The organism is Halorhabdus sp. BNX81 (assembly GCF_029229925.1).
Lineage (GTDB): Archaea > Halobacteriota > Halobacteria > Halobacteriales > Haloarculaceae > Halorhabdus.
On the sequence record NZ_CP107254.1, the window covers coordinates 1,680,709 to 1,737,659 of the forward strand.

Sequence of the window (56,951 nt, forward strand, 5' to 3'; positions counted from 1 at the left end):
CCGTTCCAGCAGATTTGACACCGTCTCGTGGAGTTCGTTACTCCGGATCGGTTTGGTTAGATACGAGTCGAATCCCATCTCGAGGATATCGAAGTCGGGTTCGACGGCAGTCACCATCGCGACGCGACAGTTACTGTCGCTCTCCCGGATCCGTTCGAGTACCTCGTCGCCCGACAACCCCGGCATCATGCGGTCGAGCAACACCACGTCGACACTGTCGTCGAGACACTCGAGGGCTTCGGACCCGCTTTCGGCCATACGAACCTCGTACTCGTCCTGTAACCAGAGATTGTACGTCTCGGCGACGTCCGGCTCGTCTTCAACAATGAGGACGACTGGTGGTTCGGACCCTGACATCGGCCATCTATCTCGTGGTAATTACCTCCTGGTACATAGCCCTGTGGGTCTTGGTGGCCCGACCCGGATACGCTGACAAGTTCGGCATACCACTCCCGAATGACAACCCGAACGGCTCAAGCGTGTTGAGGGGCTTGCCACCCGTATGATCCGGAATCTGGCGACTGGCGTCGATGGCTTCACCAGCAACGTGTTTCTCGTGACCGGCGACCGAGATGTCCTCGTCGACGTCGGCAACGACTTCGATGTCGTGGCTCGCGTCCGTGAACACGTCGAGGACCTCGACGCCGTCGTCCTGACTCACACCCATCCCGACCACGTCGGTAACCTCGGGACAGTCACGGATGCCTTCGACGTCACTGTCGAAGGATACGACGTCGACGCGCCCGGCGTCGAACAAGCCATCGAAGACGGCGACGACATCGTCATGGGCGAGCACACTTACACGGCCCTACACACGCCCGGCCACAAAGACGACCACCTCTGTCTGTACGCGGCTGAACCAGCCATTCTCTTTGCAGGCGATCTGGTCTTTTCGAACGGCGGCTTCGGCCGGACGGATCTCGAAGAAGGCGATCGATCCGTCCTCGTCGAAAGTATCCAGCGTGTTTTAGAGACGGTCGGCGATGATCTTGACGTAATGTACGCCGGCCACGGCCGGAGCGTCCAGACTGACCCGTACCGCAACATCGAACTCGCCGCCCAGGCCGCCAGGTTCTGAGTCGCTCGTTCGACCCGCCACTCACTCGAAAGCTGTAGCCAGCAACGCATCGTAGGCGTGTTCGTACGCTTCGGCGACCACAACCGGGTCCTGTCGCTGGTCAGCCCCAAGGGCCGGCAACGTCACGGAAGCGACCGGATCGGTAAGGTCAGTCACCGCGGACACCCGCTCTTCGAGTTGGCCTTCCTTCGCTGACCCTGAAGCCACGCGACAGGCCTTCTCGTATCGGCTTCCCGGATAGATCCGAGCGCGGCGTGGTTCGACGACCGCGACGGCATCCGGCCGGAGATCCGACAGCGGCCGGGCGATGTTGCCGTAGGATTCGACGACGGCTCGATCGGCCGATTCGATCGTCTCGCGAATCGATTCCAACGCCGGGAGATGATGGCGCTGCATCACGCCGTTGAATTCCTGCAGCGAGTCGACGGCGACAGCCGCCGAAAGCGGCAAATTCTCGCGTGCAGACTCCGGCAGCTCGACGGTCCCGTTGACGACGTAGCGATCACCGATCCGATCGACCAGAAACTCCCGATCGGACTGGCCAAGCAAGCCAGACCCACCGCTCGGTTCCGGCCGCCAGAGGCGATGGATCGGGTTCAGTGATTCGGCCGAGCGCTCGCCTGGGCTCGCCGTGGCAAGTCGTCTGGCGTCCTTGCCATAGAGTCGTCCGTCTCCGACGGCCCGGTGATAGTCGTCGTGGTCGAACCAGTAGTCGTTCCCCGCGCGCGGTTTGAACCCCACCGCTCCAGTATGTTCGAGCAACCCAGTCGAGAACGTGGTCTTGCCCGCGTCGACGCGGTCGGCCCCGGCGACGAGCAGGTTCATGCGTCGGCGGCGAGTCCGTAATAGCCCGGTTCGGTATCGCCCGATGGCTCGGCAAAGACGAACGCATCGGCGTGGTTCAACACCCAGGGGATCGCCCAGTCCAGCAGGACGTTCTCGGTCTCGACGTCGAGTTCCGCGTCAGGATCGACGCCCTGTAACAAGCGCGCAATCTCGTAGATCGTGTACATCCTATCGGCCGCAAGAACCTCCTCGGGGTCACGAAACTCCAGGGGCCGCAGGTCATCGAAGTCAGCTCTCGGTCGTGGCATAGCTGCCCGTAGCGTCCGTCGGCGCCTAAATCCCTCGAAACACGGACCGATCCCGTAAACGAGTCCGCTCGAACCCAACGGTTCCGGTTTTATTAATGTGAGTGTGTAATATGTCAGCATGGACTCGTGGTTGGCCGTCTATCAGGCAGGACTCCTGGTCGCGATTGTCGTGTCGATCGTGGCGGCCAAGCTCGCGTGGCGACATCGCGACGAGCGTGGCGGGATGCCACTCACGGTTGTCCTCGCGGCGGAGATCGGGTGGGCCGTGGCTATTCTCGTCACGACTGTCTTTCCGGGGACGTCAATTGCGCTTGCGGCCAACAAGGCACTTCTGGCTGGCGTCGTCGTTCTGGTACCCGCACTGGTGGTGTTTGCCCTGGAGTACACCGGCCGCGAGTCGCTGGTCACCCGCCGGCTCCTCGGCGCGTTGTCTGTCGAGCCTGTGGTCTTCATGGCACTCGTCTGGACCAACGAAGCCCATGGGCTGGTCTGGAAGACGCTTCGCATCGACGGGACGGGGCCACGGGGGCTCGAAACGGTCAACGGCCCGCTGTTCGGCGTCCACACCGCCTATTCCTATCTCCTGCTGTCGGTCGCCGTGTTGCTGATCGTCGTGTTTGCGCTCCGATCACGATATTTTTACCAGCGACAGATCGCGGCCATCGTGCTCGCGACCCTCGTCCCCTGGGCGGCCAACGCCGTGTCACTGGCACTCGGACTGGAGTATGACCTCACGCCCATCGCTTTTACCGTCACCGGAGTCGCGTTCACCTGGGCAGTCGCCCGCGAGGAATTTCTCGACATCACGCCCATCGCGACCGAAGTGGTCTTCGACCGCATCGACACCGCCGTCGTCGTCGTGGACACCGCCGGCCGCGTCGTCGATATCAACGAGAGCGCTCGGGAGTTACTCGGCGTCAGTGATATCGTCGGCGAGTCGATCGATGAGTGTCTCGGGGCCGTTCCGGACGCCGTCTCCGTCTATGAGTCGATCACCGACGAGCACGAACCCAATACGCAGGACCTCACTGTCGGTGACCGCGCCGTCAGGATGGAGAGCTCGCCGCTGGTCGACCGCCGGGATGAAGTTGTCGGCTACGCGCTCATCATGGTCGATCTAACCGAGGAACGCGAGCGTGAGGCCACGCTAACGCGGCGAAACGAACAGCTCGACCGGTTTGTCGGGGTCGTCTCCCACGACTTGCGCAACCCGCTTCAGGTGGCCGCCGGCCGGCTCGAGCACGCGCGCCGAGAAGGAAAACCGGAACAGTTCGCGGCGGTCGAGCGCGCCCACAGCCGGATGGAGCGCCTCATCGAGGATCTGCTCACGCTCGCCAGACAAAACGAGGATCTCGACCCTGAGCAGGTCGAACTCGAGGTGGTCGCGAAGTCGGCGTGGTCCTACGTCGAGACGGGGGCAGCCACCCTCGAACTTGACGTCGAAGGCGTCACAGTCGAGGCCGACCCGGACCGGATGAGCCAGTTGTTCGAGAACCTCTTTCGGAACAGCATCGAACACGGCGGCGAGGACGTGACCGTCATCGTCGAGGGCTTACCTGCCCGTCGGGGATTCGCCGTCACGGACGACGGCCCCGGATTCGACAAGGCGGATCCCGAGAAAGTCTTCGAGGACGGCTACACGACGACCCGTGACGGCACCGGATTCGGCCTCTCCATCGTCGCGGAGATCGCCACTCAGCATGGCTGGGCTGTTTCGGCTATCGATGTCGAAGATGGCGCTCGTATCGAAGTCCTGACCGGCGAAGCCACTGCCTGACAGCACTCAGGCTGCCATAGTGGCGACCAGGGAAACGGAACGGGTGGCAAAAATCGTCGACACGACGGACTCGTCGTTACTCGAAGTGATCGACCGACTTCTGGTACTCTTCGGCGACCTTCTCCCAGTTGACGACCTCGAAGAAGGCGTCGATGAAGCTGCCGCGGTCCGGCCCGTAGTCGTAGTAGTAGGAGTGCTCCCAGACGTCCAGTGCCAGAATCGGGTGCGAGCCCCACAGCGCGCCGTTGTCGTGTTTGTCGACTGCGAGGTTCCGGAGTTGCTTGGCGACGGGATCGTACACCAAAAGCGCCCAGCCACCGGCGGCACCCGCAGCGGCCTCGAACTCCGCCTTCCAGGCGTCATAGGAGCCAAAGTCCTCCTCGATGCGCTCTAAGAGAGCGCCCTCGGGTTCGCCGCCACCGTTCGGGGACATGTTCTCCCAGAACAGCGTGTGCAGGTAGTGACCGGAGCCGTTGTGAGAGACGTTGCCCAGCGCGCCGCCGGTCGTGCCGTGATCGCCAGACGAGCGGTTCTCGGCAAGGGTCTCTTCGGCAGCGTCGAGTCCGTTCACGTAGCCCTGATGGTGGGTGTCGTGATGCCACTCCAGGACTTGCTCGGAAATGTGCGGTTCGAGGGCATCGTAATCGTACGGCAGGGACGGCAGTTCGGGGTTTGAACGTTCGGACATGTGAAATTCCTCCATGTTTTCTGATGATCGGGTTCCTGTTAAAGCTTTAGAAGAGGGATGGTACCGTGGCACAATGACCGACAGACTGCGTGCTGTTTGATCGAAATACCGGAGGGACACTGTCCCGATCGGCTCCGGGCTGTCGGTATATCTCCAGACGGGAAATTTCGGTCGGGGACAACAACTGAGTGCCAGATTCGGCTGCAGGGTCTCGGTTGTCTCACTCCTCGCCACGTGCGCGCTCGAACATCGTGAGTGCCTGCTCGCGACGGGCAGCGTGGTCGACGATTGGGGACGGATAGTCCGGGGCATGCATCTCGCGGGTACCGGGGTCGAGTTCGTGCCATGAGTGGATGGCATCTGCCGGCACGCCGTCGAGTTCGGGGACGTACTCCCGGATGTATTCGGCGTCGGGATCGTAGCGTTCACCCTGAGTCATCGGGTTAAAGATCCGGAAATACGGCTGGGCGTCAGTTCCGGTCGAGGCCGCCCACTGCCAGCCGCCGTTGTTGTTCGCCGTATCGTGATCGACCAGCATCTCCCGGAACCAGTCGTAGCCCTCCCGCCAGTCGATCAGGAGATCCTTCGTGAGAAACGACGCGACGATCATTCGGACGCGGTTGTGCATGTACGCCTCCGCCCGAAGTTGACGCATTCCAGCATCGACGATCGGATAGCCCGTCTCGCCGGCCTTCCAGGCTTGCAACCCCTCGGGATCCGTTCGCCACTCGACCGGGTTTTCGTACGACTTGAAATTCTCAGTGACCACCGACGGATTGAACCACAGCACCTGTGTGTAAAACTCCCGCCAGGCGAGCTGGGATTGGAACTCCGCGACCGACTCCCGGTCGTCTTCAGTGTCAGCACGCTCGTGGGCGGCCTCGGTGGCCGCATACACTGCGCGGATGCCGATCGTCCCGTACTTGAGGTGGTGTGAGAGGCGGGACGTGCAGTCCTCGGCCGGGTAGTCCCGCCGGTCTTCGTACCGATAGATATCCGCAGTACAGAACGATTCGAGGCGCTCGCGAGCGGCCGCCGGGGTCACGCGTGGGATCGACGCCGCCGGCTCGTCGACGCCAAGTTCCCCAAGCGTCGGGACGGGCGTCTCGTCGACCACGTCGGCAAGAACGTCGGACTCCGGCGGGTCAAGGGCGGCTGACTTCTCACGGTCGTGCCATTTCCGCCAGAAGTAGGTGAACACCTGATAGGGATCGCCGTCGTTGGTCCGGATCGTCCCCGGCTCGTGGAGGACGGCGTCATGAACAGCCGCCCGCCGGACGTTCGCGTCATCCAGTGCTTCTCGGACGGCAGCATCGCGGTTGCGCGCGAGAGGACTGTACTCACGGTTCCAGGAAACCGTTTCAGCGTCGTACCGTCCGGCAAGTTCCGGCAGTCGTTCGGTCGGATCTCCCTGGACGATGACGAGGTCGCTCCCACGGTCACGGTAAGCGTCTCGGAGTGCAACGATGGCGTCACGGAGGGCGGCCACGCGGGGCGGACCGGCGTGTTCGAGCACTGTCGGATCGAGCACGAACACACCCAGTACCGTCTCATCGTTCGTCTCGATCCCGTCGCCCGCGAGCCCGCGGTTGTCGGCGACCCGAAGATCTCGCCGATGCCAGTGGATGCGCATACGTGGGCGTGGGTCGGGACCTACGTCAATCCACGGACGTGTCCGCCCGCCAGTTTGACTCCCGGGAAGTCCCTGCGGTCACGCTTTTGGGCCCGCCACACGACGCTATCGTATGCGCAAGCCGGTCGAATGGACTCACACGGACGGCGTGGCAACGCTGACGATCACTGCCGCCGATTCGCGGAATACCCTCTCCCCGGACGTCGTCACGGCGGCCCACGACGCACTCGAAGACGCCAGTGGGGTCACCTGTCTCGTCGTCCGGGGTTCGGGCGAGACGTTTTGTGCCGGCGGCGATCTGGAAGGGGTCGTCGCGGGCGCACGTGGGGAGCTTTCCAAGGACGCGTTCATGGCTCGCCTTCGGCGAATCGACGCGCTGATCGAGCGCCTCTATGAGTTTCCGGCACCCACGATCGCCGCTGTCGACGGCCCGGCGTTCGGGGCTGGCGGCGCACTTGCGCTCGCGTGCGATCTCACCGTCGCGAGCGAAGACGGGTCGATCGGTTTTGGCTTCCACCGCCTCGGGTTGCCTGTCGGAGCCGGCGTCTCGGCACTTCTCCCGCACAACGTTGGCGAATCGACCGCTGCAGAACTGCTCTATACCGGCGAACTGCTCGACCCCGAACGCGCGAGCGATCTCGGGTTGTTCAGCCACGTGTTTCCGACGCCCGAGTTCGAAGCCCGTCTCGAAGCGATTATCGAAACGGTGGCATCCGGCCCGTCCGCAGCGGCTCACGAAACTGGCAAGTTACTTACAGAAAGAAGCTCCCCGGACTTACAAACGGCGATGGTTGCCGAACGCGCCGCCCGGCGGCGTCGGTTCGGGACGAGCGAGCACGTCGAAGGTGCGACCGCGTTTATCGATCAGCGGGAACCGGCGTTCGAAAACAGATGAATTGAGACGCCGGCCCAGCGATCACGCCACCGGAGCGAGTACAGCCAGGTCGAATAGCAACGATATCGAGAGCTCTCCGACCGGAATTAGCTCGGCGACTCGTCCTCGAACCTCAGAGCTTGCTTTCGGCGTCCTCAGCGAGTTCCTTCATCCGTTTACCGACACGGCCGGCGTCCGAGAACTCGTCTTCACTCATCGCGTTCGCCAGCGCATTGCCAAGGACGAACACAGCGTGTTTATGTTCGCTTTTCGACATATGAACGTCGGCCGGCGTGACGTCGAGTTCCTTGTAGGGATCGAAGAGTTCGCTGTTGACGCTTTCCTGCTGGTCGAAGTACTCCATGATCGTCACCATCTCCTCGTGAAGTTCGAGAAGTTCGTCTTTGTGCATTCCTACCGGTAGATTGTGGTGAGCACGGCATAAGGATTACCCGGGAATGACTACCAGACGCCATAGCCCCGCTACGTACACTCAGACCGGGGAGTTTCCATCAATACTGCCTTGCACGATGGACAGTCGCTCCTGAGAGATGGTTTCGGCCACCCGGATCAGAACACGTATTCGTCGTCGTGTCCCATCATTCCGTCTTCTTCCAGGCCCGGGTCCTCCTCGTCGTCGATCGGGCCGCTCGTTTTGTACGCCTTCAGTCCGGTCGAGAGGAGGTCTTCGATCGCCTCCTCGCGGTTGAGAAACTCACCCTCCTCGACGAGCTGAGCGATCTGCATCTCCAGATGATCCGGAATTGTGATCTCTACTTCTGGCATCGGAGTATCCGGGCTTCGACGGAGGGAGAGTTAAGCCTGACGGGCGAGGTCTCAGACGATCATCTCTCGGACGTTCACGAAATAATCGCTTACTAAAAGATTATCACTACCGAGTAAGCTAATCGAATAACTAATCAGATTGATAGGATAATGTAGATATACAATAAGGCCAGTTCTACAAACCTAGCTTGATAGGTTACCTTCTAAACTTTCACTCACCGAGGATTGTTTCGTGCATATGGTTGACATCCTGATAAGAGCCACCAACCGACGTATTGCAATTGCACTCGTACGAGAGCACGTCATCCAGTTTGCAAATATTCACTCGCGGGACCCACCCACGAATAGCGCCATCGGGTCGCTTGAATCGATCATCCTCGTCCGGTAGGTCTCTCACAAGGGGGCTATCGTGAAATTCTAATAGCACGTAATTTGCCGCCCCAGGATCAGTGTTGCAGCTATACGAATCGCCCCAGTCTACAATTTTGCCACTATCCCATCGAGATTCTCTATCGACATGGGCCGGCGAAGCGACGGCACGGAGCGGCACACCCCTATTCCAGTCGTAGCACCATTCGTCGTCGCCACCCCAGGGATGGACATATAGTTTGGTATTACCAGGTCCGTTTGAGATGAGCGCGACGTCGTCTCCCTCATCAAGGTTATCGTAGTCGGGCTTGTCGGCCGCAGCGGCTGTTCCGCTTGCTAACCCACCGATTGCAACTCCTATGGAAGCAACACCGATGCTCCGTAGCACTTCTCGCCTGGAAGGTCGGTTTTGGTACGCCATGCGAACAAGTGATGTTTAGTTAGGACTATCATATATGTCTTTCTATAATGTATTCATAATTATGTTTTTTGAATTTACTGATGAGTCGAAGATACTAGGCAGATTTCCATAATCTCATCGGCTAATCGGCGTCCATCGTCGCGAAAGAGATACAAAATCTCTTTGTGCGAAATCTGGTCCCTTGTCGAATGGTATTTGAAGGCACTATATCTTGATTTCCCCGAAAGACAGTTCAGGCTATTCCTATGACTTTCGTAGGCGAAATGGTCAAACTACTTAAACCGGATCTGGGTTTCGTATAGCCGCCGTGAGTAAAGCCTGTGACGACGATTCTGGGCTCGTTATTGTGAGTCCTTCCGTAAACTATGCCGCTCACTCGTGGCCGAAGACTTCGACCGGCTCGTAGGGTTCTTCGAGGTACTCAACGTCGGAGGCGCTGAGATCGACCTCTAGTGCCTCGACGGCATCTTCGAGATGCTCGATGCTTGAGGTCCCGACGATCGGCGCGTCGACGTGATCGTTCTGGAAGTGCCACGCGAGCGCGATCTGGGCCATCGTCACCCCGTAGTCGGCGGCGAGTTCCGCGACGCGATCGTTGATCTCCTCGCTCCCTGGCCCCTCGTGATAGGGCGTTCCGTAGTCGAGTTCGTGTTCGCCACGCGTCGTCGCTGTAAATTCGTCGTGCGGGCGCGTGAGATAGCCCGCCGCCAGCGGTGACCACGGTAAGACACCGATATCCTCCGTCTCGCAGACGGGGTACATCTCGCGTTCCTCCTCGCGATAGGTCAGGTGATAGAGGTTCTGCATCGTCTCGAAGCGGGCCAACCCTTCCCGGTCGCTGACGTGCAGCGCCTCCTGGAACTGGTGGGCCCACATCGAGGAGGCCCCGATGTGACGGACCTTCCCACGCCGAACCGTGTCGTCGAGCGCCCGCAGCGTCGTCTCGATCGGGGTGTCGTAATCCCAGCGATGGATCTGATAGAGATCTACGGTGTCCATGCCGAGCCGATCGAGACTGTGATCGAGTTCCTGCTCGATAGTCTCCCGGGAGAGTCCCTCGGCGTTGCGGTGCTCTTTTGCGCCCGAAAACCGGACCTTCGTCGCGACGACCTGCTCGTCTCGATCGTACTCTGCCAGTACATCCCCGAGAATCTCCTCGCTCTCGCCCGAAGAGTAGGTGTTTGCCGTGTCGAAGAAGTTCACGCCCAGGTCGATCGCCCGCTCGACGAGTTCCCGCCCTTCCTCCGCATCCAGCATCCAGTCGTCCTGACTCCCGAAGCTCATACAGCCCAGCGCGATCTTTGAGACCTCCATGCCGGTCGAACCGAGTGTCGTGTACTCCATGCCACCCGACACACGACGTCCGATGAAATATATCTGCCGGCGTGAACAGAGTGAGGTCCCGAGAAGAGACAACGGGATACAATCGGAAGGACTCTGAAATCAATGGAACGGAATCGTCGGCCTGCATACGACGGCGCTTGCGCCGTCGTTTCACCGTCAGAGCAGAGCTCTGACGAGCTCTCGTTCGCTGCCGCTCACGAGAACGCTGCGAGCGAGTCATTGACTCGCTCGCAGATGTTTTTGGTCCAGCTTTTTGCGAGGTGGGTTCGCGTGCGAACCCACCGAAGTAAAAAGGTGGAAACCAGGTCGTCTCTAGAAGTAATCGATCGCTTCGGGCAGTTCGGTCTTCATACCCTTGCGCTCGCGGATCTCCGTGATCTTTTCGGGCTGGAGATTGTCGGCCATGACGCGGAAGCCGGCGTTCTCCGTGTTCCAGGAGGCGCGACCCTCGGTCGCGCTCCGGATGTCGCTGGAGAAGCCGATCATCTCCTCGACGGGCGCGATGCCCTCGACGACCATGAGGTCGCCTTCCTGGTACATGTCGTCGACGCGGCCACGCCGACCCTGGATCTCGCCGCTGGCTGCGCCCATGTGTTCGTTGGGCACGTCGATGCGGACGTCCTGAATCGGTTCGAGCAGGCGGATACCGCCGTCGATCAGGGCGTTGTGGATCGCCTGACGGACGGCGGGGATGACCTGTGCCGGGCCGCGGTGGATGGCGTCCTCGTGGAGTCGGGCATCGTGGAGGCGAATGAGCGAGCCCTGGACCGGCTCAGCAGCGAGCGGCCCGTCGTTGAGGGCCTCCTCCATCCCTTCGAGGACGAGTTCCATCGTCTCGTTGAGGTGCTGGATCCCCTTCGTGTCGTCGATAATGACGTTCGTCCCGTGGATGTGCTCGACGTTCTGAGAGGTGTCCTTGTCCATGCCGGCTTCCTGTAGCGCCTCGCGGCGTTCGAGTTCGGGCATGTCCATCGAAGCCTCGCCGAGCTGGATCGCGTCGACGATGTCCTCATCGAGCGGTTGGACCGTGATGTAGAAGCGGTTGTGGCGGTTCGGCGAAATGCCCTCGACCTCGCGGCTGGACTCCTGGGGTGCCTCCCGGAAGACGACGATCGGTTCGCCGGTCGTGATCGGAATGCCCTGGTTGCGCTCGATGCGCTGGGTGACGACTTCGAGGTGGAGTTCTCCCTGCCCGGAGATGAGGTGCTCGCCGGTGTCCTCGTTGATCTCGATCTCGATCGTCGGGTCCTCCTTGGAGACCTGCTGGAGTGTTTCGATAAGCTTCGGCAGGTCGTCCATGCGCTGGGCCTCGACGCTCTTGGTGATGACCGGCTCCGAGATGTGCTCGATGGACTCGAAGGGCGTCATCTCGACGCTGGAAACGGTCGAGCCGGCGATCGCGTCCTTGAGGCCGGTGACGGCAGCGATGTTGCCGGCAGGGACCGACTCGACTTCCTCGCGCTCGCCGCCCATGTAGACCCCGACACTCTGGACGCGGTTTTTGCCCGCAGTCCCGGAGACGTACAGCTCCTGTCCTTCTTCGATCGTCCCGGAGAAGACACGACCGGCGGCGACTTCGCCGGCGTGGGGATCGACGCCGATGTCGGTAACCATCAGGACGAGTTCGCCATCTTCGTCGACCAGTTGCATCTGCTCGGCGACATCGCTGTCGGCGTCGCCACGCCAGATACGCGGAATACGACGGGGCTGGGCGTCGATCGGGTTCGGGAAGTGCTCACACACCATGTCGAGCACGACGTCGCTGAGCGGCGTCCGCTCGTGGAGCTCCTGGCGCTTGTCCGCGCGCTCGAGCTCCATGATCTCGCCGAAGTCCATCCCGGTACGCTGCATCGAGGGCATCGAGACGCCCCACTTGTACAGCGCCGAGCCGAAGCCGACGGTGCCCTCCTCGACGGAGACCGTCCAGTCCTCGTCGATGTCGTCCATCTCCTCGGTCATCCCGCGGATGAGTTCGTTCACGTCGCGGATGACCGAAACGAGTCGCTCTTGCATCTCCTCGGGTCCTTCCTGAAGTTCCGAGATGAGGCGGTCGACCTTGTTGATGAACAGCGTCGGCTTGACACCCTCACGGAGCGCCTGTCGGAGAACCGTCTCAGTCTGGGGCATCGCTCCTTCGACGGCGTCGACGACCACCAGCGCGCCGTCGACGGCACGCATTGCGCGGGTGACGTCCCCGCCGAAGTCGACGTGGCCGGGTGTGTCGATGAGGTTGATGAGGTGGTTGGTCCCCTCGTACTCGTGGGTCATCGAAACGTTCGCCGCGTCGATGGTGATCCCGCGCTCTTGTTCGTCCTCCTCGGTGTCCATCGCGAGTTGCTCTCCGGCGGTTTCGTCGGAGATCATACCCGCACCAGCGAGGAGATTGTCAGTCAACGTCGTCTTACCGTGGTCGACGTGAGCAGCGATGGCAATATTCCGGATGTGCTCCGGTTTGTCCATCAGTGTCTCACATTCCTGTACGATTTTCTTACGTCGGCCCATGATATGGGTTTCTACCGGTAGGCGTGGTAAAAGGGTAGTGTTTCCAAGTGGGTGCGACAGAGTGGAGCACCCACTTGGAAGCTCGAAAGGGAGCGACTGAATAGGAGCGATCTTTCGGTGTTTCCGCGTGAAGCGTGTCAAAGACACGCGAACGCGGAAGCTCGTCAGGGAACGAGCGGAGAGAGTGGACTGACGGTGTGTCCGTGTGAGCGTGCGATTCGCAAGCGAACACGGAAGTATGAGGCAGGGATCGAGGTATCGCCTAGCAGCGCACAAAATGACTACCGGACACGCCCGGGGACAGCGTATCAACCGCTACCCGAAGAATCTTACGGCACGAGAGCATGTCACTTACCCACATGAAATTGCAGGTCGATGGATCGGGGCCGGCGGAACCGTTTCTCGGGGCACGGGATCTCTTTCAAACCGAACACGATCTCGCACGGCCGGTCACGGTCCGAATACGCGAAGATCCGGACGAGCGAACGCGGGTCAGTCACGACGCAGCCGGCCACTGCCTGACGATTTCTCGACAGGCAGCAACGAGTGCCATGGCGCGTGAACTCGCGCTTCACGAGTTCGGGCACATGCACCACGCCGAAGCGCGCCACCCATCCCATACGCTCTCGACGGAGGAGGCGATCCTCCTGGCGTTGTCGGGCCAGAGTGTCGAACGCCGGACACTGTCGCAGTGTTATCAGATCGCCAATCACGCGCGGGACATCTACGCCGACGACATCTGGATCGACGTCGCACCGGCCGAAAAGCTAGTGGACTTCCTCGAGGCCAGTCTTGCCGCTGCGGTGGCAGATCGGCCGGACGGGCCGACAGCCTGGGATCGGGTGTCAGGCGGGGCAGATCCGGACATCACAGCAGTCAACGCCGCGTTCGCGCTTGCGATCGTCGAACGTCACGGACTCGTCGATACCGATCACCGACTGTACGACCTGGCACACGCCGCCGCTACCGACGCGCCACAGCTCGGTGTCAACGAGTTCCGGGAGCGCTTTCGGACGCTCGCCCGGGATCCGACCGAAAGTGAGTTCCGAGGAGAGTTGGTCGAACTCACCCGCACGTATGCAAGTCGGACCATGCCTGCGGGGGATTGAGACAAGCCGCTGGCGTGAGTGCTATATCGGTTGACGTACTGCCGGAGCGGCCCCAGCGGGGCCATCATCTCGTCGTTCTTGGGTCGAAAGGAGTGGATCGAGACAACCAATGACGTCAGTATCTCCGTGATAGTGTCACGCTGGGCTGCATACTTTTATACGCTCTCACCGACAAATAGGGGTACTAACGATGAGATTCGGGGGAACATCAGCAGCGACCTGGCGATCGGACAGGGCCGTTTCCGAACTGATGGGGTACGTTCTGTTGGTGGGGATCGTCATTGGGGGCGCGATCATGGTGGTTATTCTTGGCGCACCCATCATGGAAGGGATCCAGGGCCAACAATCGGACGATACAACGGAATTGGCGATGCAGGAAGTCGACGGACGGTTGAGCACACTGTCGGCGAAGGGGGAGACGGGGACGATGGAATTCTCGTTCGGCGACGGTGGAGAACAGATCCAGGGACAGCCAGAATTAGTTGAGAATCAGGGGTATATCGAAGTTACTATCAACGAGAACACGACCTGTTCGGCCCGTGTCGACCTCGATTCGATACGGACCGAGAACGACCGCGGCGAAATACTCGCCTACGAGGCGGGCGGTCTCTGGCGGCAGTCCGCCGACGGTGGTGTCGTGATGGTCACGCCGCCCTCCGTCTCGATCACGGACGGACACCTCGACATTTCGGTGGTGAACATGACCGGCGAAGTTGATCGTGACACCACCCGTGCACTGGTAAACGCCACGACGTCACAAGCGGACTCTACGAAGGCCATCGAATCGCTGTTACAGGGCGAATGCAAGCGGCCGGACAACGTCACGATGACGGTCCAAAGTGACTTCTACCAGGCGTGGGGCGAGCACCTCAGCGAAGAAACGGGGTATGAGGTTTTGAGCTCGAACCCAGCTGACGGCAGCAGTAATCTGACCGTCGACGATACTGCCGAGACAGCCAGAGTCTATCTCAATCAGAGTTCCCTCCCGCCGCGAACGAACGACAGTCAGAACAGCGTGATCGACGTGACCAACAAGAGTGCCTACATGCAGAACGTCTCGATCACCGGGAACGGCATCGCCGTCGATAAGAACGCCAACAACAACTACACCGTCTACGCTGAACCGGTGGTCGATGACGTGGAGATCGGAACCATTCGACGGGTCTCCGCCGACGATAACGTGACGCGTCGTCCACTTGATGTGGTGTTCGTGGTCGACGAGTCCGGGTCGATGGGTGATGATGGGCCAATGGGAACAGAAAAACGGGAATCGACCCGTGAGGCCATCCGAAACTTTACAACGTATCTTGACAGCGATATTGACCGTGTTAGTTTGGTCGGATTTCAAGAAATGGGACCGGATTCTCGATTCCCCTACGACCACCCAAATTACGGTCGAATCTATAGAACGAATGGTAATATGTTGACAAATAATTTTGAAGCATTTAATGATACTTCAGGAGGCACCTTGGAAAAACTCCAAGCAGACGGGTGGACCTACACGGCGGGTGGGATGAAGAAGGCAACGGCTTTGCTTGAGCTTCGCAGCAATGAATCGAGAGATAAAATCATCGTACTACTTTCAGACGGCAAAAACACTCACAACCACGAGGAAGACTGGTGGGTCAACGGAGACACGTATGAATCTGGGCAAACGTATACGCCGAATATTGAAACCTACTCGGGCGAAGACGAAACAGGGACAAATGCTGCAACGGTCCAAATGGCAAAGCTCGCCAGGAAGACTGGTGTGACAACGTACAGTGTGGGTTTCGGGATCCAGTCAAATATCCCCGATGACTTCTTGGAAGACGTCGCTGATGCGGGCGGTGGCTGGTACAACTATACGTCAAATCAAGACGAACTACGGGAGGCATTCAAACTGATCGCAAAGCGCGTCTCCAGCACCCAACAAATCGGTCGGACGCCGCTGTCGACGAACCTCTCGGCAGGTGGGACCATTCAACCGCCACAGATCACTGGCAACACCGGCAATGTTGCCAACGTGACCAAGAACGGCAATACCTTCTTGAACGCCAACGACCCGCTGGCCCCGTCGTCGTTCAGCCACTCCTTTTCGGTGGGTGGCGGTGACATGGTCAACTTCAGCGCATCGACGTATAGCTGCAACGAGTGGGTCGCGACGAGTATGACCAAGACGCTCAACGGGTCGACATACCCAGTGACACGCTGTGCGAATATGTCGACCACGAATGCGACGACGCTCGATAAAAACAACGTCAGCGTCTTCACGAATACCGATTCGGCAGCCTTCAATCGGAATATTTCGGGCACAAACACCTCCGGATGGCAGACGAATCTCACAGATGCCGTCGTCAATCGGTCGCTCTACAACAGGACGAGCAATAAGCTCACGCTGGCCAGCAACGAGGTGCTCGTCCTCTTTGACTTCCCCGACGGGAAGAACACGGACAACAAGATGTTGATGCTCTACACGGTTGGGCTCAGCGATCGGGCAGCACCCACCGGAATAATCGATTTCGAGGTCAGCAACGTCAAACTCGAACGCGGGTCCTGAACTAAGGACGGAATCGCTATTTTGCCGTCGTAGATACCTAGCCTGCGAACGAGACCGAGACGTTCGTTTGCCTGACGTACACACGATCGAGTGATCCGCCACAGGTCGCTGTCGAACTGGAGACACTCCAGTTGTCGGCACTACTGAAGTGATCCATCCACAGGGACTCCCGTGGCGAGTCAAACTCCAGTGCGACACTATTGGCACCCGATGCGCTCCCTGACCCTGTTCGATCAACCGGATAAATTAGTTCAGTGCCGTTGTGCGTAGCCGTGATTTCAAGCGGACCATCGCTCTGGATCGATCCCATCTCCGCGGATTCGATCGTAACAAACGATAGGATAGCAACGTCGTCAGTACAGACGAACTTCGGACCGGTATTCATGATGCCGCCGTCTTTCTGTTGGCGGAACGTCGCCCCGGTCTCGTAGGAGACGTTCGTCGAACCACTTGAGTAGACGAGCGCATCAAGCGGAACTGTGTACGTTGGACCACCTGAACTTGGATTTATCGTGATATCCACCGTCGATCCCCGTTCGATGTCGATCGCTCCGCCCGACAGATCGAGCGTCTCGATGCGCGTCACAGCGGTTCCCTCCTCGATGCTTTCGAGCGATTGGCCGACAATCTCGAAGCTCTGCTCGGCGTTGTCGAGTTGTTGGCTGTCCCGAAACTCCCCGAGCTGGGAGAACCCGACCGTCGCGACGAGGCCGACCGAGAAGATGATGATCGCGAACGTAAGCGAGAAACCGACGAGTTCGGACAGGGCTCGGTCGGTAGACTCCTCGGAGAAGAACAACGACGTATCGGCTCGGTTGGGCGATTTTTCGGACCGAGTGAAGCCAGTTTTCCGGCGTTTATCCGTCATTTTATTCATCCTCGAAGACAGTTCGATAACTTTTGTCGTCGTACCAGTATCGGAGACCGACTGTTGTCTGAATTGGGTTCCCCCCACCTCTGAGCCCACGGAGTTGAATTTCTACTTCTTCATTCCTCGGAATTGAGATGTGAGGAATCTCGACTATTGTCCCGTCTCCGTCCTTCGGGAACGATAGTTTGCCGAGTTCCACGTTGTGGTCCCAACTCCCATCGTTCCCGATATCGACCATCATTTCGGCCCCGTAATTGTTTTCGAGATAGTTCGCCTCCGAATTGAGTAGCAAGTCCGATAGTGTGATCCCCGAATTCCAGTCGTTTTCGACCGTGAAGCTGAGACACTTTCCGCCCGTGGCTTTCTTTATTTGCTTCAGTTTCCATTTTTGGGAATCAGCTAGAGGTGATGTAAGAGAATACTGGAACACATCATCACTGTAGGGATCGGCTGTCAATGCGTCTCCACTGTGTACGGCGATGATCCGATACGTACCGTCTCCATTGTCCTTGATCTCCCAGTGCTGATTATCGCCGCCTGAGTAGCCCCATTGAATGATGTTCGCGCCATCACTGGTTGACCCACCAGAAACGTCAAGAGCTTTATCGGTCGCATGAGCGGGCGTGAGACGATATACTTTATTTCCGACTGCGGTTATATTCCATAACTCGTGGTCGTTATTGTTGTACCCTCCATGCTCAACGTTAGCCCCATCGCTTGTATCCCCATTTTCGACTTCTAATACATCGTTACTGTCTTCGTTCGTTATCTTGTATTGTCCTTCTTCAATAGCGTCTGGTGGAATATAATTGCAGGACGGGTCAGTATTCATGCTGCCCGTATCATAAGTCAGCCCGGACACCGTGATATTTCGTGACACGGTTCCGATACCACCCTCGTCGTCAACGACTTTCAACGTCACATTGGTTTCGCCGCTTCCAAGTGATGTGTTGTAGCGTGCCCCCTCATTAGACATATTCACCGGCGGGCTTACAGTCTGGTTGTCGAATATCCAGTGGTAGGCGTCGATCGTTCCGTCCGGATCTCGACTATTAGAGGCGTTGAATTGGATCGTCTGGCCGCTTTGGGGAAATGATCGATTGAGCGTGAACTTGGCGATCGGCGGTCTGTTGAACGGATTCAGCACCCGGCCGGTCGAATGAGGGTTGACTCCTTTTGCGATGCCGATAGAGAGGGTCTGGTCCATCGGGATGACGCCCGAGGTTGTCGATGTCCCACCCGTCCGCGTCGCGGTGAGCGTGAACGTCGTCGAATCCAGACGATCTATCGAAACATGGACGTTCGAATCATTGTGGACGGGGAACCCGCGGACGAGGTTCTCCCCGCCGCGTGCCACATCAACCTCGAGACACGTATTCGCCGACGAGACCAGGGGGCATTCCCCGGGCGGTTCAAGCGAGACCGAGTACGTATCCGACATCACTGCGGCCGGTTGATCGACGCGTAAGGTCGCCTGCTGGCTATCGCCTCCGAGGCGGGCAGCATCTTCGAGCTGGGTCGCCAGTTCCGTGCCGACGGTCTCGATTTGCTGGCGTGCGCCCGCCTCCTGTTGGTTTTCGAGATACCCGTTAGCGGCCAAAATCAGCCCGAAGATCAACACGGTGGTCATGCCGATCGACAGCGAGTGGGTCACCGGGGTCGAAAGCCCCCGGTCGTCGTGGCGTATCGATCGCCCGCTGTGGGCGGGCGTCGGCGGTTCAGGCTCGCTGTGGCGGTTGGTTGAGTTCATGTGTTCCCTCCGTAGACAGTGATATTTCGTTGCTGAGCGTACTGGATGGCGCTCGATCGGTACGTGAGATTCACTGACCCGTTCCAGACGGCCGGCGTGCTACAGGCTGGTGTGGACGTGGTCTGGCAGTCCGGGAATGTGAAACTCCACTGGGGAGGAGTCGACCATACTGTTTGCGTGACGATCGAATACGTCCCATTGATCCGGTTCCCGTTCTCGATCGAAACAGTATACGGCGATTCGAGATGATCCTCGATACCAGTGAACGAACACTGATCGAACGCCCCCTCCCCGTCTACCAGATCGACGAGGACACGCCCACCCGTCGCCGTACAGTTGGCTGTTCCAAGAGTTCCCGTCGAATCGCTGACATCAACGCTGAGATTGTTGCCGTTGCCGGCCTCCGAACGGTTCATCGAATATTCGAGAAATTCGGTTGTGTCTCCAGCGACCGTGATATTTGCCTGGTCCGCACTCACGTTCCGAAGATCGACGTTCAGGAGATACCAGCCGATATCGGTTTCTTGGCCCGACTGGATGACGTCCCAGTCGTGGTTGTTCGAGTTTGTCGGATCAGTGAAGTTTCGGTTCGTCGTCTGGAGGAGTCGCGTACCGTTCCTGAGTGTCTTCCGGTATGAGACGTTCGCATAGACGGTTCCCGACGTGGCGAACGAGCGGCCAAGCGCCGCGCTGTAGTTCCCAATCGATTGCGTGACGTTCTCGGTAAGGGCATCCACACCCCGGTTGTACTCGGCGTGGTTGACCCGGAGCATGATCGACCGACTCGTCTTGCCGGCTTCGAAGGCAAACCCATCGACGTTGTTCACTTCTGCCGAAACACGTTGCCCGTCCGTATTCTGGGTGAACAACACCGTGTTGACGACCAGCGACAGGACGACAATCACGACAGCCAAGACGACCGCCCCGACTAACAACAGTTGCCCGCGTCGATTTTCGGGGAGCGCTCGCCATCGGCCGGCGCTCGATTCGATCACCATACGATCAATCGCACCTCCAGGACGTTGTACACAGACCCGTCGACGGCGTTGGGTACCGGGTAGTACCCGCTCTTTCCAGGCTGCGGATTCTTGGTAGGATGAGTATCATATTGCCATAGTTCGGCCGTCCCGGCCGAGTCAGCGGTCAGCGTCATGTTGTCATACAGCACGACGCGCTGTGACGCGATGACCGAGCCCGTCGAGGGCGTCCCCTGGGAGGCCATCGTCACCGACCCGGTTCCGTTCGAGGGATCGGGCTGCAAGTACGACACCTCCACGTTGTACAGCCGACCACGGGAGGTGAATGTCTCATTCAATATCTGCCCGAGTTCACCCGGAATCCGGGTGGTTCCGTAGCCGATGTCGGGGTTCACAGCGCCGCTAAACGTGCGTTGACTCTGTGACCAGTTTCGGACAAGTTCCGAGAGCGGTTCCTCCTCAGCCTGAGACGCGATCAAGAGGGTGTCCTCAGCCTCTTGCTGCAGATCGGTGCGGACTGATGAATCGATCGCGCCTCCGGTCGTTGGCGTGACGACGACGACCTGGACGGCATACAACAACGCCGTGATGACGAGGATCGCGCCGATCAGGCCTTCGAGGGTAAACGCCTGTCCGCGGTCGCTCTCTCGTGACCGCTCCTGTCCGGCCGGTTTGTGGGTAGGCCCGGTCATCGTTACCACACCTTGACGATCAATCGGTACGCTGGCTCGGTCGACCCGGGAACGTCGACGGAGACGATCCGACTCGACTTCCCAAATTCGTCACGCGTGACGGGGTCCCCAACCATGGCGACCGGGGCCGACCCGTCGAGATATTCGACGGTAACGTTCAGATGCATCGACGAGCCGACGCCGAACCGATCTTTCAGGTCGGTCGTCGAGAGGCTGAACAGCGCCATTGCGTTGGTTCCATTCAACGTGTTCGGCTCTGCCGGCATCGAGAGATTCGACACGATGGTCGATGTGACCCGATCAGCGGCTGCCTGTTCATCGCCGCCGACAGACGACTCGAACGGCGTCAACAGTCCCGGAATGAGCGACAGCACGAGGACGAACCCGAGCATGAAGATACTGATTCCGAGGACGAAATCCTGTAACGTCTGTCCGCGGGTATCCATCGGTCGCTGTCTTCCCTGGTCTTGCCCCATGTTACCCCCCCACAGCTATCCACACCACGAGCGAGACGGTCATCAGCGCGACGGCGTATTTCAACCCGGAGATGATCCGGACGTTCCGGATATACCCGGCGATGACGGCCGAGAAGATGGCCTGCAACGAGACGGCGTGGAAGAACAGCATCGACAGCATGTCGTTGCTGGGCATGCTCGAACCGAAGTCCTGGCCACCCATCGCCTCCCCGCCGGAGCTGGCGGTCTGCTGGGAGAGGCCGGCCATCGTCTCGAAGAACTGGACTTTGAGCATGGCGATGACACCGAGCAGCGTCAGGAACGTCATGATGATGATGACGACCTGCATCCGTGTCCGTGACTTACGATCCCGGTCGATGTCGTCCTGGTTCTCGCTCGCCTGGGCAGCCGTCGAGAGGACGTCTTGAATCTGGTTCGAGGCCTCCTGGGCCTCGCTAATGAGCTTGACCGTCCGACTGAGTCGTGGGACGTGATACTTGTTGTTGAATTCCCGGAGTGCCTGCTTGAGGTTCGTCCCGTAGTTGACCTTCCGGTGCATGATCGAGAACTCGTCAGCCAATCGGCCGGATGAGGTCTGGGCGACGATATTCAGCGATTCAAGCAGGGTCATCCCGGTCTCGTTTGCGCTTGAGAGTTTCCGAAGGTTCTCCGAGAGCTTCCCAATGACCGACCGACGATAGCGGACGTTCCATTCGTGGAAGATGGCCAGCGGAATGAAATTGATATACGCCGGCATATACAGCCAGAAAAACGTCCCCTGGAGCGGATTAGACTGCATTCCCGCCAGGGAGGTGGGTGCCCAGCCAATCACGACGGTGAACACGAGCGCAACCAGCGTTATGGGAATCGTCACCGCCAGCACGTATGGCGGGTTGTCGCGCAGGAAAATGTGGGGCGCTCGCAGTATCTCGATCACCTGATGGGTCCCCTCCCGGCTGTTGATCCGATCGAAAATGCTGTAACTTCCGGTGTACTGCTCGATCAGGCCGAGACTGAAGAGGTTGGTCTCACCTTCGATCTGGGCGCGCTTTTTCGGGTCGTCCGGGAGCAAGAAGCCGTTGCTGCTTTCGTCCGAGGTAACCGTCGAGACGAGCACGAGGAACGCGACGTTGATCATCGGGATCAGCCCGTAGACAGTGATGTACATGAGATCGGTACTCGCGTTGCCCATCATGCTCATGACGACGAGGATGATGATCAACAAAAGCGGGAACAAAGACAGCGTCATGTACATCTCCCCGAACAGTTCGAGGGTTTCGAGCATGCGCTGTTGTTCCTGTTTGCTCGTGCGCATGTACTTGTTCTTCTGATCTTCGAGGAACGACGTCATGTCCCCGCCGGAGTCGACGATCGAGAGCATGTCCGTCAGGAACTGACTCAGCTCGTCGCTCGGCGTCTGGATCGCTTGATTGCGAATCGCCGTCCGGTAGTCCGTGTCGAAGTAGGTCGTCTCCAGGACGATACTCTGGAACTCCTTTGCGACCTCGCCGTAGGTGTCGTCAGCCGCCGCGATCGCTTCGAGGATATCGAGTTGGTTGAGCCCGCCGACCGACAACGCGTACATGAACGAGACCGCATCGGAAAGCATGACGTTGATCTCACGCTCGCGAGCACTCGCCCGGAAGTAGGGAATCGAAACGAGCGAACCGAACCCGACCGCAAACCCGATCGTCCCGAAAAACAGTCCCGAGACGATCATCAGGAACGGAAGCTTGAGTGCCTGGACTATCGGGAGAATACCCTCGGGGAGTCCAAGCCCAAGAAACGACGGCATTTCGCCGGCAAATAGCGTCGCCACGAGGAGGTAGCCAAGCAGCATGCCGACGAGCCACAGTGATGTTCCCGCGATCGTGCCCACGGCCAGGGCCCGTGAAAGGAACATCTCGACGTTATCTGCCATGCGCGCTTCCGCCAGTTTCGTCTCGACGTTGGCGACGAAGTCACCGTCCTCGTCGAACAGGCGGCCAAAGAGGGGATAAAACATGTCGCCAAGGCCCCCGGACTCACCGATGGGTGACCCCCCGCGTCGCGTCTCGAGACTCATTCCTCTTCGACCCCGTCGGAGCCTGCCTTGGGCACGAACCGGCCGAAGTCGACGTCATCGTCATCGTCCTTGGCGCTCCCGTCGTCACTGTCGACATCGGTCAGTGCGCTCACGATGTCCGTCCGGGCCTGCTCCTTATAGCGGTCGAACAGCGGCGTGGCGTTTTCGAGGACATCCTCGGCCTCCGTCAATAGCTCGTCCGGCGGATCCGGTCGCGGAACCATCTCCTCTTTGGCCGGGTCGACCGTGATCTGGACGGATTCCATTTCCCGGAGGTCCTCCAGGCTGTGATCGAGTTGATCGTTGGCGATCAGCGTCATGATCGTCTTTGGATCGTTGATGAACGCCTGCAGCGTCGCGGCCACCTCGGTGTAGGTGTTCAGGCCCTGCTCGATGAGATACGCGAGGACGACCTTCCGCATGAACAGTTCCTCGTCGAGGGTGTCCTGGTCCCACCCGCGGTCGAACTTGATCTCCTCTAAGGTGCTCGAAGAGCCCATCTGGAGGAACTCGTCGGACTCGGCCTGCCACTGGTAGACGTCCCTGACGTTGATTTCGTCGTTTTCCGGGGAGTACTCGTTGATCTCGGTCAACGTCTTGTTCCGGCGGACCTTCCGACCCTGCACCCGGGTCTGGGTCTGGATCGAAACCAGATCCAGCGCCGTAAACAGCGTCTTCGAGACGTTGATCGGGTCGGTCGTGAACCGTTTGATGACCTCGCCGACCGTGTCGGCGTGGAACGTCGAGTAGCCGGTGTGACCGGTCGACATGACCTGGAAGAGGTCACGCCCTTCCTCGCCACGGACCTCGCCCATGACGATGTAGTCCGGGCGCTGGCGGAGCGCGGCCTCCAGCAGGTCGAACTCGTCGATGTCCCCTTGCTCATCCTCGCCGAAGGAAGGCCGGGTCACCGAGGCGACCCAGTTGCGCTGGGGGAGTTCGACCTCGCGGGTGTCCTCGATCGAGACGATCTTGGCGTTGCTGGGGATGAAAAGCGAGATAGCGTTCAGCGAGGTCGTCTTCCCCGACGCCGTGCCGCCCGCGAAGATCATCGACTTGTTGTTCTCGATGGCAAGCCAGAGAAACGCCATCTCGTCCAGGGAGAACGTGTTCCAGTTGATGAGGTCGACCGGCGTGAACGGAACGTCCTTGAACTGACGGATCGTGTAGTTGGTCCCGTGATCGGAGACCTCCCGTCCCAGGGTGAGCTGGGCACGCGAGCCGTCGGGCAGCGTCGCGTCGACCTGCGGCTGGCGCTTTGAGATACCTTTCCCTGATCGCTGTGCGAGTTTCACCACGAAGTCGTCGAGGTCGCTCTCGCCGTGCTCGACGTTGGTGATGATCTGCTCGTAGTCGGTGTGGTAGGCGAACACCCGGGAGTTGTACCCGTCACACGAGATGTCCTCGACGTTGATGTCGTGTTTGATCGGGTCGATCTTGCTGTAACCGATGTAATCACGCTTGAGCAAGTATAGCAGCTTCTCGACCTGGTATTCCGAGAGGGTGTCGGGGTCCTCTTCGAGGATCGCCGGTTCCGGTCGCGCCGCAATCCCGTCGAGCCCATCCGATTCCTCGGCTGGTTCGATTGCCTGTGTCTCGGTATCCATTCCCACGAGCTGTTTGAGCCAGTCTGTCGATCCCGTTCCCGACTCGATATTGTCGTCGTACACGTCGTAGCGCTGCAGTAAATCCTGGGCCTCGCGTTCGATGACGGCGGCGCGATCGGCGTCCTCGTCTTCGACCCCGACGCCCTCTTCGGCGTACTTGATCGCCGTCTTGAGTTTGTTCCCGAGGAACTCCTTTAATTCGCGCTCGATGTCGTTGAGCGCCGGTTCGACGACGTAGTACTTGCGTTCGTTCTCCTTTTTCGAATGAAAGAGGACGACACAGGCGTAGGGCTTGTTGACCCAGTAGCGCTCGACTTCCTCGAAGTGACGCTTCTTTTCCATCGGGACGGCCCGTTCGAGGTCGTAGCGATTGACGACCGTCGTGTTCCCCTCGACCGTCGAGAAGAACGCGTCCTCGTCTAACTCCTCGTTGACGTCGACGGTTCGCTCCTCGACGAGGTCTTTCAATTCACTCGCGCGGTTCTGGCCATGACTCAGGCGTCCCTCCGTCTCGTCGGGATCAAACCCGAGGTGTTGGCTTTTGTCGAAGGGGATTTTCTCCCCGTCCGTCCGTGGGTGGGACCCGTCGGCGTCGTAATAGTACTCCTGTTTGAAATGTTCCCAGAGATACGTCCCCTTGACGACCGGGGTGGTCTCGGGATCGAGGAACGCCTGCCAGTGGGTATTCAGGGTTCTGGCGTCACTCGCCCGCGCCGTGAGAAGGTCGGCAGTCCGGTGTGGGTCGAATCCGAGGTACTCGCTCCGGTCGAACGCACCGCCGTCGTGGAACTCACGCCGAAAATCCACCCAATCATAGGCGTCTTCGTCGTCAGTTTGGTCGTCGTCGCTGTCCCCAAGCAGCGAGGTGGCACGAGAGCGAAGCTTATCGCCCCCACCATCTTTGTCATCAATTGCCATTGCCCTATGTTCTCTCACTCATACGAAAAAAGCTTACGTAAGACGGATGTCACGTCCGCGTCAGACAGGCCGTATTTTCGGGTCGTCGATTAGCACCACCTAAAAGATCAGTCAGGAAATGAACGTCTCAAAGCGAGCCAACGCCTCTTTTAGATCGCCTAACCCCGTCGCGTAGGACACCCGGAGGTGCCCCTCGCCACCCTCGCCGAAGACGTTCCCCGGGACGACCGCGACACCTTCTTCCTCGAGGAGCGCTTCGGCAAAGGCCTCGCTATCGTCCCACGGTGACTCCGGGAAGGCATAGAAGGCCCCGCTCACGGGGAAGCAATCGACACCCATCTCCTCGAACCGGGAGAGGACGAACCGGCGTCGCCGGTTGTACTGGTTGCGCATCTCGACGACGTCGTCCTCGCAGCGTTCCAGCGCCTCGATGGCCGCATACTGGGGCGTGGTCGGTGCCGACAGCATCGTGTACTGGTGGATGCGGTTCATCGCCGCGATCACGTCCGGGGGCCCCATCGCATAGCCCAGCCGAAGGCCGGTCATGGCGTAGGCCTTCGAAAAGCCGTTGAACACGATGGTCCGTTCGCGCATGCCGGGTAACGTCGCGATCGAGGTGTGGTCGTGTTCGTAACTCAACTGGGCGTAGACCTCGTCGCTCAGGACCGTGAGATCGTGCTCGCGGGCGAACTCGGCGACCGGTTGGAGTTCCGCCCGGGTCATCGTCGCCCCGGTGGGATTGTTCGGGTAGTTCATGACGAGCACGTCGGCCGCGGCCGCCCCACTCGCTTCGAGGACATCCCACGTCAGTTTGAAATCGTCCTCCCGGCGGGTGACCACGTCGAGCGGGTCGCCGCCGGCGAAGATCGCGCCCGGGACGTAGGAGATATACGCCGGCTGGGCCACGGCGACGGTGTCACCGGGATCGACGATCGCCCGCAGGGCCAGGTCGACGGCCTCGCTGACGCCCGTCGTCACCAGGATCTCGTCGTCGGGATCGTACGCGAGGTCGAAGTGGTCGTCGACGTGGCCGGCGATCGCCTCACGGAGTTCGAGTTTGCCCCGGTTTGCCGTGTAGGAGGTCTTGCCCTGTTCCAGGGAGGCGATGGCCGCTTCCCGGGCACTCCAGGGCGCGGAGAAGTCCGGTTCGCCCACGCCCAGGGAGATGATGTCGTCCTTCTGCTCGGCGAGTTCGAAGAAGCGTCGGATACCCGACGGTGGAATCGTCCGGGCGCGCTCGGATAGCTCGATGGTCATGGTGAGATCGAGAGACGGTCGTCCTCGTCGCCGTCCCCGAATTCGATGCCGCTCTCCTTGTAGGAGTCCATCACGTAGTGGGTGACGGTCTGGGTGATCTCGGGGATCGGCGCGACCTTCTCGCTGATGAACCACGACACCTCGCTCATCGAGTCGCCCTCGACCTCCATGAGGAAGTCGTAGTCGCCGCTCATCAGCCGCAGTGTCGTGACTTCCGGGAACTTGGCGATCCGATCGGCGATGTCGCCGTAGCTGGTCTCCCGGTCTAAGGTGACGTTGAGTTCGACCGTCGCACGGACGCGCTCGCGGTCGAGACCGTTCCAGTCGACGACGGCCTGGTAGCCCCGGAGTGCGCCGGCCGCTTCGAGATCCGCGATCGTCTCCTCGACGGCGTCTTCGTCCATGTCCGCCATCCGCGCCAGCTCGGTCGTCGAGTAGCGGGCGTTCTCTCGGAGTAACTCCAGGAGTTCGTCGCGACTGTCCATACACGGGATCCGGCGAGGATGGCCAATAAGGTTTGCTGTCTCATACGGGCCCGCGTGGCGACCGGAGACCGTCGGTTTAAGGTGCCGACTGCCCTACCCGTCGAGCATGCAGCAGGCTAATCACTCGCCCTCCGGCTGGGAGTTCGTCGCGACCAGGGAGGCCGCCGCGTCGCTTATCCGTGCCACAGTCGAGCTCGATCCGGACGAACACGTCACCCGCTCGGAGCTCGCGACGGCGGCCGACGTCCCGATGAAGCGACTATACCTCGAAGACACGGTCTCCGAGCTCGTCGACCTCGGCGTCCTCGAAGCCGTCGACTCCGAGTCCGAGCCCGTCTATACGGTCAACGAGGGGAGCGAGGTCCTCGAAGCCGCGGCCCGCTTCGAGGAGATGGCGACCGAACGGCTCGTCGGGGACTGACGTTGCTCGCCGGTGACTCCACGTTTTTGTATGCCGGGCCAGTAACTGTCATCGACTCATGACTGCACTCGACTCCGAACGCGAGGCCATCGAACGCGGCGAGGTTGCCCCGGACTTCGAACTCCCCGGAACCGACGGCGAGACCCACGCCCTCGCGGACTTTACCGACCACAAGGCCGTGCTGGTGGTGTTCACCTGCAATCACTGCCCGTACGCCAAAGCGAAGTTCGACCCGCTGAACGAACTGGCGGCCGAATACGACGACCTCGCAGTCGTCGGCATCAATGCCAACGATAGCGACGAGTATCCCGATGACTCCTTCGAGAAGATGGTCGAACTCGTCGAGGACGGCACGATCGCCTACGACGCGTACCTCCGTGACGAATCCCAAGATGTCGCCCGCGCGTATGGCGCAGTCTGTACGCCCGACCCATTCCTGCTGGAAAACGACGGCGGCGAGTTCCGGCTGGCCTACCACGGCCGGATCGACGACGCGATGAGTCCCGACGCGGAACCGACGACCTTCGAGATGCGAGCCGTCGTCGAGGATCTGCTCGCCGGCCGGGAACTCACCGACGAGTTCCGGCCCTCGCGCGGGTGCAACATCAAGTGGACGGACGGCAGCGTCCGGCCCGAGTGAGCGTCCCCGACCGCGGAAGGTGCCCGACTCCAGACGACGGTCGCCGCCCCGCAGGGCAACGGTTTTCCCGCTGCCCTGTGAGTCACGGTGTGTGACGCGACGACTTCCGTACGCGCTCGTCTTCCTTGCGGTCGCCAGCGCGAGTTCCGCTCTCGCCGTCGGTCGGATCGGCGTGCCGTGGTTCGACCCGGCCGGGGAAGCCTTGTTCGTGGAGGCGCTGACGATCGTCACGATCCTCTCGGCTGCCTTCGGCGGCTACTGGCTCGTCCTGGCGTATCTCTCGGGCCACGCTGTGGACAAGCGCCGCCGACACGACGCCCGGAACGTGCTTCGACTCACCTTCGGGATCGTCGCGACCGTCGCGACGCTGGGCGCGCTGACCGACCAGTGGGTCGGCATGCTCGTCTCGCTGGGTGTCGTCGGCTTCGCGGTCACCTTCGCCCTTCAACAGCCCCTGTTCTCGCTGATCGGCTGGTTCTACATCCTGGTCAACCGCCCCTACCAGGTCGGCGACCGGATCGCCATCGAGGACACCCGTGGGGATGTCGTCTCGATCGGCTTTTTCGTCACTGAGGTCTGGGAGATCGACGGCGACCTGGTCTCCACGAACCAGCCGTCGGGCCGGATCATCACCGTCCCGAACAGCGTCGTCCTCTCGAGTCACGTCGTCAACTTCTACGGCGAGGGGGTTCCCTACGTCTGGAATGAACTGTCCATCCAGGTGGCCTACGAGACCGATCTCGACTACGCGACCGAGGTGATGATCGCGGTCGCGGACGAACACCTCGGCGAGGAGATGGCCAACGAGATCACGAACTACCGCGATCGCCTCGCCGAGACCCCGGTCGAACTTGACGTGACCGAGGAGCCGACGGTCAACGTTCGACAGGCGGAGTCCTGGGTGGAGTTGCGCCTGCGATATCTCGTCCACCCGCGCCGGGGAACCCGTGCCCGGAACGCGATGTACGAGACGATTTTGGAGCGGTTCAACGACAACCCAGATCGCGTGGCGTTCCCGGTCAGCCGGAGTCGGTAACCCCGGACATTCGTGATCGCTCTCGAATGACCGACGCCATTTTGGTATGCGTGGCCCCAAAGAGACGTATGCCAACCGTCCCTGCGTGGATCGAGGACTACGCGACAGTCGTCGGCCCGAAGCCCGATGACGTTATCGAGGAAATGGATGAATACGCCGTAAAGAAGGGGTTCCCGACAGTCGGGCCCGCGGTCGGCGGCTGGCTCGAACAGCTCGCTCGCATGGTCGGTGCCGAGTCCGTCTTCGAATTCGGCTCGGGCTATGGGTACTCAGCCTACTGGCTCGCCCGTGGACTCCCGGCAACTGGCGAGGTTGTCCTCACGGAGATCGACAAAGACGAACTCGACCTGGCAAGGGAGTACCTCTCCCGGGGCGACTTCGAGACCACGATCCATTACGAACACGGCGACGCTATCGACATCGTCGGGGAGTACAACGGCCCCTTCGACGTGGTGTTGATCGACAACGAGAAGACCCGATACCGGGAAGCGTTCGAGGCCGTTCGCGAGAAAGTCGCCCCCGGTGGGATCGTCGTCGCCGACAACGCGATCACCGGCAGATCGATAGATAGCGAGGCGGTCCAGGCAGTAATCGAGGGCGAACGAACGACGGAGGCAGTATCGGAAATGTCCGCTGGAATCGCGGATCTCTGTCTCGCCCTTCGAGACGCAACTGAGTATCATTCCGCGTTGCTCCCGCTGGGTGAGGGAGTACTTGTGGCATATCGCGATTAAAAGGTGGGCCCACAATGACAGTTAACCCAGTATCGGAACTATTTTTATCTCATAATCAGTCGTTGTTGATCATATAGGTTGATATCCGAGAATGACAGTTCACCGAACATGATTCTCAAAACGGAGCAACTCGGGAAGCGCTGGGGTGGTGATGTCTGGGGCATTCAGGACGTCTCTCTCGAACTCGATAGCGGTGTTGTCGGTCTCCTGGGCCCGAACGGGGCAGGGAAGTCGACATTGATGCAACTGATCTCGACGGTGACGAAGCCGACCGAGGGACGGATCACCTGGAACGGGACGGATATCGTAGATTCGCCGGGCACTGTCCGATCCGTACTCGGGTACCTTCCGCAGGATTTCGGCGTGTATCCGAACCTCACGGCAACGGAGTTTCTAGAATATATGGCCGCACTGAAGGGGTTACCCGGCGGGATAACGGATGAGCGCATCGACGAGCTACTGACTATCGCAAACCTCACAGACTACCGGGATCGGAAGCTCGAAACGTTTTCCGGCGGGATGCGACAGCGGGTCGGCATCGCACAAGCACTGATGAACGACCCGGACCTGTTGATCGTTGACGAGCCGACAGTGGGTCTAGATCCCGCAGAGCGAGTGCGTTTTCGGAACGTCATCGCCGATCTCACTGAGGATCGAATCGTGGTGTTGTCGACACACATCGTGTCTGACGTCGAGTCAACCGCCACGGAACTCGTGATCCTGGATGGAGGGACAGTGGCGGCACAGACGACGCCAGAAGGGCTCATGGAGGATGTCGATGGGACCACCTGGGAGTGGATGGTGTCAAGCGATCGTCTCTCTGCGGTGAAGGCCACCTATCCCGTGACCAAAACCGTCCGAAAGTCAGGCGGCATCCTGATTCGAGCCGTGAGCGAGGATCGGCCGTCGTCCGACGCGTCGCTCGTCGAACCAACGCTCGAGGATGCATACCTCTGGACGATCGATAACGATGGTGAGAGACAGTGATGCGCGGTGTCTTCGGGGTCGCGAAAGCTGATTTCACCGAACGGATCCGGGATCGACGGTTCCTCGTCGTCATCCTCGCGAGTGTCTATCTCGGCCATCTCGTCTCGGTCGGACACATGGAAATGGCGCTGGGAGACGACGCGTTCCGTGGCGTCCACAACGCTGCCTGGCTTGGGACCAATATGGCGATCGCGGCGAGCGTCGCGATCGCAGTCTTCGGGTTTTACTACACGAAACAGGCGATCAGTCGGGATAGAGAGCAGGGACCGGGAAAGTTGATCGCCTCGAGTCCGATCAGTACGCCCGCGTATCTCGTCGGAAAATGGCTGGGGACCCTTGCGATATTGGGCGTGCTTCTGGTTTCGATGGCGATCTCGGTCGTCGTGCTGTTCTTTCTTCGTGGGACAGGGCCCGTCAGCGCCACGGAGCTGTTAGGGCCGTTCGTTCTGTTCACACTGCCGGTGACAACACTTGTCGCCGCTGTCGCCATCCTGTTCGAAACGATACCGGTCGTCCGTGGATGGGTCGGAAATCTCGGGTATATTCTGGGACTGGCAATGTTGCCCGTCCTTTCGATCGACCCCCTGGGTGTTTCATTCATCGTCGAAAGCATGCAACAGTCCATTTCAGCACAGTATCCCGGGTTTTCGGGTAGTGGCGTTTCCTTTGGCTTCGTACCTGGGGGCGATCAGCGGTTTACCTGGGAGGGCGTACGTATCTCGACCGAATTGCTCCGGCAACGAGCCGGATACCTTGCGCTCTCACCCGTGCTGGTAGTCCTCGCGACGATCCCGTTTGATCGGCTCGACCCGGCCGGTGGGTTCAAGCTGCCAGTTGCTCCGGGTAGCCGGTTCAGCCTGCCCCTGGGAAGGCGTGACGGCTCCAAAGACGAACCCGAGCAAAAATCGCCGGTCGCGCCGATCGAGGATCATTCGGGGGAGTCGATCGTTTCCCAAGCGGGATCGTTGAGCACCGCCACTGCCGAGCACACATTCCGGCCACGGGGACTGCTTCTCGCGGAGGTAAAACTCGCGCTATCGGGTCGGTCTCGCTTGTGGTACGCCGGATTTCTGGGCCTTCTCCTGGGCGGTATCGTCGCACCTGTCGGGGTCCCACTGCGGATCGTGCTCACACTGTCCTGGATCTGGCCGCTGTTCATCTGGTCTCAGATCGGCGTGCGAGAGCGCCGACACAACACCGAGAAGCTTGTCTTCACGTCGAAGTATCCCCTGGCGCAGTTGCTTGCCGCGTGGGGGGCAAGCGTGGTTACGATCGCCCTACTCGTGGCCGCACCCGCGATTCGAATGGTGCTGGCTGCCGATCCAGTGACTGCACTCGGATTGATCGGCGGGGTCGTTGTGGTGCCATCAGTGGCAACTGCTTCCGGCGTGTTGTCCCGAACCCCACGGCTGTTCGAGATCGGGTATTTCCTGATCTGGTACGTCGGAATCGTCAACGCGACGCCGGTTCTCGACTTCGGCGGTGTCGTCGGTCCACCACCAGCGAGTGTGTTCGGGTTCTTCGGGGCCGGAATCATCGCGCTGATCGTTGCAGTGTTGTACCGTACCAAGCGGATAAAAGCATGATCGGACCGAACCGTTTCCGCAGAACGGATCCCGGACAGGCTGGCCACAGGTTGGGGTCCATGTGGCCAAGACAGCGTTCAGGACACTCTCTCGGCAGTGAGATAGAATTCCAAACAGAACGACGCAAACCATGATCGATACAGCAACCGAGCCGGCAGTTCGAGTTCGGAACGTGCGGAAAACGTACTCCACAGCAAGTGGCACAGTCACTGCGTTAGACGGCGTCTCGTTCGATATTGACGCAGGAACCGTGGTCGGGATTCTTGGGCCGAACGGCGCGGGGAAAACAACACTGATCAAATCGATGCTGAATCTCGTGGAACCGACGGCTGGGCAAATCGAGATATACGGTATCGACGTCGCAAACGGCGGCAGTGAGCTATACCGCACCGTCTCTGCGATGCTCGAGGGGGCCAGGAACATCTACTGGCGGCTCTCGTTGCGTGAGAACCTCTATTACTTTACCAGTCTGCAGGGAATCGACCCGAACAGTGTCACGGATGATAACTTACGGATCGTTGAATCACTTGGCCTGACTGAGAAACTTGACGAGCCTGTCAACTCGCTGTCCCGGGGAATGAAACAAAAGGCCATCCTGGCCTGTGTGCTTGCCAGACGAACCGAATTGCTCTTTCTCGACGAACCCACGCTCGGATTAGACGTCGAAGCGTCGATCGCACTCCAGCGGACACTCCGAAAAATGACGGCAGAACGCGACAAAACAGTCGTTTTGAGTAGCCATGATATGGACGTCATTCAGGAGCTCTGTGACCGCGTTATCGTCCTCTGTGATGGGGAGTTGATCGTCGACGATTCGGTCTCCTCCTTGCTCAAAGCATTCAAAACGCAATCCCACCGCCTCCGCTTAGCAGAGCCGCTACCGGAGCGCAGGCGTCGCCGAATCGAGGGGCTCAGCAGTAACGTCTCCTGGACGGACAACGAGTATTTTGAGCTCGAAGCGACACTCGAACAGCCGGAGGATTACTACGAGTTACTCTCGATACTGGAAGATGCTGGGGCACGGATACGACTGGCAGAGACGCAGACACCGGATCTCGAAGACGTCTTTCTCCACGTGACGAACAATACAGCGGATCCGATCGAAGAACGCGCCGTGAGGGAAGACTAATGGAGAGCAATATCACGCTGTTCAAAGCAACGTTCAACAAATCCGTCTGGCTGTTGAAGCGGTACCTGTTTAATACAGTTATGCTGCTTGTCGGGCTGTATGTCCTGTTTGTAATGCTCTTCGTTGGCGGGAAAGAAATAGCCCCCACGGTCGTCGCCGACTCACTCGGGCCACTGATTGTCGGGTACTTTGTCTGGATTATGGCGACCAAGGCCTATCAGGAGACCTCGAGCGATATCACGCGGGAAGCACAATGGGGCACTCTCGAACAATTACATCTCACTCCCTATGGAATCGGCCGTGTCGTCATTTTCACGAGCCTGGTGAACGTACTCATCACGCTGCTCATGGGCGGGGCCATGCTCCTGGCAATGCTGCTCACCTTGGCGGTGCTGTCTTCGGGAGTGACGCTACAGATCGATCTGTTGACGGTGGTCCCGTTGACAATTCTCACGGTACTCCCGGTTATCGGTCTCGGTCTGTTTTTCGGCGGATTGGCGCTTCTATACAAGCGCGTCGGAGAGGTGGCCTCGCTGATGCAACTCCTGTTCATCGTTTTTCTCGCGCTACCCGTGGACGCACATCCTGCACTCCGAGTACTCCCACTGACACTCGGCACCACACTGCTTGAGCAAGCAATGACGACAGGGACAGCAGTATGGCAGTTCCCCGTCTCAGAACTCGTTGTGTTGCTCAGCACGGCATTCGTCTATCTTGTGGGCGGATATCTGCTCTTTCAGGTCCTCCTGAACCGTGCACGTAAACTGGGTGTGCTTGGACATTACTGAACGGGTGAGAATTCAGGCAAAGAGAGTCGACACGGAACTGCGTGACGATATAGTGTCCGAATCGTAGAGACTGTTTCGACGGGGGGTTTGCCGGATTCGGTTCTCGTTGTTGAGATTCGCAGGTCCACCACTTATTAGGCAGGGCGGGGAAGGGGAGGGTAACGTTCAATCTACCCATGAGTTTGATGATCGACATCCGGAAGCTCGCGTTGTTCAACAAGATGGCCAAGGAGGGCGGCAACACGGTTGCCGACCACCTCTCGACGATGACGGGGATGGAGACCGAGATGGAGATCACCAAGATCAACTTCATCGACGTCCCGGACATCAAGACTCACGTCGGCGACGACAAACAGATCGGGATCAGCATCGAACTCGCGGAACCACCCCACGGCCACATCCTCTTTCTGTTGAACGCGGCGAGTGCGAAGGATCTCGCTCGCGGGATGATCGGTGACATGGGTGGGAGCGACCCGGATCAGGACGGATTCACCGAGATGGAACGGTCGGCGATCCAGGAGATCGGCAACATCATGACCTCCGGGTTCATCGACGGGTGGGCGAACGTCTTAGAGACCACCATCGACATCTCGACGCCGACGTTCACCTACGGCCCGGGCAGCGGAATGGTCGACGAACTCGTGGGCGAACGTGACTCCGACATGGCGCTGATGTTCGACTCCCGGGTCCAGGCACTGGACTCCGACATCGACGTGAAGGTCTACACCTTCCCACAGCTCGACGAGCTCGTCGAGTTGATGCAGGAAATCGAGGTTTGAGTTCGGGCCATCGCTGCCCCCGCCGTTGTGTCGGCAGGAACATAAGCGCGAAAGCCAGTCGCTTCTCCGGCGTCGATTCGATCTCAGGCCGTGATCGGGGACCGTGGGTCGGCGATGCGGTCAGCCGCAATGCCCTTTCGACGGAGCTGTGCCGGGGTAACCGCCGACAGACATGGGATCACGAGATCAACGGAGAGTTCCTCGGCAGCGGCTGCGATCTCGGTGGCCGGATTACCACGCCGACAGTGTTTCTCGACGGTGACACCCTGGCGCTTGCCTTCCTCTACGAGCGAGCACAGATGGTCACGTCCCGTATCTTCAAAGCACTCGATCAGGACCTCGACACTGCTCAGGGCTGGCTCCCCGTATCGCTGGGTGTCGACCACGTACAGCGCGTGAACCGCTGCATCCTCGCGGCTAGCCAGGTCGAACGCGCGCTTGACTCGCCCGCGCGTCCGGTCAGTGCCATCCGTCGGAATGAGTATCTGTGTTCCCATACTCCACTCACTGTACTCGACTTTCGTAACCAGTGACCATATACCTTACGATTAATAATTAGGAATTCTGGCTGCCAGCAAGTGTCGAATCATCAAATGGACCATCCACGTGTATGGGTCACTGCCAATTAGACTGTAGCCAGTCGAATCGTCACCGTCGTTCCGTCGTCGGTGTCGAACGAAAGCGTCCCGTCATAGGCGTCGACGGTCGACCGGATGACCCATAGACCGACACCGGTACCGTGTTCGAGTTGCGTGATCTCTGATTCGTCGGCGATCGAAGTCAGTTCGTGGGTTGGGATGCCCGGCCCGCTATCCGCGACACGAATCTCGACATCCCCATTGCGGTGGGACGCCATCACGGTCACGGCACCACCACCGTGAACGACGGCGTTTTCGATCGTTTCCCGGAGCGCGTCGGCAAGTTTCTCGTCAGCGCGGACGGACACCCCCTCGGGTACATCCGTCTCAATATTCGCCTCGGGATACTCGTCGCCAAGGTCATCGACGACCGAGGAGACGGTTTCACTCACGTCGACGGCACGTTCGTCGGCCGGATCGTGATCGATCGCGGCCTGGAACTGCCCCAGTTTCTCGTTCATCGACGCCAGTGACGTCGCCTTGGTGGCGATGGCATCGGCCATGCCACCGAGCCGGTCATCGTCGAGTTCGGCGGCCAGCACTTCGGAGTTACCCAGCAGGACCTGGGCGTCGTTACGGAGGTTGTGTCGAACGATCCGGTTGAGGACGGCGAGTTTCTGCCGTTCGCGTGCGAGTTCACCGACCCTGATACGGCGGACATCGTTGACGCCGATGAGGACGTGGGCAACGGCGCTGACACCCAGGACGTCGGCGACGACCGCGGGTGGCAGCGACACTGATGGGCTCGCGGTGACCAAGGCGAGGACGAGGCCAAGAACCACCACGCCGAGGGCGTTCCAGCCAGCCACGCGGAGCACGTGATCGGTCCGGAGCGCGTCGAGAACGACCAGCGCCGCGCCGGCCGCGACCAGCGTGAGGCCAACGACGATCCCGAGACCCGCCAGGGCGAGATCGTACAGCGAAGCGAATCCGTTCCAAACGGCCGACAGCGCGATCGCGAAGACGACGACGCCGGTCGCACTGACCGACGCGCCACTCCCGAGACGGATGAGATCCATACAGTTCGTTGCAACGACGGCTGGATAACTGTGGCGACGCTACGTATCGCCACGATAGCGCCGAAGGGCTTCGGGCGCACGGGTCGGAACACTCTTTTCGCTGTGTCACGCTGTCCCATTCGATGGCAGCAATCCGGTACGGCATCGTCGGCTGTGGCGGGATCGGGGAGACACACGCCGAGGCTGTCAGGGCGACCGAAGGTGTGAGACTCCTCGCGTGTGCAAACCGATCCGCCGCGGGTGCTCGCGAGTTTGCCGACGCCTATGACCTCGACGCCTGGTATACCGACGTCACCGCGATGATCGAACGGCACAACGTCGACGCCGTCAGCGTCTGCACCCCGAGCGGCACACACGCGCCCGTTACGATCGAAGCAGCCCACGCCGGTGCGGACGTTCTCTGTGAGAAACCCCTGGACGTCTACGCCGACCGGATGGACCGGATGCTCACTGCCTGCGAAGACGCCGGCGTGACATTGGCGGGGGTCTTCCAGGAGCGGTTTCAACCGGCGACCCGACGGGCCAAAGAGGCGATCGAAGCCGGCGAACTCGGCGAACCGGTGCTTGGCGACGGCCAGGTCAAGTGGTTTCGGCCCCAGGCGTACTACGACGGGGCAGACTGGAAAGGAACCCGCGAGCTGGACGGGGGCGTCCTCCTGAGCCAGGCGATCCACACGATCGACCGATTGCAGTGGCTGATGGGCGGCATCGAATCAGTCCGGGCCGTGACCGACATCCACGACCGGGAGCTGGCTGGCGGGTGTGAGACAACTGCCGGAGTGGCCGTCCGTTTCGAAAACGGCGCGCTTGGGACCGTGTCCGCGACGACCGCGACCAAAGGCGGGGACGATCGGATCGAAATCAACGGCACTGACGGCTCGATCACACTCGCCGGCGGCGCGATCGACTCCTTTGAGGTCGGGACCGGCGAACGGACCCAGTACGGTGCGGAGACCGACGAGGTCGACGTCCACGTCGAACCACTCGAATGGGGCGAGGGGCATGCACGCGTCGTCGAGGACTTCGTCGACGCGCTTCGCGAGGGACGGGAACCGGCAGTTCCGGGCACGGAAGCCAGACGGGCGGTCGACGGGATTCTGGCCGCCCATGCTGCCGACAAACGTGACGAGTCAGTCGCTGTCGAGGCCGTCCGTGCGGGCCGGATTCCGGAGGTCAACGCGACCGACCGCAGCAGGTAAACGGGAGATCCGGACGGCACCGAAAGAAGGTCCCGTGAACGTGTCAGATTCGGTTGTTATGTACGAGTTGACCCGAACGGGACCGGACGACGCCATCGCCGGAAGTGCCCGGCGCTGGATACGCTTCGTGTGTTCACCAGGATTTCGAGATTCGTTCGTGGGTAATATCACAATTATTCCAGAATTGACACAACAGAAACCCTTTTGTTCGATCCACCCCTGGCACGAGTACGGCACCTACTGGGGCCGATGATTTACCAATGACAGACACCGAACTCATCTGGCGGATCGCGGGCGGTTCCGGCGACGGGATTGCCTCGACGAGCCAGAACTTCGCCAAAGCCCTGATGCGAGCGGGGCTCAACATTTTCACGCATCGACACTATCCCTCGCGGATTCGAGGTGGGCACACGTATGTCGAAGTACGGGCAAAAGACGAAGAGGTAACCTCCCGTGGCGACGGCTATAATTTCTTGCTGTCGCTCGGTGACAGTTTCGCCCGGAACCCAGCGGAGGACGCCTACTACGGCAACGAGGAACGCAAACCCCTCGCCGAGAACCTCGACGAACTTCGAGACGGCGGCGTCATCGTCTACGACACCGGACTCTTCGACGAGGACGAAGTGGCCGAGTTGAACCTCGAGGAACGGGCCGAAGAAAACAACTGGCACGTGTATCCGGTCAATCTCCGTGAGATCGCCCGGGAACACGGCCGTGACGTCATGCGGAACACGGCCGGCGTCGGTATCACCGCCGCCCTGCTGGGGATGGACGTCTCCTACTTCGAGGAGCTCATCACCCAGAACATGTCCGGTGACATTCAGGAGGACAACCTGAACGTGCTGGCCGACGCCTACGAACAGGCCCAGGAGTTCGAGTTCACCCACGATCTCGAAGTCCCGACGGGCGAGAACGAGCAGGAACTGGCGCTGATGAACGGCTCGCAGTCGATCGCCTACGGCGCGATCGACGAGGGCTGTCGGTTCATCGCCGGCTACCCCATGACGCCCTGGACCGAAGTGTTCACGATCATGTCCCAGCACATGGGTAAGTTCGGGGGCGTCTCCGAACAGGTCGAAGACGAGATCGCCGCGGCGGCGATGGCGCTGGGCGCGAGTCACGCCGGCGTCAAGGCAATGTCCGGCTCGTCGGGCGGCGGGTTCGCGCTGATGTCCGAACCGCTGGGCCTGGCCGAGATGACCGAGACCCCGATCGTGCTCCTGGAGGCGATGCGGGCCGGCCCGTCGACGGGGATGCCCACCAAACCCGAGCAGGGCGACCTCGAACACGTCCTGTATACGAGCCAAGGCGACTCCGCCCGGGTCGTCTTCGCGCCGGCAGGCGTCAAGGAGGCCTACGAACAGACCCGGACGGCCTTCGAGATCGCCTACGACTACCAGATCCCGGCGATCGTCGTCTACGACCAGAAGATCGAGGGCGAACTCCGGTCGGTTCCCGTCGACTTCTTCGACCGGGAGACCAACCCGGACCTCGGGAAGGTCCTCTCCGAGGCGGAGATCAAGGAGGCGGCCCACCACGAGTCGGGCGCGTTCCAGCGCTTCGACCCGGACGCCGAGGACGGCGTCAGCCCGCGGACGGTCCCCGGCCAGAAGGGCGGACGCCACCTCACGTCGGGTAACGAAACCAACGACTACGGCCATATCGACGAGGACCCGGACAACCGGGTCGCCCACATGTCCCGTCGGCTCGAGAAACTCGACACCATCCGCGAGGATCTCGACGAGGGCGAGACCAACCAGGCGTATCGCGGCCCCGAGGACGCCCGTTACGGGATCGTCACCTGGGGCAGCCAGCAGGGCACGGTCTTCGAGGCGGTCGACCGCCTCAACGACGAAGGCCACTCGGTGAAGGCCATCGGCGTCAGCGACCTCATGCCCTACCCCGAAGCCGAGATGACCGAATTCCTCGAAAGCGTCGAGGAGGCGATCGTCGTCGAGATGAACGCCAGCGGGCAGTTCAAGGGGCTGACCCAGAAGGAACTCGGTCGCTTCGGCGACAAACTGTCGAGTCTCCTGAAGTACAACGGCAATCCGTTCGAACCGGCCGAGATCGTCGACGGCTTCGAAGCCAGCATCGACGAGGAGACCGACATCCCCGGCAATTCGACCACGTTCGTCCCAGCGGCAGGTGACTAATCATGAGTGCATTCAGCGCAATCGGCGAGGATCGCGAGATAGACAGCGAGGAGTATACCCCCGGCATCGAGCCGCAGGCCACCTGGTGTCCCGGCTGTGGGGACTTCAGCGTCCTCAAGGCGCTCAAGCAGGCGATGCCCGAGGTCGGCCGCACGCCCGAGGAAGTCCTGACGGTCACCGGGATCGGCTGTTCGAGCAAGCTCAATTCGTACTTCGATTCCTACGGATTCCACTCGATTCACGGTCGGTCGCTCCCGATCGCCCGGGCCGCCAAACTCGCCAACCCGGACCTCGAAGTGATCGCCGCCGGCGGTGACGGCGACGGCTACGGCATCGGTGGCAACCACTTCATGCACACCGCCCGGGAGAACCACGACATGACCTACATCGTGTTCAACAACGAGATCTTCGGGCTGACGAAGGGCCAGACCTCCCCGACCAGCCCCAAGGGTCACAAGTCAAAGACCCAGCCCCACGGCAGCGCCAAGTCCCCGATCCGGCCGCTGAGTCTGGCGCTGACCTCCGGGGCCTCGTACATCGCCCGGACGGCCGCGGTCAACCCCAACCAGGCGAAAGAGATTCTCACCGAAGCGATCGAACACGACGGGTTCGCCCACGTTGATTTCCTCACGCAGTGTCCGACCTGGAACAAGGACGCAAAGCAGTACGTCCCCTACACTGACGTTCAGGACTCCGAGGACTACGACTTCGACATCACCGACCGCCGGGAAGCCGGCGAGATGATGCACGAAGTCGAGGACAAACTCTACGAGGGCGAGATCCTCACCGGTCGGTTCTACGTCGAGGAGGACCGTCCGTCCTACACCGAGGAGAAGCAAGCGATCGGCGAGATGCCCGAGGAGCCACTGGCCGAGAAGTACTTCGACGAGGACGCCGAGTGGGATCGGAGCTACGATCTCCTCGAACGCCACACGTAACGCCACTCGCTGCCGTCGACCGACCGGCCCCCCGTCCGAAGCCGGATACTTCTTTCACGTTCGGAAGATATTTTTCGACGTAACGGAAAGGAACGTTCATGAGCGCCGAAGCGACGGAGGAGCGGATCCTCGATGTCCTCGAGGAGGACGCCCAGGCCTCCTACGCCGAGATCGCCGACCAGGTAGGTGTATCGAAACCGACTGTCCGGAAATATATCCAGCGACTCGAAGAGGAAGGCGTCATCGTCGGATACTCCGCGGACATCGATCCCAAGAAACTCCCCGGCGAGACGATCGCCATCGTCGGCGTCGACGTCGAGAGCGAGGCGTACGTCGATGTCTCGCGAGCGCTGAAGGACGTGAACGCGATCGAAGCGCTGTACACCTCAAGCGGCGATCACACCCTGATGGCCGAGATGCGTGCCCCGGACGGCGACACACTCGGTGACGTCATCAACGACGAGATCGGCTCCCTCGACGGCGTCGCTGCCGTCCACCCATCCTTCCTCCAGGAGCGCCTGAAGTAGAGAGTCAGGCCGACATACGCGGAGTCGGACGCTTTGTCTGGCGATGATTGCTCGATAGGGGGGAATGTCGCCTCTTTGCGCACGTTCACGTTGGCCAGCGTACACGTCACGTGCGTGGTTCAACATGAACGAACATGATAGTACTGAGCTAGAAGCCCGGCTCCCGGACCAGGAGTACTACCGGCCGCCTCCGGAGTTCGTCGGACAGGCCAATGTCACCGATCACGCTGTCTACGACCGCTTCGAGGAGTTTCCCGACGGGTTCAACGAGTACGCCGAACTGCTGACCTGGGACGACCGCTGGGACGAGGTGTTCGACGGCAGCGATCCACCCTTCTTCGAGTGGTTCGTCGGCGGCTCGCTGAACGCCTCGGTCAACTGTGTGGACCGACACCTCGCGGAGCGAAAGAACCAGGCTGCGCTCATTTGGGAGGGGGAGAGTGGCGAGCAACGCACCATCACGTATCAGGACCTCTTTCGGCAGGTCAACGAGATGGCGGCCGTCCTGAAGGAGGTCGGCGTCGAGGAAGGCGACGTAGTCACGCTCCATCTCCCGATGGTGCCGGCGCTCCCGATCACTATGCTCGCCTGCGCCCGGATCGGTGCCGTCCACTCCGTCGTGTTCGCGGGCTTCTCGGCGAACGCGCTTGCCGATCGCCTCGGAGACGCCGACAGCGACGTTCTGGTTTCTATCGACGGCTACTACCGGCGTGGCGAGTGGCTCGATCACAAGGCGAAGGCCGACGAGGCGATCGACGCCGAGGGAACCAGCGTCGAGACGGCACTGCTGTGGTCGCGTCACGACGAACTTCACGGGGACGTCGAACTCACTGGCGAGGATCCGTACGTCCTCGTTGATGACGTCCTCGCCGAGAAGCGCGGCGCCCGCGTCGAACCCGTTTCCCGCGACGCCGAGGATCCGCTGTTTTTGATGTACACGTCAGGCACGACGGGCAAACCCAAGGGCTGTCAACACCGCACCGGGGGCTACCTGGCGTACGCCGCCGGGACCGCGAAGTACGTCCTGGACGTCAAACCGACGGACACCTACTGGTGTGGGGCGGACATCGGCTGGATCACCGGCCATTCGTACATCGTCTATGGCCCGCTCGCCCTTGGCTCGACCACCGTCATGTACGAGGGGACGCCGGACTACCCGGACCGGTCGCGGCTCTGGGAGATCGCCGAGCGCTACGATGTCGACATCTTCCACACCTCGCCGACGGCGATCCGGCAGTTCATGAAGTGGGGCGAAGAGCACCTCGCGGGCCATGACTTCGACTTCCGGCACCTGACGACCGTCGGCGAACCGATCCAGCCCGAGGCCTGGCAGTGGTACTACGACCATGTGGGCGAGGAGGATGCGGTCATCGTCGACACGTGGTGGCAGACCGAGACCGGCGGCCACCTCATCACCAACCTCCCCGCACTCGACGACATGAAGCCCGGCAGCGCCGGCCGACCCTGCCCCGGCATCGAACCCGCGCTCTACGAGGACGACGGCACACGGATCGAGCCGGCCAGCGGCCGGGCCGGCAACCTCGTGATCGAGCGCCCCTGGCCGGGGATGCTCCAGACGGTCTATGGCGACGACGACCGCTTCATCGACGAGTACTGGCGGCGGTTTTCCGAGACCGACAGCGACGACTGGCGCGACTGGGTGTACAAGACCGGCGACGGGGCCGTCCACGGCCAGGACGGTTACTATCGCGTCCTCGGTCGGCTTGACGACGTCATGAACGTCTCGGGCCACCGTCTCGGGACGATGGAACTGGAAAGCGCCGTCGCCGAGGTCGAGGCGATCGCCGAGGCCGCCGTCGTCGCCCGCGAGGATACTGAACGTGGCCACGTCCCCGATGTGTACGTGGTACTCAGAGACGGCGTCGAACAGAGCGAGGCCGTCCGCCAACAGGTCATCGCGTCCGTCGAGGACGAGATCGGCGCGTTCGCCCGACCGGATCGCGTGCTGTTCGTCTCGGATCTACCCAAGACCCGCTCCGGGAAGATCATGCGTCGCGTCCTCGAGAACATCTCGAACAGTGAAGATCTCGGGGATACGACAACACTCCGTGACCCATCAGTCCCCGATCAGATCCGCCAGCAGGTCCAGACCGACGGCGGCGAGTCCCCTCGGTCGTAGGACGACGAGCCGGCCGCTCCGCCGATCGATGAGACAGGGGTTTTAGGTTCCCTGGCCCGATGTCCGGGACATGCGCACGCGGCTGGTGGTGGGAACAGGCTCGATCGCCCGGGCCGTGACCGACGCGCTGTGTGACCGACCGGGCCGCCTCCTGGTGGCCGGGCCGGACGAGGAGACCAATCGTCTCTGTGAGAGCGGCGCGGCCGAGTGGCTCCCGGTCGATCCGACTGATCCAGCAGCCCTTGGCAAGATCGATGCACCTGTCGAGACAGTCGTCGTGGCCGGAGCCACGCCCGTCAAGAACCTGGCCATGGCACGGCATGCTCGCCAGGCGTTCCCATCGGCGTTTCTGCTGGCGTACACGGGGACTGACGGGCACCACGACGACAACGAGCAGCGCCACTCGGCCCGCGTTGGTCTGCAATCGGTCGCTGACCGGGTCGTCGATCCCGGCGACGTACTGGGGTCGTATCTGCAAGATCGTGTCGAAACCGGCGGGCTCTCCGTCCACAAGCTTCGAGAAGTGATCGCGAACGTCGATGGGACGCTTGCGGTCGTCATGCACGACAACCCCGATCCGGACGCCATCGCGAGCGCCATCGCCCTTGTCCGGATCGCCGAGCGGATGGGGTGTCCGGCCGAAGCCTGTTACTACGGATCGATCAACCACCAGCAGAACCGGGCGTTCGTCAACCTGCTGGATATCGACCTCACGGCCCTCGAAACCGACGCCGACCTCTCGGCGTTCGGTGGGTTCGCCCTCGTCGATCACGCCCGGCCCGGTGTCAACGACGGGCTTCCCGAAGACACGGCGGTCGACATCGTGATCGACCACCATCCGCCACGTGGGCCAGTCAGAGCGGCATTTACTGATCTCCGGAGTGACGTCGGTGCAACGAGTACACTCCTGGTAGAATATATCAGACGGCTCGATATCGATATTTCTGAGACAGTGGCGACGGCGCTTTTGTTCGGGATCCGGGTCGACACCAACGAGTTTACACGCGAAGTCTCGGCCGCCGACTTCGAAGCCGGCGCGTTCCTGCTCCAGGCAGCCGACCTGGGCGTGCTCGAACGGATCGAAGATCCGAGCATGAGTTCGGACACGTTCGAGACGATCGCGGATGCGATCCACAATCGATCGCGCCACGGCTCCGTCCTGTTGAGTGGCGTGGGCGAGATACGCGACAGAGACACGCTCGCACAGGCTGCGGATCGGTTGCTCGCCATGGAAGACGTGACGACGACGCTGGTGTACGGGATCCAATCCGGGACGATCTACATTTCGGCACGGTCACGCGGTACTGACCTCGACCTTGGTGAGACCCTGCGGGCCGCGTTCGGCCAGATCGGTAGTGCCGGCGGTCACGCCGACATGGCCGGCGCACAGCTCGACCTCGGCGTGATGGAGGCGATCAGCGACGACACCGATCTCGCTGCGATCGTCGAGGAGATCGTGACAGACCGGTTTCTGGACGCCCTGGAGATCTTCCCGTCGCAGTTACCCCCTGAATCCTACGGGATCGAAACCGAGCTGCCGGGTAATGCCACACCGACCACGCCCCGTCCGGAGGCGGATCACGGCGACGATTCGGGCGAGGACACCGCGAATCGGTATTTGGTTGGCGACGACGAATCATCGACAGAGGAAGAACCCGGGGCTGGTCGGGACACCGACAGTGGGACCTGACGGCGCTGCCAACGAGGGATTTTTACCTGCGGACCTCTCACCGTCAGTGATGGCCAGTTCCGAGGAGTCTCTGACCGTCGAGGATTACATGACTCACGAGGTCTCGACGGTCGCGCCGGACGACACGGTCGCAGCGGTCGCGAGTCGCATCGCCGATAGCGGGGGTCACACCGGATTTCCGGTCTGCAGTGGCCGAGACGTACACGGGTTCGTCAGTGCGAGCGATCTGTTGCTTGCCGAGGACGATCTCCCGGTCGCAGACGTGATGTCGACGGATCTGATGGTCGCCCACCCGGACATGGATCTCGACGACGTGGCCCGGGTCATCCTCCGGTCGGGGATCCAGCGGTTGCCCGTCCTCGACGACGACGGCCAACTTATCGGGATCATCTCGAACGCCGACGTCATCCGGAGTCAGATCGAACGGGCGACGCCCGACAAGGTCGAGCAGCTCCTGGACACCATCGAGGACGTCCACGACGTCGAAGCGCGCCAGGAGCGCCGCGTCGTCGATCTCGGCGACCTCACGCCGACCCAGACGAAGGTCTACGGCGACGAGCTCGAAGGCCGGATGTACGAACTCGAACGCGGCCTGGCCGAACCCCTGGTCGTGATCGACAACGCCGGGGACCTCCTGCTGGCGGACGGCCACCACCGGACCACGGCGGCCGCCGAACTCGGCATCGAAGAGATGGACGCCTACGTCATCGTCGTCGAGGAACCCGTCGACTTGGAGATGGCCAAGACCGCGACCGAGGAAGATCTGCAGTCGATCGACGACATCACGATCGTCGACTATGCGCGCCACCCGCTCGTCGAATCGACGCAACGCGAGACGGGCAGCGAGTGACACACTCACCGCCTACGGGTCGCAGTAGTGACCCCGCAGCACCGAGAACGCACGCTTCTTTCGACCGTGTTCGTCGAGGAGCCCTTTGCGATTGTAGCCCCGCTGGTGTGGATTCATCCGGCGGGGGCTCTTGAAGTCAAAGAGGATCCACGGGGTCGCTCCGACGATCTGCTCGACGCTCTCGATCGCTTCGAGCGATTCGCGATAGTAGGCAGCCTGGAACTCCTCCGTCCAGCGGTCGTCCTCGTCGCCGTGATTGCCCCACTTTGCCCCCGCGCCCGTTTCCGAGACGATGACCGGCGGGCCCGTCGGATCGTCGACGAACGAACGAACGTCGCCTGCGTCGCCGACGTACCAGCCGTAGTACTCGTTGATGCCAACGACGTCGAGATGCTCGACCAGCGGGTCGAGCAACGCCAGCCCATCGTCGGTCTCGTCGAACCAGCACGCCGCAGTGACGAGCCGGGTGTCATCGAGTTCCCGGGCGAACGAGGCCATTTCGGGGAGGACGCGATTTCGGACCTCGTCCTCCGGATCGGTCTCGTTGGCGATCGACCACAGCGCGACCGACGGCCGGTTCCAGTCACGCTGGATCAACTCGCGGAGTTGCTGGCGATACAGCGCCTGGACGTCCTCGTCGCCGAAATCGATGTCCCAGTAGGCCGGGACCTCCTCCCACAGCAGGATCCCCTCCTCGTCGGCCCGGCGAGCCATCGCCGCCGTGTGTGGATAATGGGCGAGCCGAACGAAGTTACAGCCGAGTTCAGCCACCCACTCGAACCGCTGATCGATATCGCCGGGAGTCAGCGCCCGCCCGCGTCCGGCGGCCTCTTCGTGCATCGAGATGCCACGGAACTCGATCGACTCACCGTTGACCAAAATGTCGCTGCCCTCGACGTCGACCGCACGAAAGCCGGTCCGTACTTCGACGGCGTCACTCTCCGATTCGACGCAGACGTCATAGAGCCGCGGGTCGTCGGGGTGCCACAGCTCGACGTCGTCCCGGTCGAGCGTGATCTGGCCAGTGAGTCGGGTAAGCGCTCCATCGGAATCGTCTGGTTCGAGCGGCACCTCTGCACCCAGGCCCGGTATCGCCGCGTGGACATCGCCCGGTTCCGGCCCGTCGATCCAGGCGGTGATCGACGCCGTCACAGTCTCGTCGACGCTGGTCTCGACTTTCACGTTCCGAACGAACGTCTCCGGGGTGGCGAGAAGGTCCACGGACCGAAAGATCCCGCCGAAGTTGAACCAGTCGGTCTGCATGGCGGGGATTCCATCCTCGCGTCGTTCGTTATCGACACCGACGACCAGAAGGTTGTCTTCGCGAGATACCGCGTCGGTGATCTCGACGGAAAATGGGGTGTATCCTCCCTCGTGGGTCAGGAGGTGCTCGCCGTTCAACCAGACGTCGGCCTCGTAGTTGACCGCGCCAAAGCGCAGGAAGAGCCGGTCGCCGTTGTCCTCCCGGTCGAAGCGTCTGGTGTGCCAGACCATCCCCTCGTAGTACTCGAACCCCGGGAGCTGCTCGCCGACGCAGCCCGGCACCTCGACCGGGAACCCGTCGTCGACGGTATAATCGGCGGGTGCATGCGGGTCTTCGAGGAGGGGAACGTCCCGGTCGTCGAACCACCCGTCCTGGAACGAGCGGTAGGGGTCCGGGATCGCCTGCCAGGTCCCGTCGAGTGTGGTCGTTTCGCGGCTCTCGGTGTGGAGATACATACTCCAGTATGATCCCGGACACAGAACTTGATGGTTTCGACGGGGGCTGACTGTCGAGGACGGTTCCCCAAAGCGAACGCTGAAGCACCTCATGCCGCACGATTTGCGGTATCGCTCGAAGGGGACCAGTTGATCAACTCCCTTCCGACATCGACTGATCGATATCGACGCGAGGCAAGTGAGTTACCATCACATGGAAATCACAAATCAGTGGAAACATACGACTCGATATAGAAGCACCAGCGTAAGAATGAATCGTGGGTTTGGGATATCGCGTAACTCGCTCATCTGGTCTCTCTTTTTCGTCGTCATGGCGGGTCCGCTCGTCGCGATCACGCTCATCATGATACCGCAGGTCGAAGGGGTGGCCGACCTGCCGTTAGTCATCTTCTTCGGGTCGTTGGCAATCATCGCTGTCGTTGGCGTATGGCGAAAGCTAACCGACAGGGACGACGAGCATCCCCGGACCGCGGCGGATGTCGCGTACAATCCGCTCTCGCCAGGAGAGATAGCCAAAGACAACTGGCGAAAGGCAATTCGGCGCATACCCGGTGACGAGGACGACGACTGATCGCTCCTTACTCAAGGCTTTCGGCGTGCTGATAATCGGCGTCCCGGGCCTCAGGGGCTTCGCCGTCAAGGGTAATGACCCACCCATCCAGCACAGCCGGATCGGCGATGGCGTTCGTGACGGTGGTCCGCACGTCGAGAATGGCAACGCCGTAGTAGTCCCGCGGAACGTCCTGCAGATACTGCAAGGCAGTCTCGAAAAGACTCCGCATGCCATCGTCATTCTCAAAGTCGTCGTGTTTGTACGCGCCGGCGGCAACCTGGACCATCCCGTGTAAGAAGGCGCTTTCAGTCGTTCCACGCCCGTAATTATACCACTCGTCCTCGAAGCAGTCGTGAGATTCGTGGAACGCGCCGTCGTTGTACAGCGCGACGCCGTGAACGACCGCACGCCGAAGAGTCGCGTGCTCCCATTGCTCGGCATCGGAATCCCACCCGGTCGGCGATCCCGCCGGCGGCCCGACGCTGTCGTCACGCGTGTGCTCGTCCATTACCCGGTCAAACGCCGCACGAACAAGTAATTCCGTCGGCTGTGACAACGACGAGACGCCCGTCGACGCCCGATCGAAACCGGGCCATTTAACCCCCAGAACGGACTGGATTCGGATGCGTGCGAGGGTAGCCAAGCCTGGAAACGGCGGCGGACTCAAGATCCGCTCCCGTAGGGGTCCATGCGTTCAAATCGCATCCCTCGCACTGGCGGGCCCACGCGGCCCCTCGCAACAGTGCAGGAAGATCGGCGAGGTCGCGAAGCGACCTCGAAGCGAACGGCGCGTCGCGCCGTGAGCTGGAGCGGTCTTCCCTCGCAAAACTTCTCAGGCGGTAACCGGATACCCACTGGTGACGAATGCATATATTCGTTCATGCATCTGTCTGAGTACAGTCGGGACGACCCTATGAGATACAGAGCGCGTATTAGCCAACATGATGTTAATATACCAACCGAAAGAAGTCAAATTGAATGGTCGAAATGCCACCTCAATGTCCGGATTGTGATGTCAAGATGGAACAGATGAATCCGATTGCCGGTGGCCATAATTTGCGGTTCGTATCGGAAGAAAGCAAAGAAGGAATTCTTGGCTCCATCGGAGTCAACGAAAATTTTGATGTGAACGCCTTCGTCTGTTCTGAATGTGGGTTGAGCCGGCTGTACGCTAATCTGGACGATTAGCCAGCCGAACACACGAGGTACTGATAATTGCTGAGGCTCTATGCATCGCACTACTAGACGTACGAAATCTACGGCGACACCACGAACGTATTCGATCGCCCCGTATTCGCTTGGTATTCAAATCGATACGTTTCGTCGGTTTTTTGTTTGGTGATGAAACCGCTCTTGATAGATATGCCCTCCCCCACTCGCCGCCAGTTTCTCTCCCTGCTTGGAACCGCCAGTGTCGGACTCGCCGGCTGTCTTTCCGAGGATAATGGGGAATTCGGGCAGATCGACGGTGAATGGCCGGTCGAAGGGGCTAACGCCCGCAGGACGCGTACTGTCAACGACGGGCCCGCCGATCCAGCGATGGTCTGGGCGACCGAGATTGAGGAGGCTCGAGCCGTCGGCACGCCGGTTGTCGCCGACCAGACGAAAGTGCCGTCGCTCGCCGACACTCGTGTATACGTGCTCGCCGATGCCGTCTCGTCTCCAGCACGACACCGTTACAGACTGCACGCCTTCGATGCCCCAACAGGCGAGGAGCACTGGCGTGTCCCGCTCCGATCCGACCCGAACAGCCCCCCAGCCGTCGACAGCGGCCAAATTTTCGTCAGCGCTCAGCGTGGCATCGAACAGGGCCGGCTCGTGGCTTTCGAAGACCGATTCGGGACGAGGAGTGGCTGTACGATATCGACGCCCGAGTCACTGCTCCACCGGTCGTTGCTGGTGGCACCGTCTATCTCCCTGACTGGGAGGGGACGGTTCACGCTCTCGGGGTGGCCGACGGATCGGTTCGCTGGGCTCGACCGGTCGGATCGGACCAAGAGAGTCGAACCCTTGCAAAACCAGTCGCTGTCCAAGACGACACGCTGTTCGTGGGTTCGCACACGGGACGGACTGGTGTAGCTGCCGTGGACGCCGAAACCGGGGAGACGATGTGGACGAAGTCCACCCACCGTGTGATAGCTGGCCCTGTGGTTGACGACAGACTCGTCGTCGTCAAGGGCGGCAGCGTGCTCAGAGCGTTCGATACTGATGGTACCGATCGATGGGCGTTCAACATCCCCGGGGACGTGCCAGGAATTCCGATCGCTGTCGATGACCAGCATGTCTACGTCTCCACCCGAAAGCGACTCGACGCGATTACCCGGAGCGGCCGAGAAGCCTGGACTTACGAGCCTGACGACGAGGATGTCGGTCCTCCGACAGTAGTCGGCAACGAGGTGGTCGTCCCCGTCGGGGACGGATTAACTGCACTCGCCCACGCGGACGGGGCGACCCGATGGCACACCGAGACGGACGGGTATGGGTCCGTCGTTGTGACGCCCTCGGCGATGTTTATGGCTGCGTCTGGCGGCCGCATCATTGGACTGGGGACCGGTTGACATCCGCCTCGCCCTGAAGTGCGGGTTTTTTGCCTTGCAACTTCCATAACTTGGTCGGCTTGGAGAGAAATGTTGTGGGAGAGAATGTTTCATTGTGCCAGGTCTCTGCTGGTGAAGACACACCTACGCCTGATCGAACCGTCCAAGTAATCGCGCTGTAGACAACCCTCGTAACGACAAGAACGTGCCGATAAAACAGAGTTGATATTTGACGTTTTCGAATAACTGACTTTATCCAACCCCTCCGTCGATGACAGGCTTCGATACCAGTGCTGAGTTCAACCCCTATATCTCCCACACTGATTTCAGTAGTACAGAAATCTGTAACACCGGCAAGTCAAAAATTCTGTAAATACCCATCGTCCAGCCTGGAAACGACGGCGGACGCAAGATCCGCTCCCGTAGGGTCCTAGTTCACTCCGTTCACGAGAAATCGGCAGTCAGTCACGACCCGGCGTCACTCACCGGTGGTCGTCGATCCACTCGCAGAATGCCTCGAAGTCCTGGGCGCCGCACTGATCGGCGATATTTCGCAACGTTCCAGTCTGGCGCCCCCCATCGGCACGGTCACGTTCCGTACTTCGCCCGTTTTGGGGTGTTGATAGCGGAGTTTGAGGTGGCTCCCGGTTCGATCAACAGGATAGTAGTCCATATCGATCAACACTGACGCCACGTCTTCGCCCGTGAACCGTCGCCGACTCATTCCTCAAACCAGGGGGCATCGGGTTCGCGGGGTTCGTCGGGGACCGTCTCCGGATCGATCCCCCACTCCCGGAGATCGTCATCGGCGACGGGGTCCCCGATCTCACCCTTGTGCAGCGCGACAGCCTCGTCGAGATTTTCGAGTGCTTCCTGGCGGCTTTCGCCCTGGCTGGCGACGCCGGTCTCCTCATCGATCGCCGACCACCGGCCGGAATCGTTCTCGATCAGGCTAATCTCCCGACCTGTGCTCATGAAACGAATTACGTGCACGACCCAAATAAACGTTCTGTGAAATCTACATAGTGAACCTCACTGCCAGCGGGAGCAACGCCAGTACGCACACGGGGAGAACCCGAAAGAGCCGGTCGACCCGACGCCACCATCTTGCAAACATCGAAGAGATAGTACAACAACTACTAGTAGCATGCTGCAGTAAGTACTGGTAGAGACAGTGGTTCGACACTGTGTTCCAACAGTCGGACCACGGCAGGACAATCGCTATGGCTACCAATAACACAGACGACACGACAGACCGGATCGAGGCACTGATCGACCGACTCACGCTTGAGGAGAAGATCGATCTCGTTCACGGTGACGATGACCCGGACGAACTCGCGACGGGATATCTCCCGGGCATCGAGCGACTGGACGTGCCGTCGCTCTCGATGGTCGACGGGCCGCTGGGCGTCCGACCGGGCACGGCGACCGCGTTCCCGGCGTCGATCGCCCTGGCTGCCGCCTGGGACGACGACCTCGCCCACGAGCAGGGCGAAGCCCTCGGTCGGGAGACGCTCGGTGCTGACCAGGACGCCTTGCTCGCGCCGGGGTTCAACATCGTTCGCGTGCCCCAGGGCGGTCGAACGTTCGAATATTACAGTGAGGACCCGTACCTGGCGAGTCGGCTGGCCGTCGGGACTGTCGAAGGCGTTCAGGACGCCGGCGCGATCGCCACCGCGAAGCACTTCGTCGCCAACAACCAGGAGCAGGATCGACACGAAGTGAGTGCCGAGGTGAGCGAGCGCGCGCTCCGGGAAGTCTACCTGCCGGCCTTCGAGGCGGCGGTCACGGAGGGCGACGTCGGATCGGTGATGGCTGCCTACAACCGGATCAACGGCACGTACGCGACCGAACACGAGTGGCTGTTGAGCGACGTCCTCAAGGACGAGTGGGGGTTCGATGGCTACGTCGTCAGTGACTGGTGGGCGACAAGCGACGGCGTGGCGGCAGCCAATGCCGGCCTCGACATCGACATGCCGGGGATCCCGGTGAGCCAGTGGCACGCCGAAGAGAGTCTCCTGCACGACGTGATCGAAAGATTGCCCGACACACTGCCGAAACAGTCGATCGCGAAACTCGCCTCGACCCCGTGGCTCCCCGAGAACGTCAATCCGAACCTCTTCGATCGAAGCCCGTTCGAAGTCGAACTTCCCGAGGCAGTCAGACGCGGGCAAGTCGCCGAGTCGGACCTCGACGAGAAGATCAGACGCGTCCTTGGCCAGATGGAGCGCTTCGGGCTGTTCGACGACGAGCAGCCAAGCGGTGCATTCGGTGCCGGGGAACACCGCGACGTGGCAACGCGGGTCGCCGAGCGCGGCGCAGTCCTCCTCCGGAACGAAGGGAACGTGCTCCCGCTCTCGCCCGAAACCGACTCGATCGCCGTGATCGGTCCCAACGCCGACTCGGCAAAGGTCGGCGGCGGCGGGAGTTCGCGGGTCACACCCGATAGCACAGTCAGTCCACTCGAGGGAATTCGCGAGCGCGTCGGCGGTGACACCCGCGTTGCCTTTGCTCGCGGAACCGAACCGATCGACGACACCGAGGGTGTGGCGGGTGTGAACTTCGACCTCTCGGAGTTCGCTCCAGGAGGCTCCTCTAGCGGCGATGGCGCGCCAGGGGTGGGCGACGCAGTCGTCGCTGCCCGACAGGCGGACGTCGCAGTCGTATTCGTTCAGGACGACGCGGCCGAAGGCACAGACCGATCGCTGTGGCTCCCGGGCGAACAGGATCGGCTGGTGGCTGCTGTCGCCGACGTTGCAGACCGGACCGTCGTCGTCTGTAACACCGCCGGGGCGATTCGGATGCCGTGGGCCGATGATGTCGACGCCGTCGTCGAGATGTGGTATCCCGGCCAGGAGGACGGCCACGCAACGGCGGCAGTCCTGTTCGGCGACAGCGACCCCAGCGGCCGGTTGCCGGTTACCTTCGGTCGTCGACTCGACGACTATCCGGCATCGACCGAGGATCGGTATCCGGGGGTCGGGCTCGAAGCCGAGTATGACGAAGGCGTTTTCGTCGGCTATCGGCACTTCGACGCCGAGGGGATCGAACCCCAGTTCGCGTTCGGTCACGGGCTAAGCTACACCGACTTCGCGTATTCCGACGTGGCGGTCGATCACGATGGCGAGCCGGACGCGACTGTCGAGGTTACGGTCGAGAACGTCGGCGAGCGTCCGGGCCGGGACGTTGTACAGGTGTACCTCGGGCCTGCCGATGCCCCGCTCGAACGGCCGCCGAAAGCACTGGCTGCGTTCGAGACCGTTGCGCTCGATGCCGGCGAGGCAGTGACTGTCACGTTAGATCTCGATTCGCGTGCGTTCGCCTACTACGACGTCGAGGCGGGCGAGTGGACCGCGGCGGACGGCGAGTACACTGTCCTGGTCGGTCGGTCGTCTCGCGATATCGTTGCCGAACGGACAGTTATCGTCGAGGAATCGACGATCGTCGAGTAACACGAGGCTTCGATACCGGCAATCAGTCGCGGAAACCGGCGAATCGTTGCCCGGGGACAACAACTATGATAGTCCGGGCCGTCGTGTGGCAATATGGCGCAAACGTACGACCGTGGAGCCGTCGAGGACTTCGGTCGGTGGCGGGAGTTCTCAGCCGGGATGTGGGCCTGGTTGCTTCACAAGTTCACCGGCTGGGTGCTCGTCGGATACCTGTTCACGCACATCGCCGTGTTGAGTACGGCGACGGGCGGCGAGGAGTTGTATAACGCGACATTGCAGGGACTCGAAGCACTGGCGATCGTGCGGTTGCTCGAAGTCGGCCTGTTAGCTGTCGCCGTCTTCCACATTCTGAATGGGATCCGGCTGCTGTTCATCGATCTGGGACTCGGTCTGGAACGACAGGATCAGAGTTTCTATGCGTCGCTGGTGATCACGGGGGCCATCGCCGTCGCCAGCGTGCCGACGTTCCTCGGGGGGCTGTAATCCATGGCTGAATACTACTCGTCGTTCGATTCCGGCGGCAAACGGTGGTTCCTCCAGCGGATCACGGCAGTCATTCTGATCGGCACGCTTGCCTTTCACTTTTTCCTGTTGCACTTCGTCAACCACGCTGCGGACATCAATTTCGCCGGGACGCAGGCCCGCATGAGCCAGGTTGGCTACTTTACGACGATGGTCGTCTTTCTGGTGACAGCGACGTTCCACGGCGTCAACGGAATCTACAACGCGCTGGTCAATCAGGGCATCTCCGGGACGCCAAAGCGCGTCGCAAAATACGGACTGACCCTCGCCGGACTGCTGTTGATCGGGCAGGGTATCCGGGTCGCACTTGCAATGGCAGGGATTACACTATGAGCACAGATTCAAACGCCGAGACGGAAGTCGACGCCGAAGCGGACATCGAAACCGAGGCAAAAACGAACGCCGAATCCGAGCCGGCCGTCCCGGAAGCGGATATCTCAGCCCACCAGCAACGCCGGATGGACGAGAAGCGCGACGGGATGGCCGAACGCGACGCAGAAGCAGCGGCGGCTGCGGAGGCCGACGGGGAGACGACCCACCTCCGGATCTTCCGGTATGACCCCGAAGTCGAGGGGAAGACTGAACCACGTTTCGACGACTTTCAGGTCCCCTACGAGCAGGGGATGACTGTCCTCGATGCGTTGATTTACGCACGGGATCACTTCGATTCGACGCTGACCTTTCGTCACTCCTGTCAACAGGGCGTCTGTGGCTCTGACGCGCTGTTCGTCAACGGCTCGCAGTATCTGGGCTGTAAGACCCAGTTGAACGAGTTCGACGAGCCGGTCCGGATCGAACCGTTGCCCCACCAGGATGTCGTCAAGGACCTGGTGGTCGACATGCAGCACTTCTACGAGCAGATGGACGCCGTCGAGCCGTACTTCGAGCCCGACGAGTTGCCCGAGGACGAACTCGAAGAGCAGCGCCAGACCCGGGAGAACCGCGAGAAGATCAAACTCTCGACGCGATGCATCCAGTGTGGTGCCTGTGCGTCCTCCTGTAACGTCGCCGCGGGCGACAACAAGTATCTCGGCCCGGCGGCACTCAACAAGGCCTACCGGTTCATCATGGACGAGCGGGAAGGCGGCGAGCGGCGGGAAGAGCGCCTCGAGATCGTCGAGGACGAACACGGCGTCTGGCGGTGCCAGACCCAGTTCTCCTGTACGGAGGTGTGTCCGAAGGACATCCCCCTGACCGAACACATCCAGGAACTCAAGCGCGAAGCGATCAAGGAAGACATCAAATTCTGGTGAAACTATGCACGAACACGACGTACTCGTTGTCGGTGCGGGCGGCGCAGGGCTTCGGGCAGCGATCGCGGCAGCCGAAGAAGGAGCCGACGTGGCCATCGTCACGAAGCTCCACCCCGTGAGAAGTCACACCGGGGCGGCCGAGGGCGGGATCAACGCCGCGCTCCAGGACGAGGACTCCTGGCAGGATCACGCCTACGACACAATGAAGGGATCGGACTTCCTCGGGGACGCGCCGGCAATCGAGACGCTCGCGAGTGACGCGCCGGAGGACGTCATCCAGCTCGATCACTGGGGGATGCCGTTCTCCCGAGAGGAGGACGGCACGGTCTCACAGCGACCGTTCGGCGGCCTGTCGTACCCGCGGACG

Annotated in this window: 51 protein-coding genes, 1 tRNA gene and 3 pseudogenes (2 of these 55 only partly in view); 31 read left to right on the top strand and 24 right to left on the bottom strand. The window is 60.8% G+C overall.

Going from position 1 to position 56,951, the window contains the following annotated elements:
• On the bottom strand, positions 1-357 hold the 5' portion of the coding sequence (locus HBNXHr_RS08400; protein WP_275736792.1) for a response regulator transcription factor. 228 nt of this gene lie to the left of the window's left edge; only the first 357 of its 585 coding nucleotides appear in the window; the start codon lies at positions 355-357; the stop codon falls past the left edge of the window.
• A gap of 145 nt (positions 358-502) precedes the next feature.
• Between HBNXHr_RS08400 and HBNXHr_RS08405 the strand changes: the two genes are divergently transcribed.
• Positions 503-1,078, top strand: coding sequence for an MBL fold metallo-hydrolase (locus tag HBNXHr_RS08405; protein ID WP_275881805.1), 576 nt, complete (start codon positions 503-505; stop codon positions 1,076-1,078).
• Between the two features lie 21 nt (positions 1,079-1,099).
• On the opposite strand, the gene HBNXHr_RS08410 is transcribed toward HBNXHr_RS08405, so the two are convergent.
• Together HBNXHr_RS08410 and HBNXHr_RS08415 are read right to left on the bottom strand one after the other, a co-directional pair.
• On the bottom strand, positions 1,100-1,903 hold the full coding sequence (locus tag HBNXHr_RS08410) for an ATPase (protein ID WP_275736794.1): 804 nt from the start codon (positions 1,901-1,903) through the stop codon (positions 1,100-1,102).
• Positions 1,900-2,172 carry a DUF5827 family protein gene (locus HBNXHr_RS08415; protein ID WP_275736795.1) on the bottom strand — a complete coding sequence of 91 codons (273 nt, stop codon included), beginning with the start codon at positions 2,170-2,172 and terminating at the stop codon, positions 1,900-1,902. Before HBNXHr_RS08415 ends, HBNXHr_RS08410 begins: the two co-directional genes overlap by 4 nt.
• 118 nt (positions 2,173-2,290) lie before the next feature.
• On the opposite strand from HBNXHr_RS08415, the gene HBNXHr_RS08420 reads away from it, so the two are divergent.
• Positions 2,291-3,949, top strand: a complete 1,659-nt coding sequence (locus HBNXHr_RS08420; RefSeq protein WP_275881806.1) for a histidine kinase N-terminal 7TM domain-containing protein — start codon at positions 2,291-2,293, stop codon at positions 3,947-3,949.
• 76 nt (positions 3,950-4,025) lie between these two features.
• On the opposite strand, the gene sod is transcribed toward HBNXHr_RS08420, so the two are convergent.
• Positions 4,026-4,637: a superoxide dismutase gene (sod, locus tag HBNXHr_RS08425; RefSeq protein ID WP_275736797.1), complete on the bottom strand. Its 612-nt coding sequence runs from the start codon at positions 4,635-4,637 to the stop codon at positions 4,026-4,028.
• 220 nt (positions 4,638-4,857) lie between these two features.
• A complete protein-coding gene (locus HBNXHr_RS08430) occupies positions 4,858-6,270 on the bottom strand; it encodes a deoxyribodipyrimidine photo-lyase (RefSeq protein ID WP_275736798.1) in 1,413 nt (470 codons plus the stop codon).
• A gap of 112 nt (positions 6,271-6,382) precedes the next feature.
• On the opposite strand from HBNXHr_RS08430, the gene HBNXHr_RS08435 reads away from it, so the two are divergent.
• Positions 6,383-7,165 carry an enoyl-CoA hydratase-related protein gene (locus tag HBNXHr_RS08435; protein WP_275881807.1) on the top strand — a complete coding sequence of 261 codons (783 nt, stop codon included), beginning with the start codon at positions 6,383-6,385 and terminating at the stop codon, positions 7,163-7,165.
• 112 nt (positions 7,166-7,277) lie between these two features.
• On the opposite strand, the gene HBNXHr_RS08440 is transcribed toward HBNXHr_RS08435, so the two are convergent.
• From HBNXHr_RS08440 to HBNXHr_RS08455, 4 genes are all read right to left on the bottom strand, one after another.
• The gene (locus HBNXHr_RS08440) at positions 7,278-7,556 is read right to left on the bottom strand and encodes a UPF0058 family protein (protein WP_275736800.1); all 279 of its coding nucleotides are present in this window, start codon (positions 7,554-7,556) and stop codon (positions 7,278-7,280) included.
• A gap of 158 nt (positions 7,557-7,714) precedes the next feature.
• Positions 7,715-7,930, bottom strand: a complete 216-nt coding sequence (locus HBNXHr_RS08445; RefSeq protein WP_015790599.1) for a ribbon-helix-helix domain-containing protein — start codon at positions 7,928-7,930, stop codon at positions 7,715-7,717.
• Between the two features lie 1,162 nt (positions 7,931-9,092).
• Entirely contained in the window at positions 9,093-10,064 is a 972-nt protein-coding gene (locus HBNXHr_RS08450) for an aldo/keto reductase (protein ID WP_275881808.1), read from the bottom strand.
• Between the two features lie 312 nt (positions 10,065-10,376).
• Positions 10,377-12,566, bottom strand: coding sequence for an elongation factor EF-2 (locus tag HBNXHr_RS08455; protein ID WP_275881809.1), 2,190 nt, complete (start codon positions 12,564-12,566; stop codon positions 10,377-10,379).
• Between the two features lie 359 nt (positions 12,567-12,925).
• On the opposite strand from HBNXHr_RS08455, the gene HBNXHr_RS08460 reads away from it, so the two are divergent.
• Positions 12,926-13,675, top strand: coding sequence for a DUF5781 family protein (locus HBNXHr_RS08460; protein ID WP_275881810.1), 750 nt, complete (start codon positions 12,926-12,928; stop codon positions 13,673-13,675).
• A gap of 640 nt (positions 13,676-14,315) precedes the next feature.
• On the top strand, positions 14,316-16,214 hold the full coding sequence (locus HBNXHr_RS08465; protein WP_275881811.1) for a vWA domain-containing protein: 1,899 nt from the start codon (positions 14,316-14,318) through the stop codon (positions 16,212-16,214).
• Between the two features lie 37 nt (positions 16,215-16,251).
• Here the strand turns inward: HBNXHr_RS08465 and HBNXHr_RS08470 are convergent, their stop codons facing one another.
• From HBNXHr_RS08470 to HBNXHr_RS08510, 9 genes are all read right to left on the bottom strand, one after another.
• Positions 16,252-17,082 (bottom strand): hypothetical protein, encoded by an 831-nt coding sequence (locus HBNXHr_RS08470; protein WP_275881812.1) that lies wholly within the window; start codon positions 17,080-17,082, stop codon positions 16,252-16,254.
• A 1-nt stretch (position 17,083) separates the two neighbouring features.
• Positions 17,084-18,835, bottom strand: coding sequence for an RICIN domain-containing protein (locus HBNXHr_RS08475; RefSeq protein WP_275881813.1), 1,752 nt, complete (start codon positions 18,833-18,835; stop codon positions 17,084-17,086).
• The gene (locus tag HBNXHr_RS08480; protein ID WP_275881814.1) at positions 18,832-19,833 is read right to left on the bottom strand and encodes a hypothetical protein; all 1,002 of its coding nucleotides are present in this window, start codon (positions 19,831-19,833) and stop codon (positions 18,832-18,834) included. The genes HBNXHr_RS08475 and HBNXHr_RS08480 overlap by 4 nt, the downstream gene beginning before the upstream one ends.
• A complete protein-coding gene (locus HBNXHr_RS08485; RefSeq protein WP_275881815.1) occupies positions 19,827-20,504 on the bottom strand; it encodes a hypothetical protein in 678 nt (225 codons plus the stop codon). Before HBNXHr_RS08485 ends, HBNXHr_RS08480 begins: the two co-directional genes overlap by 7 nt.
• 2 nt (positions 20,505-20,506) lie before the next feature.
• The gene (locus HBNXHr_RS08490; protein ID WP_275881816.1) at positions 20,507-20,950 is read right to left on the bottom strand and encodes a hypothetical protein; all 444 of its coding nucleotides are present in this window, start codon (positions 20,948-20,950) and stop codon (positions 20,507-20,509) included.
• Positions 20,951-20,981: 31 nt separating this feature from the next.
• Positions 20,982-23,024, bottom strand: a complete 2,043-nt coding sequence (locus tag HBNXHr_RS08495) for a type II secretion system F family protein (protein WP_275736810.1) — start codon at positions 23,022-23,024, stop codon at positions 20,982-20,984.
• Positions 23,021-25,549 (bottom strand): type II/IV secretion system ATPase subunit, encoded by a 2,529-nt coding sequence (locus tag HBNXHr_RS08500; protein WP_275881817.1) that lies wholly within the window; start codon positions 25,547-25,549, stop codon positions 23,021-23,023. The genes HBNXHr_RS08495 and HBNXHr_RS08500 overlap by 4 nt, the downstream gene beginning before the upstream one ends.
• A 111-nt stretch (positions 25,550-25,660) precedes the next feature.
• Entirely contained in the window at positions 25,661-26,806 is a 1,146-nt protein-coding gene (locus HBNXHr_RS08505; RefSeq protein ID WP_275881818.1) for an aminotransferase class I/II-fold pyridoxal phosphate-dependent enzyme, read from the bottom strand.
• The gene (locus tag HBNXHr_RS08510; protein ID WP_015790580.1) at positions 26,803-27,291 is read right to left on the bottom strand and encodes an Lrp/AsnC family transcriptional regulator; all 489 of its coding nucleotides are present in this window, start codon (positions 27,289-27,291) and stop codon (positions 26,803-26,805) included. Before HBNXHr_RS08510 ends, HBNXHr_RS08505 begins: the two co-directional genes overlap by 4 nt.
• A gap of 106 nt (positions 27,292-27,397) precedes the next feature.
• Here HBNXHr_RS08510 and HBNXHr_RS08515 point away from each other — a divergent pair, with 106 nt between their 5' ends.
• The 9 genes from HBNXHr_RS08515 to HBNXHr_RS08555 all read left to right on the top strand — a co-directional run bounded on the left by HBNXHr_RS08515 (position 27,398) and on the right by HBNXHr_RS08555 (position 35,391).
• Positions 27,398-27,712 carry a hypothetical protein gene (locus tag HBNXHr_RS08515; protein WP_015790579.1) on the top strand — a complete coding sequence of 105 codons (315 nt, stop codon included), beginning with the start codon at positions 27,398-27,400 and terminating at the stop codon, positions 27,710-27,712.
• A 58-nt stretch (positions 27,713-27,770) separates the two neighbouring features.
• On the top strand, positions 27,771-28,352 hold the full coding sequence (locus tag HBNXHr_RS08520) for a thioredoxin family protein (protein WP_275881819.1): 582 nt from the start codon (positions 27,771-27,773) through the stop codon (positions 28,350-28,352).
• Positions 28,353-28,443: 91 nt separating this feature from the next.
• A complete protein-coding gene (locus tag HBNXHr_RS08525; RefSeq protein ID WP_275881820.1) occupies positions 28,444-29,388 on the top strand; it encodes a mechanosensitive ion channel domain-containing protein in 945 nt (314 codons plus the stop codon).
• 68 nt (positions 29,389-29,456) lie between these two features.
• On the top strand, positions 29,457-30,122 hold the full coding sequence (locus tag HBNXHr_RS08530) for an O-methyltransferase (protein ID WP_275881821.1): 666 nt from the start codon (positions 29,457-29,459) through the stop codon (positions 30,120-30,122).
• Positions 30,123-30,230: 108 nt separating this feature from the next.
• A complete protein-coding gene (locus tag HBNXHr_RS08535; protein ID WP_275881822.1) occupies positions 30,231-31,109 on the top strand; it encodes an ABC transporter ATP-binding protein in 879 nt (292 codons plus the stop codon).
• Complete coding sequence (locus HBNXHr_RS08540; RefSeq protein ID WP_275881823.1) at positions 31,109-32,695, top strand: ABC transporter permease subunit; 1,587 nt, start codon at positions 31,109-31,111, stop codon at positions 32,693-32,695. Before HBNXHr_RS08535 ends, HBNXHr_RS08540 begins: the two co-directional genes overlap by 1 nt.
• A 130-nt stretch (positions 32,696-32,825) precedes the next feature.
• The gene (locus tag HBNXHr_RS08545) at positions 32,826-33,824 is read left to right on the top strand and encodes an ABC transporter ATP-binding protein (protein ID WP_275881824.1); all 999 of its coding nucleotides are present in this window, start codon (positions 32,826-32,828) and stop codon (positions 33,822-33,824) included.
• On the top strand, positions 33,824-34,612 hold the full coding sequence (locus HBNXHr_RS08550; RefSeq protein ID WP_275881825.1) for an ABC transporter permease: 789 nt from the start codon (positions 33,824-33,826) through the stop codon (positions 34,610-34,612). Before HBNXHr_RS08545 ends, HBNXHr_RS08550 begins: the two co-directional genes overlap by 1 nt.
• A gap of 176 nt (positions 34,613-34,788) precedes the next feature.
• Positions 34,789-35,391 carry a chemotaxis protein CheC gene (locus HBNXHr_RS08555; protein WP_275736816.1) on the top strand — a complete coding sequence of 201 codons (603 nt, stop codon included), beginning with the start codon at positions 34,789-34,791 and terminating at the stop codon, positions 35,389-35,391.
• An 83-nt stretch (positions 35,392-35,474) separates the two neighbouring features.
• On the opposite strand, the gene HBNXHr_RS08560 is transcribed toward HBNXHr_RS08555, so the two are convergent.
• Together HBNXHr_RS08560 and HBNXHr_RS08565 are read right to left on the bottom strand one after the other, a co-directional pair.
• Positions 35,475-35,888, bottom strand: a complete 414-nt coding sequence (locus HBNXHr_RS08560) for a universal stress protein (protein WP_275736817.1) — start codon at positions 35,886-35,888, stop codon at positions 35,475-35,477.
• 128 nt (positions 35,889-36,016) lie between these two features.
• Complete coding sequence (locus HBNXHr_RS08565) at positions 36,017-37,048, bottom strand: HAMP domain-containing sensor histidine kinase (protein ID WP_275736818.1); 1,032 nt, start codon at positions 37,046-37,048, stop codon at positions 36,017-36,019.
• Positions 37,049-37,170: 122 nt separating this feature from the next.
• Between HBNXHr_RS08565 and HBNXHr_RS08570 the strand changes: the two genes are divergently transcribed.
• The 7 genes from HBNXHr_RS08570 to HBNXHr_RS08600 all read left to right on the top strand — a co-directional run bounded on the left by HBNXHr_RS08570 (position 37,171) and on the right by HBNXHr_RS08600 (position 46,548).
• Positions 37,171-38,247 (top strand): Gfo/Idh/MocA family oxidoreductase, encoded by a 1,077-nt coding sequence (locus tag HBNXHr_RS08570; protein ID WP_275736819.1) that lies wholly within the window; start codon positions 37,171-37,173, stop codon positions 38,245-38,247.
• 260 nt (positions 38,248-38,507) lie between these two features.
• Complete coding sequence (locus HBNXHr_RS08575) at positions 38,508-40,403, top strand: 2-oxoacid:acceptor oxidoreductase subunit alpha (RefSeq protein WP_275881826.1); 1,896 nt, start codon at positions 38,508-38,510, stop codon at positions 40,401-40,403.
• A 2-nt stretch (positions 40,404-40,405) separates the two neighbouring features.
• Positions 40,406-41,341: a thiamine pyrophosphate-dependent enzyme gene (locus tag HBNXHr_RS08580; protein ID WP_275736821.1), complete on the top strand. Its 936-nt coding sequence runs from the start codon at positions 40,406-40,408 to the stop codon at positions 41,339-41,341.
• 98 nt (positions 41,342-41,439) lie between these two features.
• On the top strand, positions 41,440-41,868 hold the full coding sequence (lrpA1, locus tag HBNXHr_RS08585; protein ID WP_275736822.1) for an HTH-type transcriptional regulator LrpA1: 429 nt from the start codon (positions 41,440-41,442) through the stop codon (positions 41,866-41,868).
• 124 nt (positions 41,869-41,992) lie between these two features.
• Positions 41,993-44,008, top strand: coding sequence for an acetate--CoA ligase (gene acs / locus HBNXHr_RS08590; RefSeq protein WP_275881827.1), 2,016 nt, complete (start codon positions 41,993-41,995; stop codon positions 44,006-44,008).
• 70 nt (positions 44,009-44,078) lie between these two features.
• Positions 44,079-45,698 (top strand): bifunctional oligoribonuclease/PAP phosphatase NrnA, encoded by a 1,620-nt coding sequence (locus HBNXHr_RS08595; RefSeq protein WP_275881828.1) that lies wholly within the window; start codon positions 44,079-44,081, stop codon positions 45,696-45,698.
• Positions 45,699-45,747: 49 nt separating this feature from the next.
• Complete coding sequence (locus tag HBNXHr_RS08600) at positions 45,748-46,548, top strand: CBS domain-containing protein (RefSeq protein ID WP_275881829.1); 801 nt, start codon at positions 45,748-45,750, stop codon at positions 46,546-46,548.
• A gap of 12 nt (positions 46,549-46,560) precedes the next feature.
• Here the strand turns inward: HBNXHr_RS08600 and HBNXHr_RS08605 are convergent, their stop codons facing one another.
• Positions 46,561-48,267 carry a glycoside hydrolase family 2 TIM barrel-domain containing protein gene (locus HBNXHr_RS08605; protein WP_275881830.1) on the bottom strand — a complete coding sequence of 569 codons (1,707 nt, stop codon included), beginning with the start codon at positions 48,265-48,267 and terminating at the stop codon, positions 46,561-46,563.
• Between the two features lie 310 nt (positions 48,268-48,577).
• On the opposite strand from HBNXHr_RS08605, the gene HBNXHr_RS08610 reads away from it, so the two are divergent.
• Positions 48,578-48,838, top strand: a complete 261-nt coding sequence (locus HBNXHr_RS08610; protein ID WP_015790564.1) for a hypothetical protein — start codon at positions 48,578-48,580, stop codon at positions 48,836-48,838.
• A gap of 7 nt (positions 48,839-48,845) precedes the next feature.
• On the opposite strand, the gene HBNXHr_RS08615 is transcribed toward HBNXHr_RS08610, so the two are convergent.
• Positions 48,846-49,328, bottom strand: a complete 483-nt coding sequence (locus tag HBNXHr_RS08615) for a DUF309 domain-containing protein (protein ID WP_275881831.1) — start codon at positions 49,326-49,328, stop codon at positions 48,846-48,848.
• Between the two features lie 121 nt (positions 49,329-49,449).
• Here HBNXHr_RS08615 and HBNXHr_RS08620 point away from each other — a divergent pair.
• The 4 genes and pseudogenes from HBNXHr_RS08620 (at position 49,450) to HBNXHr_RS14325 (ending at position 51,378) form a co-directional block, all read left to right on the top strand.
• Positions 49,450-49,533, top strand: a tRNA-Leu gene (locus HBNXHr_RS08620).
• Positions 49,534-50,359: 826 nt separating this feature from the next.
• Positions 50,360-50,608, top strand: a pseudogene (locus HBNXHr_RS08625) (PQQ-binding-like beta-propeller repeat protein); the annotation flags it as partial.
• Positions 50,609-50,682: 74 nt separating this feature from the next.
• Positions 50,683-50,937 (top strand): annotated as a pseudogene (locus tag HBNXHr_RS14320) (PQQ-binding-like beta-propeller repeat protein); the annotation flags it as partial.
• 30 nt (positions 50,938-50,967) lie between these two features.
• Positions 50,968-51,378, top strand: a complete 411-nt coding sequence (locus HBNXHr_RS14325; protein ID WP_345893707.1) for a PQQ-binding-like beta-propeller repeat protein — start codon at positions 50,968-50,970, stop codon at positions 51,376-51,378.
• 461 nt (positions 51,379-51,839) lie between these two features.
• On the opposite strand, the pseudogene HBNXHr_RS08635 reads toward HBNXHr_RS14325, so the two are convergent.
• Positions 51,840-52,081: pseudogene (locus HBNXHr_RS08635) on the bottom strand (type II toxin-antitoxin system HicA family toxin).
• Positions 52,078-52,332, bottom strand: a complete 255-nt coding sequence (locus HBNXHr_RS08640) for a type II toxin-antitoxin system HicB family antitoxin (RefSeq protein WP_275881832.1) — start codon at positions 52,330-52,332, stop codon at positions 52,078-52,080. The pseudogene HBNXHr_RS08635 and the gene HBNXHr_RS08640 overlap by 4 nt, the downstream one beginning before the upstream one ends.
• Before the next feature lie 248 nt (positions 52,333-52,580).
• Between HBNXHr_RS08640 and HBNXHr_RS08645 the strand changes: the two genes are divergently transcribed.
• The 5 genes from HBNXHr_RS08645 to HBNXHr_RS08665 all read left to right on the top strand — a co-directional run.
• Positions 52,581-54,809, top strand: a complete 2,229-nt coding sequence (locus HBNXHr_RS08645; protein WP_275881833.1) for a glycoside hydrolase family 3 C-terminal domain-containing protein — start codon at positions 52,581-52,583, stop codon at positions 54,807-54,809.
• Between the two features lie 93 nt (positions 54,810-54,902).
• Entirely contained in the window at positions 54,903-55,292 is a 390-nt protein-coding gene (gene sdhC, locus HBNXHr_RS08650; protein WP_015790558.1) for a succinate dehydrogenase, cytochrome b556 subunit, read from the top strand.
• A 3-nt stretch (positions 55,293-55,295) separates the two neighbouring features.
• Complete coding sequence (locus HBNXHr_RS08655) at positions 55,296-55,664, top strand: succinate dehydrogenase hydrophobic membrane anchor subunit (RefSeq protein WP_275881834.1); 369 nt, start codon at positions 55,296-55,298, stop codon at positions 55,662-55,664.
• Complete coding sequence (locus HBNXHr_RS08660) at positions 55,661-56,584, top strand: succinate dehydrogenase/fumarate reductase iron-sulfur subunit (RefSeq protein WP_275736835.1); 924 nt, start codon at positions 55,661-55,663, stop codon at positions 56,582-56,584. The genes HBNXHr_RS08655 and HBNXHr_RS08660 overlap by 4 nt, the downstream gene beginning before the upstream one ends.
• Before the next feature lie 4 nt (positions 56,585-56,588).
• Positions 56,589-56,951, top strand: the start of a protein-coding gene (locus tag HBNXHr_RS08665; RefSeq protein ID WP_275881835.1) for an FAD-binding protein. 1,467 nt of this gene lie beyond the right edge of the window; 363 of the gene's 1,830 nt are visible here — the first part of the coding sequence; it begins with the start codon at positions 56,589-56,591; its stop codon lies beyond the right edge, outside the window.

Excerpts from the sequence above, each read along its gene's own strand:
- HBNXHr_RS08405 (WP_275881805.1), top strand. The coding sequence starts at position 503 with ATGATCCGGAATCTGGCGACTGGCGTCGATGGCTTCACCAGCAACGTG.
- HBNXHr_RS08410 (WP_275736794.1), bottom strand. The coding sequence starts at position 1,903 with ATGAACCTGCTCGTCGCCGGGGCCGACCGCGTCGACGCGGGCAAGACC.
- HBNXHr_RS08415 (WP_275736795.1), bottom strand. The coding sequence starts at position 2,172 with ATGCCACGACCGAGAGCTGACTTCGATGACCTGCGGCCCCTGGAGTTT.
- HBNXHr_RS08420 (WP_275881806.1), top strand. The coding sequence starts at position 2,291 with ATGGACTCGTGGTTGGCCGTCTATCAGGCAGGACTCCTGGTCGCGATT.
- sod (WP_275736797.1), bottom strand. The coding sequence starts at position 4,637 with ATGTCCGAACGTTCAAACCCCGAACTGCCGTCCCTGCCGTACGATTAC.
- HBNXHr_RS08430 (WP_275736798.1), bottom strand. The coding sequence starts at position 6,270 with ATGCGCATCCACTGGCATCGGCGAGATCTTCGGGTCGCCGACAACCGC.
- HBNXHr_RS08435 (WP_275881807.1), top strand. The coding sequence starts at position 6,383 with ATGCGCAAGCCGGTCGAATGGACTCACACGGACGGCGTGGCAACGCTG.
- HBNXHr_RS08440 (WP_275736800.1), bottom strand. The coding sequence starts at position 7,556 with ATGCACAAAGACGAACTTCTCGAACTTCACGAGGAGATGGTGACGATC.
- HBNXHr_RS08445 (WP_015790599.1), bottom strand. The coding sequence starts at position 7,930 with ATGCCAGAAGTAGAGATCACAATTCCGGATCATCTGGAGATGCAGATC.
- HBNXHr_RS08450 (WP_275881808.1), bottom strand. The coding sequence starts at position 10,064 with ATGGAGTACACGACACTCGGTTCGACCGGCATGGAGGTCTCAAAGATC.
- HBNXHr_RS08455 (WP_275881809.1), bottom strand. The coding sequence starts at position 12,566 with ATGGGCCGACGTAAGAAAATCGTACAGGAATGTGAGACACTGATGGAC.
- HBNXHr_RS08460 (WP_275881810.1), top strand. The coding sequence starts at position 12,926 with ATGAAATTGCAGGTCGATGGATCGGGGCCGGCGGAACCGTTTCTCGGG.
- HBNXHr_RS08465 (WP_275881811.1), top strand. The coding sequence starts at position 14,316 with ATGGTCACGCCGCCCTCCGTCTCGATCACGGACGGACACCTCGACATT.
- HBNXHr_RS08470 (WP_275881812.1), bottom strand. The coding sequence starts at position 17,082 with ATGACGGATAAACGCCGGAAAACTGGCTTCACTCGGTCCGAAAAATCG.
- HBNXHr_RS08475 (WP_275881813.1), bottom strand. The coding sequence starts at position 18,835 with ATGAACTCAACCAACCGCCACAGCGAGCCTGAACCGCCGACGCCCGCC.
- HBNXHr_RS08480 (WP_275881814.1), bottom strand. The coding sequence starts at position 19,833 with ATGGTGATCGAATCGAGCGCCGGCCGATGGCGAGCGCTCCCCGAAAAT.
- HBNXHr_RS08485 (WP_275881815.1), bottom strand. The coding sequence starts at position 20,504 with ATGACCGGGCCTACCCACAAACCGGCCGGACAGGAGCGGTCACGAGAG.
- HBNXHr_RS08490 (WP_275881816.1), bottom strand. The coding sequence starts at position 20,950 with ATGGATACCCGCGGACAGACGTTACAGGATTTCGTCCTCGGAATCAGT.
- HBNXHr_RS08495 (WP_275736810.1), bottom strand. The coding sequence starts at position 23,024 with ATGAGTCTCGAGACGCGACGCGGGGGGTCACCCATCGGTGAGTCCGGG.
- HBNXHr_RS08500 (WP_275881817.1), bottom strand. The coding sequence starts at position 25,549 with ATGGCAATTGATGACAAAGATGGTGGGGGCGATAAGCTTCGCTCTCGT.
- HBNXHr_RS08505 (WP_275881818.1), bottom strand. The coding sequence starts at position 26,806 with ATGACCATCGAGCTATCCGAGCGCGCCCGGACGATTCCACCGTCGGGT.
- HBNXHr_RS08510 (WP_015790580.1), bottom strand. The coding sequence starts at position 27,291 with ATGGACAGTCGCGACGAACTCCTGGAGTTACTCCGAGAGAACGCCCGC.
- HBNXHr_RS08515 (WP_015790579.1), top strand. The coding sequence starts at position 27,398 with ATGCAGCAGGCTAATCACTCGCCCTCCGGCTGGGAGTTCGTCGCGACC.
- HBNXHr_RS08520 (WP_275881819.1), top strand. The coding sequence starts at position 27,771 with ATGACTGCACTCGACTCCGAACGCGAGGCCATCGAACGCGGCGAGGTT.
- HBNXHr_RS08530 (WP_275881821.1), top strand. The coding sequence starts at position 29,457 with ATGCCAACCGTCCCTGCGTGGATCGAGGACTACGCGACAGTCGTCGGC.
- HBNXHr_RS08535 (WP_275881822.1), top strand. The coding sequence starts at position 30,231 with ATGATTCTCAAAACGGAGCAACTCGGGAAGCGCTGGGGTGGTGATGTC.
- HBNXHr_RS08540 (WP_275881823.1), top strand. The coding sequence starts at position 31,109 with ATGCGCGGTGTCTTCGGGGTCGCGAAAGCTGATTTCACCGAACGGATC.
- HBNXHr_RS08545 (WP_275881824.1), top strand. The coding sequence starts at position 32,826 with ATGATCGATACAGCAACCGAGCCGGCAGTTCGAGTTCGGAACGTGCGG.
- HBNXHr_RS08550 (WP_275881825.1), top strand. The coding sequence starts at position 33,824 with ATGGAGAGCAATATCACGCTGTTCAAAGCAACGTTCAACAAATCCGTC.
- HBNXHr_RS08555 (WP_275736816.1), top strand. The coding sequence starts at position 34,789 with ATGAGTTTGATGATCGACATCCGGAAGCTCGCGTTGTTCAACAAGATG.
- HBNXHr_RS08560 (WP_275736817.1), bottom strand. The coding sequence starts at position 35,888 with ATGGGAACACAGATACTCATTCCGACGGATGGCACTGACCGGACGCGC.
- HBNXHr_RS08565 (WP_275736818.1), bottom strand. The coding sequence starts at position 37,048 with ATGGATCTCATCCGTCTCGGGAGTGGCGCGTCGGTCAGTGCGACCGGC.
- HBNXHr_RS08570 (WP_275736819.1), top strand. The coding sequence starts at position 37,171 with ATGGCAGCAATCCGGTACGGCATCGTCGGCTGTGGCGGGATCGGGGAG.
- HBNXHr_RS08575 (WP_275881826.1), top strand. The coding sequence starts at position 38,508 with ATGACAGACACCGAACTCATCTGGCGGATCGCGGGCGGTTCCGGCGAC.
- HBNXHr_RS08580 (WP_275736821.1), top strand. The coding sequence starts at position 40,406 with ATGAGTGCATTCAGCGCAATCGGCGAGGATCGCGAGATAGACAGCGAG.
- lrpA1 (WP_275736822.1), top strand. The coding sequence starts at position 41,440 with ATGAGCGCCGAAGCGACGGAGGAGCGGATCCTCGATGTCCTCGAGGAG.
- acs (WP_275881827.1), top strand. The coding sequence starts at position 41,993 with ATGAACGAACATGATAGTACTGAGCTAGAAGCCCGGCTCCCGGACCAG.
- HBNXHr_RS08595 (WP_275881828.1), top strand. The coding sequence starts at position 44,079 with ATGCGCACGCGGCTGGTGGTGGGAACAGGCTCGATCGCCCGGGCCGTG.
- HBNXHr_RS08600 (WP_275881829.1), top strand. The coding sequence starts at position 45,748 with ATGGCCAGTTCCGAGGAGTCTCTGACCGTCGAGGATTACATGACTCAC.
- HBNXHr_RS08605 (WP_275881830.1), bottom strand. The coding sequence starts at position 48,267 with ATGTATCTCCACACCGAGAGCCGCGAAACGACCACACTCGACGGGACC.
- HBNXHr_RS08610 (WP_015790564.1), top strand. The coding sequence starts at position 48,578 with ATGGCGGGTCCGCTCGTCGCGATCACGCTCATCATGATACCGCAGGTC.
- HBNXHr_RS08615 (WP_275881831.1), bottom strand. The coding sequence starts at position 49,328 with ATGGACGAGCACACGCGTGACGACAGCGTCGGGCCGCCGGCGGGATCG.
- HBNXHr_RS08640 (WP_275881832.1), bottom strand. The coding sequence starts at position 52,332 with ATGAGCACAGGTCGGGAGATTAGCCTGATCGAGAACGATTCCGGCCGG.
- HBNXHr_RS08645 (WP_275881833.1), top strand. The coding sequence starts at position 52,581 with ATGGCTACCAATAACACAGACGACACGACAGACCGGATCGAGGCACTG.
- sdhC (WP_015790558.1), top strand. The coding sequence starts at position 54,903 with ATGGCGCAAACGTACGACCGTGGAGCCGTCGAGGACTTCGGTCGGTGG.
- HBNXHr_RS08655 (WP_275881834.1), top strand. The coding sequence starts at position 55,296 with ATGGCTGAATACTACTCGTCGTTCGATTCCGGCGGCAAACGGTGGTTC.
- HBNXHr_RS08660 (WP_275736835.1), top strand. The coding sequence starts at position 55,661 with ATGAGCACAGATTCAAACGCCGAGACGGAAGTCGACGCCGAAGCGGAC.